This is a genomic window from Algoriphagus aquimarinus (genome assembly GCF_900112005.1).
In the GTDB taxonomy this organism is placed as follows: Bacteria; Bacteroidota; Bacteroidia; order Cytophagales; family Cyclobacteriaceae; genus Algoriphagus; species Algoriphagus aquimarinus.
Map to the genome: position 1 here is coordinate 1 of NZ_FOKK01000022.1, position 57671 is coordinate 57671.

The following is a 57671-nucleotide window of genomic DNA, read 5'->3' on the forward strand; positions in this document are numbered from 1 at the left end:
GACACTATCCCGAAAAGTGTGTAAATGAATTTTAAGGTTGGTTAGAATTTTAGACGGTTTTCAAACATAATCATAAATTGGTTTAAGATGGTGCCCCAATCCCGGATTGGCATCGTCCATTTTTTAGTGGATTCGTTAACGGCCAGGAATACGGACTTCATTACTGCATCATCGGTCGGATAGGAAAGTTTATTCTTGGTGTATTTTCTGATTTTCCCATTCAGGTTTTCAATGATATTGGTGGTGTAGATGATCTTTCGGATTTCCATCGGGAAAGCCAAAAATGCAGTCAACTCTTCCCAGTTGTCCCTCCAGCTTTTGATTGCATAGCCGTATTTCTGACTCCAGATGGCTTCTAACTGATCCAGAGCGAGTGCTGCTGCTTCACGGTTGGGAGCAGTGTAGATTTCCTTCATATCAGCAGTGAAGGCCTTTCTGTCCTTCCAGACCACATATCGGCAGGCATTGCGGATTTGATGGACGATGCAGATCTGCTTGGTGGATTCGGGAAAAACGGATCTGATGGCTTCTGTAAAGCCCTTCAGATTGTCCGTGGCGGTGATCAGGATGTCCTGAACGCCTCTGGAACGTAAATCTGTCAATACACTCAGCCAGAAGGCTGCGGATTCGTTTTTCCCCAACCAAAGCCCCAAGACTTCCTTCTTTCCATCTGTTCGCAGACCTATAGCGATGTAAATGGTTTTGTCGATGACTCTGGAACTTTCTCTGACTTTGAATACAATACCATCCATCCAGACGATGCAATAGACTGATTCCAGCGGTCTGTTTTGCCACAAGGTAATGTCCTGTGAAACGCGCTCGGTGATCCGTGATATCGCTGAGGTGGACAGTTCAATATTATAGAGCTCCCTGATCTGTTCTTCAATATCACTGACACTCATCCCCTTGGCATACAGGGAAATGATGATATTTTCCACTCCCTCCGCCATGTTCTTACGCTTTGGAATAAGCGCAGGAGCAAAGGAGGCATCTCTGTCTCGTGGCACCTGAATCTCAGCTACACCAAACTGGTTTTTGATTTTTTTCTTGCTGTGACCGTTACGTGCATTGGCACTAATGGAAGTCTGGTGCTTATCGTATCCCAAATGGGAATCCAGTTCGCCTTCGAGGATCTGTTCTACCCCACGTTTTTGAATCTGAGAAAGAAAAGAGTACAACTCTTCGCCGGTTTTGAACTGCTTGAGGAATTCCTCGCTTAGAACATCTTCTTTTTTCATAGCTTTAAATGTGTAAAGTTACCCCGAAAAGTTATTTCCATAAATTTTTCCAGGCCTTTGAATGGGCCGAAAAATTATAGAATAACTTTTCTACACTTACACACTTAATGGGATACTACCACTCGATCTGGTTTATTCTAAATTTGAATTACCTGATTCTCCCTTCGGTAATCGCCCTGCTTTTTTAAGCGATTCACGGATGATCCATTCGAGTTGACCATTGGTACTACGGAACTCATCTGCGGCCCATTTTTCGATCGCTTTCATCATGTTCTCATCCAACCGTAGTGCAAATGCTTTCTTCTTAGGCATAGCTTATTCCTCCATCCAGTTTTTCATAAAGTCTGTCAATTCCTTAGACTTCATCGTTCCAATCAATATTTTTTTCTTTTCCCCCACATCCATAATAATACCTTCATCTCCCAGTACTGAATATGCCTTGGTGGTTTTGTTTCCCTTAATTCCCCATCCTCCGTAATCTGAAATTGGACTGTATTTAATTACCTCAACTGAGTTAATCATCGCTTTAGGGTATTGTCTCCATTTCAGAATGAAGGGCAGATATCTAAACGATATTCTATTATCGTCAATTCTAGTTTCCAGCTTTAGGTTGAGAATTAAGCCAAGGATTAAGGCCATTGTGCCGAGAACAACTCCTAATGCAATTGCCATTTCATGCTTATCGTCTGACGTGGCGTATAGGACAATCAATAATATCACTATTGGTACTTCGGTCAAGATGATAAAATACATAACCCATGTGCCTATATAAGTTTGGCTTTCTTTGAAAATCCGATTAGCCATTGCTATTGATTTAGTGTCCCAACGTTAAGCACTGGAGTAGCACTCTTGTCTGAGCAAAGTACCACCATAAGGTTAGAAACCATCACTGCTTTTTTCTCATCATCAAATTCAATGATTTCTTTCATCTTGAGATCGGCTAGAGCCATTTCTACCATGCCAACAGCACCTTCAACTATCTTCTGACGAGCAGCTACAATTGCTGTGGCTTGCTGTCTTTGGAGCATTGCCGAGGCGATTTCCGAAGAATAAGCCAGGTGTGAAATTCTAGCTTCTATCACTTTGATTCCTGCATGATACAGTCTATTGCTAATTTCTTTTTCCAAGGAATGATTAACCTCTTCTACTCCAGATCTTAATGTGATTTCAGCCTCTTCAGCCTCAAAATTATCATAAGGATAAAGTCCTGCCATTTTTCGAATCGCTGCATCAGATTGTAAGTGGACGAAATTTTCGTAATCATCTACATCAAAGGTAGCCTTGAATGTGTCTTCTACTTGCCAAACAACGATAGTTCCGATCATCACTGGATTACCAATTTTGTCATTTACTTTCACTGGTTTGTTTTCGAAGTTTCTCACACGAAGAGATATTTTCTTCTTTGTCATGAAAGGATTGACCCAGTAAAAGCCATTAGCTTTCACGCTTCCTTTATAGTTACCAAAAAGTAACAGGACCATCGATTTATTTGGTTCTACGATAAAGAACCCTCCAAGACAGATAAGCGCTGTCACCACAGATAAAATGCCGATTACTATCATGATTTGCTGTATAAAAAGTGCAACTGCAAAAATGATAAGCCCAAGAACGAACAGGATCATGAAATATCCTGACATAGGTTTAGTTACTTTTTCCATATTGTTATGATGTTAAAATGATATCATATTGAATTACGGTAAAGTTTGTTAATTGTTCAAATTTTAACAAAAAAAATACCCCGATGTTGGTCGGGGTATCTGATTAAGTGCGGTTTTGTTATTTCTTCGTAAAGAGCGAATCGACAAATTCCTTCCGATTGAAAATCTGTAAGTCAGTCATTTTCTCTCCTACGCCTATGTATTTGACAGGAATTTTGAATTGATCAGATATGCCGATTACTACGCCACCTTTGGCTGTACCATCAAGTTTGGTGATGGCAAGAGCAGTGATTTCGGTGACTTTCGTGAATTCCTTAGCCTGAATAAATGCATTCTGTCCTGTGGATCCATCTAATACCAGTAAAATCTCGTGAGGAGCATCAGGTATAAATTTCTGCATGACGCGTTTAATTTTTCCAAGCTCGTTCATCAGGTTGACCTTTGTGTGAAGTCGGCCTGCAGTATCGATGATTACTACATCGGCATTAGTGTCCACTCCTTGCTTCACGGCATCAAATGCTACAGAAGCTGGATCAGTATTCATGCCGTGGGAAACTACAGGCACGCCAACTCTTTCCCCCCAGAGAATCAATTGATCTACAGCCGCAGCTCTAAAAGTATCTGCAGCTCCAAGAATTACAGACTTTCCAGCTGACTTGAAAAGGTTGGCAAGTTTTCCGATGGTGGTAGTTTTACCAACTCCGTTGACACCTACTACCATGATCACATAAGGTTTTTTTCCTTCTGGAAGGTCGAAGTCAAAGAGATCCTGTGAGTTATTTTCTTTGAGAAGGTTCTCGATTTCTTCCTTAAGAATTACATCAAGCTCAGCCGTATTGACATATTTGTCTTTAGCTACTCGCTCTTCGATTCTTCGGATGACCTTAATAGTAGTATCTACACCTACATCGGAGGTGATTAGAATTTCTTCCAATTCATCCAAAACCTCATCGTCCACTTTGGACTTGCCTACAACGGCTTTACTGAGTTTTGTGAATATATTTTCGCTTGATTTCTGAAGGCCTTGATCGAGGCTTTCTTTCTTATCTTTTGAAAAGAAACCAAAGATTCCCATACTTATGCTTTTTAAAAGTGGAATATAACGAAAAAGTCCCTGCTGACCGATGGACAGAGGGACTAGAATGCCTTATGCTGCGATGTGCAACTTATTTTTTCAAGGTTTCCTGTACCAGAGGGGAAGGAACCATTTCTTCTCTGAAGGTATAGGCGCCAGTCTTCTCAGATCTTACCGCCTTGATGATTTTGGCGTAAGATACGCCACCTTCTTTTTTAAGGGTTGCTACTACTTTCTTAGCCATGGTTTTGTCGTTTTAACGGAATTTCTTCCGAGCTAAATTACTTAATTTCTTTATGAACAGTTACTTTCTTCATGATTGGGTTGAATTTCTTCAATTCCAATCTCTCAGTAGTGTTTTTTCTATTCTTGGTAGTGATGTATCTTGAAGTACCTGGCAAGCCAGAAGCTTTATGCTCCGTGCATTCCATAATCACTTGTACTCTGTTGCCTTTCTTAGCCATCTTTTATTGATTTTAGGGTCGTGACCTTGATTATCTGATTACAATCATCCCGTTATCCTGAGCTTCTTTCAAAACTGCAGTGATACCTTTCTTATTGATAGTCTTCAATGCCTTAGTACAAACTTTCAAAGTGATCCATGCATCTTCTTCTGGAACGTAGAACGTCTTCTTATGAAGATTAGGGTAGAACCTACGCTTAGTTTTGTTGTTTGCATGGGAGACGTTGTTACCTACTCGAGGTCTTTTTCCGGTAATGTCACAAACTTTTGCCATGGTAATGTATAGTAAATTGTATCCGTTTCTGTAATGAGTCTGCAAATATCGGAACTTTTCGGGGATTTGCAACAATGCCTTTCAAAAATATTCTCTTTTATCTCAGTCTTTTGGATAAGGACAGTTTTTACAGCCGCTTCCGCAGCAATAACCCCGTTTTAAGTGATATTTTTTTGTGAAAACCATGAGTCCTTGCTCATTGAAATAAAAGTCTTCCGAACTTAATGCGGATGTTGGGAGAGGCTTCTTGCTGTCTTTCATGGTTGGGGTAATGGCATTTGCTATATTTGAACTTGACGAGTCCATATAATACAGAACACAAAATTACGAAAAACATGCAGACTATCACTTCGAGTAAGCAAGCAATAGAATTAGAAGATAAATACGGTGCACATAATTATCATCCATTACCCGTGGTGTTGGCAAGAGGAGAGGGAGTCTTTCTTTGGGATGTAGAGGGAAAGCGTTATTACGATTTCTTGTCTGCCTATTCTGCCGTGAATCAAGGACATTGCCATCCACGCATTAAGGATGCTTTAATAGAGCAGGCGGGTACTTTGACGTTAACGTCCCGTGCTTTTCATAATGATGTGCTAGGCCCATTCGAGAAATATATCTCAGATTATTTCGGTTTTGACAAAGTGCTTCCGATGAATACAGGAGCCGAAGGAGTGGAGACAGCTATTAAGATTGCAAGAAAATGGGGCTACGAGAGAAAAGGTGTTGATGAAAATCGAGCTAAGATCATTGTGGCTGAAAATAACTTCCACGGGAGGACTACGACAATCATCTCGTTCTCTAACGATGAAAATGCCCGTAAGAACTTTGGGCCCTATACAGCTGGATTTGTCAAAATTCCTTACGATGATATATATGCGCTAAAAGCTGTTCTAGCTGATCCGGATGTGGTTGCGTTTTTAGTAGAGCCGATTCAAGGTGAGGCTGGAGTGTATGTGCCAGGGCCTGATTACTTGAAGGAAGCGAAAGCTGCCTGTGAGGAAAAGAATGTGTTGTTTATAGCAGATGAAATCCAAACGGGAATAGCCCGAACAGGGAAATTACTTGCTGTTGACCATGAAAATGTACGTCCTGATATTTTGATTTTGGGGAAAGCAGTTTCAGGAGGGTTCTATCCGGTGTCACTTGTTTTGGCAGATGATGCAGTGATGAATGTAATCAAGCCAGGTCAGCACGGTTCTACTTTTGGGGGGAATCCACTTGGAGCACGTGTAGCAATGACAGCTTTGGAAGTAGTGAAAGATGAGAAATTGGCTGAAAATGCAGAGAAACTTGGTGAATTGTTTAGGCTAAGAATGCAGAAACTAGTGGAGAAATCAGATCTCGTGAAGCTCGTTAGAGGAAAAGGATTACTAAATGCTGTTGTGATCAATGATACTGAAGAAAGTAGTACTGCTTGGGATATATGTGTGGCTTTGAAAGATAATGGCCTTTTGGCGAAGCCAACCCATGGTAATATTATTCGCTTTGCGCCGCCTCTTGTGATGACTGAAGAGCAGATTCATGAGTGTTGTGATATTATAGAGAAGACAATTGCTTCTTTTGAAAAGTAGAGTAGCGTACTTATTATCCTGAATTAGCCCTCTCTTGTTTTTGGAACTTGGGAGGGTTTTTTATTGTCTTATGCTTAATTTTGCAACTCTAAAAACTGAACCAATACATGTTAAAAGCTGTCATTTTTGATATGGATGGAGTGATTTGTCATACCAATCCATTTCATTCCATTGCCTTCCAGCAATTTTTTGCGAAGCGAGATCTGAACCCTACTCAAGCTGAATATGCTGAGCATATGTACGGGAAAAATAACGGATATATTCTGAGCCATTTCTTAGGTAGAAAGATAGAGGGGGAGGAATTGGCTTTGCTTGAAGATGAGAAAGAAGGGCTGTTCAGGGAGATATATAAGTCAGAAGTAAATCCAATTTCAGGTTTTATCGAGTTTTTTGCGCAGCTGAAATCTGCCGATGTGCTCACCGCTGTAGCTACATCTGCTCCAAGGGCGAATTTGGATTTGATTATTGGTACACTTGGAATTGGGAGGCTAATGCAATCTCAGCTTGCTTCAGAAGATGTGTCAAATCATAAGCCCGATCCTGAAGTTTATTTAAAAAGTGCTGCCATACTTGGAGTGAGGCCTGAGAACTGTTTGGTATTTGAAGATTCCTTTTCAGGTGCCAGTGCTGGCTTAAATGCTGGTATGAAAGTAGTTGGCGTGCTTTCTAGTCATACAATTGATGAATTGCCAAAATGTGACTTATATATAGAAGATTACAAAAAATTAGATCTTAATCAGATTCAACAACTTTTCAAATAAATCATGCTAAGAAGACCTAGAAGAAATCGAAAATCTGAAGCAGTACGAAACCTTGTAGAGGAGACTAGTCTCTCTGTCAAGGATTTGATATTCCCAATGTTCTTGGTGGACGGAGTGAAGAAAAGTGTGGCTGTTGATTCCATGCCTGGGATTTATAGGTACTCTATAGATACCATGCTTAGAGAAATAGAGTCTTGTATGAAGTTGGGGATTCAGGCGTTTGATGTGTTTCCGGCTTATCCGGATAGTTTGAAAGATACTATTGCGTCAGAAAGTTATAATCCAGAGACGTTTTACCTGAAGGCGCTTCGCGAAATCAAAAAGGAGTTTCCTGAAGTGTGTTTGATGTCCGATGTGGCAATGGATCCTTATAGTAGCGATGGACATGATGGCTTGGTGAAGAATGGTAAAATATTGAATGATGAGACGCTGGAGATTTTGGCGAGGATGTCATTGGCTCAAGCAGACGCTGGCGTAGATATTATAGGTCCCTCGGATATGATGGATGGTCGAGTGGGTTACATACGTGAGTTGTTGGACGAAAGCGGGTTTACAGATACTTCTATCATGTCTTATACTGCGAAGTATGCTAGTGCATTCTATGGGCCTTTCAGGGATGCATTAGATTCTGCACCTAAATTCGGTGACAAAAAAACCTATCAAATGAATCCTGCCAATTCTCAGGAGGCATTGATAGAAGGGGGATTGGATACAGAAGAAGGAGCTGATTTTCTAATGGTAAAGCCGGCACTTTCTTATTTAGATATTATAAAGTTGCTTAATGACAACTTCCCCTTGCCGATAGCTGCATATAATGTGTCAGGAGAGTATAGTATGGTGAAGGCTTCTGCGGAAAAAGGATGGATTGATAACGATCGAGCAATGCTTGAGATTTTGTTGAGTATTAAACGAGCAGGAGCGAAGGTGATTCTGACCTACTTTGCCAAAGAATATGCAAGTTTGGTGAAATAGGATAGTAGTATTTACATGTTGAGTTAAAAACCGGGTAATTCCGGTTTTTTTTATGTCTATGGTTATTTAAGTGATCAGTTTTATTAGAAAATTCTCTAATTGTTTGAGTGTAGGGTAAAATAAATGTCAAATTTCTAAATATTTATATTTTTCGCAAAATTGATCTATTTGATTAAAATCCTGTTTTTTCTGTTTTTTAAGAATATTGTTCCAAAAGCGTATGATTTTTTTTAGGAATGTTCTGAATCGCCGTATTAGCAATCGGTTTCGTAAAATTTTATAGATACTGACCGAATAATATTTTCCTAAATGTCAGGTTTAAAAAAGAGCTTGTTTTTATTAATTTTTTGTAAAAAATGTAAAAAATGGATTCAAAATGATACCAAAAAAGACTTTTTGATACCTATTTTGTAATTATGGATTTGTTTTTTTAGTAATAATATAATTACATTCGATTATTGATTATTCAAACAAACCTATCTTAAATTCTGAAAAACGTTTAAAAAACTATATCTAACCTATGAACTATTTCGTACCTCTGTTGGCCCAAGATGCGGCCGCGACAATGGACTTGTCAGCCGAGATTTCACAGAATCTCTTTACCACAAACAATGTTTGGATGATGCTTTCCACAGCCTTGGTGTTTATTATGCACTTAGGGTTTGCAGGAGTTGAAGCTGGATTTGGCCAGGCCAAAAACACAGTAAACATTCTGTTTAAGAATACGATCACCCCTATTATTGGGATTTTATCCTATGCTTTTGTTGGGTTTTACCTGATGTACCCTGGTTTTGAAACTCCAGGCTGGTTGAGTTTTGATTTTGCTGGCTGGAATATGTTTTGGTTTTCACCTGCCGATGCTGACGTGACAGTAGGTTATGCAGGTGGCGGTTATACATACTGGACTGATTTTCTGTTTCAAGCGATGTTTGCAGCTACTGCTGCTACGATTGTTTCTGGTGCTATAGCTGAGCGAGTGAAGCTGTGGGCTTATCTAGTATTTACTTTATTATATGTAGGTATTGTCTATCCTATAATCGGAAGCTGGAAATGGGGCGGTGGAGCATTAGATGCTATGGGATTCTATGACTTTGCAGGAAGTACCTTGGTTCACTCTGTTGGAGGGTGGGGAGCTCTTGCGGGTGTGATTTTGGTCGGTCCACGAATCGGTAAATATGTAAATGGTAAGACTGTCGATAAGCCAGGCTCTAGTGTTCCTCTTGCTGTAATAGGTGTATTCTTACTTTGGCTAGGATGGTTTGGTTTCAACGGTGGTTCTGTTCTTTCCGCAGATCCTGCAATTGTATCTTTTGTTTTAGTTACTACTAGTCTTGCAGCATGTGCAGGAGGGATTGGTGGCTTTCTTGCCGGAAATATAGTTTTTAAGCGCCTGGATCTAGGAATGATCCTTAATGGTATACTAGCGGGTCTCGTTGGAATCACAGCAGGAGCTGATGTTATCAATCCTGCATCAGCAGTATTAGTAGGTTTTGTGGCTGGGATTTTAGTGGTGTATTCTGCTGTATTGCTTGATAAGCTTAAGCTGGATGATGTAGTAGGTGCTGTATCTGTCCACTTGACCTGTGGTATATGGGGAACTTTAGCCGTTGGTATTTTTTCTACAAACCCAGAGCACACATTCCTTACTCAGTTGGCTGGAGTAGCTATCTGTGGAGTAGCGGCATTCTCTGCAGCTTTCTTAATCTTCTTTGTTCTTAAAAAGACCATGGGAATCCGTGTCTCTGAGGAGCATGAGCGTAGCGGTTTAGATTCCCACGAACATGGGATTCGTGGTTATACCATCGTTTACGACGAATAGACATACAATTAGCTACCGAGGAATGAGCTGTTCTCATTCCTCGGTAGTAATAAATCACTTAGAACTATTTCAAAACCTATACCTACTTAAAACATGAAAAAAATTCAACTACTAATACTAGCATTACTAACCTTTGGAGCTTCAAGCTCTATTGCTCAAGAAGTTGAGGAGTCGTCTAAATTGACATTCTCAGGTTCTGTAGATGCTTACTTCCGTACAAACTTTAATGGTCCAAACAAGGGCGATAATTTTCAAGCCCCTGCTTCATCTTTCGGTAATCTCCCAGGGTTCTCTTTAGGTATGGCAAATATCATTGCCACTTATCAAGGAGAGAAAGTTGGGGTAGTTGCTGATCTGGTTTTTGGTCCTAGAGGAGAAGATGCCGTGTTCGGTTCGCCAATGTATGCTGGTGGAATGGCTGGTAGCTCCCAAATCGTAAATCAATTATATGTTTACTGGAACGTATCTGATGCGGTTACTTTGACGATGGGAAATTTCAATACCTTCCTTGGTTATGAGGTTATCTCTCCAACTGCAAATTTTAATTATTCTACTTCTTATATGTTCTCGTATGGGCCATTTTCCCATACTGGTTTGAAGGCTGATTTTGCACTTTCTGATAAGTGGTCTTTGATGGCTGCAGTGATGAATCCTACAGATATGACAGAATTCAATTTGGCAGGTACTTATACCTTAGGTGCTCAATTGGGGTATTCTACAGATGCTGGGAGCACCTACTTGAACTTTGTGTATGGTGATCAAGATGGTAAGCTAGACATGGATAACAGTTCGTTGATTCCAGGCCAAACTTCTATGGGAAACACTTTTCAGGTTGATTTGACTACAGGATTTAATGTTACAGAGGCGCTATATGTTGGTGTGAATACTACCTATAATACTACTGCCGCAGGTGAAATGTACAGTGGTTCTTCGGTAAGTGACTCAAGCGGAGATGGTGCTGGTTTCTATGGTTTCGCAGGCTATTTGCAGGCAACTACTTCTGATAAATTTGCTTTGGGTCTACGAGGAGAGTATTTCTCTGTATTCAATGGCGGACTTGACGGGGTGGTTGGTCTAGATGGAAATGGTGACGGTAACGTATTTGCCGTAACTCTTTCAGGAAATGCAAAGGTTAGCAAAAACCTTACGCTAATTCCTGAGTTAAGACTAGATACAATGGGGGAGAATTACTTTATGAATAATGATATGAATCCAAGCAAGAGCTTATCTTCTTTTATGTTTGCAGCAGTGTTTGCATTCTAAAAATATAAACAGGGTCTATTGTTAATTTAAAACCGGGATGAATTTCATCCTGGTTTTTTTTATTTTTAATCCTATTGGCTTAAAGTTAAGTTACTTTTTAGCCTTTTTTTATTTAAAGGCAATTGTTAGCTGAATTTCTGGTTCGATTTTAAACGTTAAAAATTATTTTTTACAGATAGTTGGGAAATATAATTTTATTATTTGAATAAAAACATTTATAAAGTATTGATTTCTTGTAACCTTTTTATGGTTTATAAGTATAGTTTAGTAAGTCTTAAATTAAACTATACATGTCATGACAAAAGCAGTATTATTAGTCGCAATTATGATGTCCTCTACTGTAGTGTTTTCGCAAGCTACTTTGAAAGGTCCAAGAGCTAAAAATGCAACCGCCATTGAGCTAGCAGCGCATGCTTCCCCACCCGCATTCTATGTTGTTCCAATTGATATCAAGGGACCTGAAGCTAAAAATAGTAAGGTTTGGGAAGTGTCTAACAAAAGCACAAAAACTGCGTTAGTCAGAAGAAACAAAGATCTAAAAGGTCCAAAAGCAAAAAATAAAAAAGTTTGGGAGGATTAAGCTGATCCGCAGTAATGGACTCGTTAAACAATACCAATTTATAAAATCATAAAAGGCTCGGAATATTCCGAGCCTTTTATGATTAAAGATCTTGTTCTCTTTCGAGCATTAGGATAGCTGATTGAGAGACGATGAAATACTTTTGACTTTCATAAACTATCTCATGTGCTCCGGATAGTAAAAAGATAGCTAAGTCACCTTCCTTCGCCTGCAGGGGAATATACTTTACTTGATCTTCTTTGTCCATCCATGATTCCTGATTTTCAGAAGGCATAGGAATCGGATAGCCAGGACCGGCTTTAATAATATAACCTTGCTGTACTTTCTCTTTTTCCTGAACTCCTGGAGGTAAGTATAGACCTGAGCCAGTTTTGTCATTTGGCTTTTTCAAGCGTATTAAAACTCGGTCGCCTACCACGATGAGCTTTTTCAGTTTATTGTCAGCAGTTAGTTGCATTTTTTGAGATTTTCAGAATCTTTGGGAGCTTAAAATAACTTATTCTATTATTAATTATGTCCTAAACAAAGAACGGCATCTGTATCACTACAGATGCCGTCTATGTTAGATAAGTCTAAGCTTACTTCTTCTCTTCGCTTACTTCTTCATAATCTACATCTGAAACACCATCTCCGGTAGTTCCAGAATCTGCTCCTGCATCAGGACCAGCTTGTGCTCCTTCGGCTCCAGCAGCATTGTACATTTCTGTAGAAGCAGCTTCCCATGCTTTATTCAATCCTTCCATTGCGGAATCAATTCCATCAAGGTTCTGAGATTGATGAGCAGTTTTCAGCTCCTCTAAAGCTGAGCTAATAGCAGTTTTATTTCCATCAGAAAGTTTATCTCCGTATTCTTTCAACTGTTTCTCAGTTTGGAATACCAAGCTATCTGCTTGATTCATCTTATCTACTTTCTCTTTTTCAGCTTTATCAGTCGCAGCATTTGCTTCTGCTTCAGACTTCATTCTGTCGATTTCTTCCTGAGAAAGTCCTGAAGAGGCTTCGATTTTGATCTTCTGCTCTTTGCCGGTTCCTTTGTCTTTTGCAGATACATTAAGGATACCGTTAGCATCGATGTCGAAAGTTACTTCGATCTGAGGAACGCCTCTTTGTGCTGGCGGGATGTCAGAAAGCTGGAATCTACCGATGCTTCTGTTATCCTTAGCCATCGGACGCTCACCTTGTAGTACGTGGATATCCACAGCAGGCTGATTGTCCGAAGCAGTAGAGAAAGTTTCAGATTTCTTAGTAGGAATAGTAGTGTTAGATTCGATCAATTTGGTCAATACTCCACCCATTGTTTCGATACCTAAAGAAAGAGGAGTCACGTCCAAAAGAAGGACATCTTTCACTTCACCTGTCAATACTCCACCTTGGATTGCAGCACCGATTGCTACTACTTCATCAGGGTTTACACCTTTAGAAGGCTTTTTACCGAAGAATTTCTCAACTTCTTCCTGGATTTTAGGGATTCTAGTAGAACCACCAACCAAGATTACTTCGTCAATATCTGAAGGAGTCATACCTGCGTCAGCCAAAGCTTTCTTGCATGGTTCCATAGATCTTTTAACAAGATCTTCAGTAAGTTGCTCGAACTTCGATCTGCTCAATGTTCTCACCAAGTGCTTAGGACCTGTTTGAGTTGCAGTGATATAAGGCAAGTTGATTTCTGTGGATGCAGAGCTAGAAAGTTCGATTTTAGCTTTTTCAGAAGCTTCTTTCAATCTCTGAAGTGCCATTGGATCTAATCTAAGATCGATTTGCTCTTCAGACATAAACTCTTCAGCTAACCAGTTCATTACTACTTGGTCAAAGTCATCACCACCTAAGTGAACGTCACCGTTGGTAGATTTTACTTCGAAAATACCGTCTCCAAGCTCTAGCACTGAGATATCAAATGTACCACCACCAAGGTCATACACCGCTATTTTCATGTCTTGATGCTTCTTGTCCATCCCGTATGCCAAAGCCGCAGCAGTTGGTTCGTTGATGATACGCTTCACTTCTAGACCAGCGATCTGTCCAGCTTCTTTAGTAGCTTGACGCTCAGAATCATTGAAGTATGCAGGTACAGTAATTACCGCTTCAGTGACTGTTTGTCCCAAGAAATCCTCTGCCGTAGTCTTCATTTTCTGAAGGATCATTGCAGAAAGCTCTTGTGGAGTATATGATCTGTCACCAATTCTCACTGTGATAGTGTCGTTGGTTCCTTTTTCTACTTTGTATGAGGCATGTTTTTTCTCTGCAGAAACTTCAGAGAATTTTTTACCCATAAATCTTTTAACAGAAGAAATAGTGTTTTGCGGGTTGGTTATCGCTTGACGCTTTGCAGGATCACCTACTTTACGCTCACCGTTTCCGTTGTCAAGGAAAGCCACAATAGAAGGTGTGGTTCTTCTTCCCTCACTGTTTTGAATGACTACAGGTTCGTTACCTTCCATCACTGCTACGCAGGAGTTGGTTGTTCCTAAGTCAATGCCGATGATTTTTCCCATGATTATATAATTTTAAGTTGTTTCGTATTTGTACTACTCCCCTTCTTCAAGGGATGTGCCATCTGGGAATTTTGGTGCTTTTGTGTCAGATTGGCAGTTCTATTGACATGAGTAGGATCAAAAAACTACTGAATTGTCATTTATCCATTCTGCAAAAATCTCCAAACTGGCAGTTTATGAGAAAAATGCACCTGCCATTGCAACCACTTGGCTGACTTTTGCATCTATTAAGTAGAATGAAGCTTTTTTTAAAGGGAAATATGAAAGAACGATGCCGATGGAGCCTAGTGGTTTTGCTAGGAATGGGAATTCTAACTGCCAATAGAGAATTCGAACTATTGCCTTCGATATGGACATATATCAAAGGAATTATCCTTGCCATTGCAAATTTTTTAATTTGAAACAAGATTTTCGATTTGAGAGACTTATTTTTAAAGTATGCCAGACTCTCTGATTATTCAAGACCTATACATTTATCCGATTAAATCCCTTGCTGGAATACGTCTTACTGAGGCTAAAGTGGAGGAAAGAGGATTTGAACTTGATCGTCGCTGGATGCTAATTGATGAAAGTGGACGGTTTCTCTCCCAGAGAACTTTCCCGATCATGGCTTTGCTACGAGTGGAGATTGGGGAGGATTCGCTTTCTGTCTATCATAGTTCTAATCCACTTGAGTCGATACACATCCCATTTACCGAAGAAGGAGAGGAGATTTCTTCTGTGACAGTCTGGGATGATGATATGCCTGCTCGATTGGTGAATTCTCAAATCGATGAGTGGTTTAGCAAGGTACTTGGCATGAATGTTCGTCTGGTGAAAATGCCATTGTCTACGGAAAGAAAAGTGGACCCGAAATATGCGGTGAATGGGGAGTCGGTGAGTTTCGCAGATGGCATGCCTTATTTGCTTATCGGTCAGAAATCCTTGGAGGACCTAAATAAAAAGTTAGAAGAGCCTGTTCCCATGAATCGCTTTCGACCCAACATTGTCTTTTCTGGTGGGGAGGCATTTATCGAGGATTCTTGGAGGAGAATACAAATTGGTGAATTGGATTTGCAGGTAGTCAAGCCTTGCGCTCGCTGTGTGATGATCACAGTGGATCAAAATACCGGTATCAAAGCCGCTGAACCACTAAAGACTTTGGCTTCCTATAGAAGAGAAGGCAAAAAAGTGCTTTTCGGACAAAATGTGGTTGCATTGTCAGGCGGAGTCATCAAAGTTGGTGATGAACTTAAGGTGAATTGATTCCGAATAAATATTCAATAAAGAGGTTTATAAAGATTGGCCTTAAAAAGAAAATCCTGCTTCTCTAGAAGCAGGATAATACTGTGGACTCCCCCGGAAAACTCCGTGTTCACCGCGGTTAATCTATTTGAATTCTTTTACGGTCTGTATAAATACTTTGACCATTTCAGGATTAATATCTGGATAAACCCCATGGCCAAGATTAGCTATGTGTCTTGTGCCTCTGAATTGCTCCATCATAGCGATGGTAGCCTCGCGCACCTGGTCGGCAGTTCCGTAAAGAGCCGCAGGGTCTAGATTTCCTTGTAACGTTTTGTCAGAACCGATGAGTTTTCGTGATTCAGCGATTCCCATATTCCAATCCAATCCTATTGTCTCGCAATTCAATTTTGCCATTTCTTCTCTTGCAAAGAATGCTCCTTTTGCAAAAACAGTTTTTGGCACAGTCGTGATCGCATCACAGATCTGAGCGATATATGGCATTGAGAATTCAGCGTATTGCTTTGGGCCAAGAATCCCAGCCCAACTGTCAAATAGCTGCACTAATTGAGCGCCGGCTTCGATCTGAGCTTTAAGATAATTAATCGTGCTGTCAGTGATCATCTGAAGCAATTTGTGCGAAAATGCTGGTTGAGTATAAAGCATCTCTCTTGCTGCAGAGAATGTTTTGCTGCCATGACCTTCTACCATGTAGGAGAAAATAGTCCATGGCGCGCCTGCAAAACCGATCAAAGGTACGCGGCCATCTAATGCTTTCTTTGTAATGCTAATAGCGTCAGTGACATACTGTAGTTCAGATCCGTCAGAGACATGAAGCTTCTTCAAATCAGCTTCCGATTTGACTGTATTAGGAAAAAGTGGACCTCTTTTCTCTACCATTTCGTAGGGTAATCCCATAGCTTCAGGGATTACTAGAATATCTGAAAAGATAATCGCAGCATCCACTCCCAGTAAATCCACTGGTTGGATGGTTACTTCAGCAGCAAGTTCAGGAGTCTGAGCAAGCTCGATAAATCCACTTACGCTTTCTCTTACTTTTCTATATTCAGGCAAAATTCTTCCAGCTTGGCGCATCAGCCATACAGGAGTTCTTTCTGTTGTTTCGCCTTTGGCGGCTCGAAGTAGGAGGTCGTTTTTCAAATGCATGATGCAAAGATAAGCGCCAAATTATTTTTGGCAGGCAAAATAACCACATAAAAAAACTGGACCTATGTAAGACATTGATCCAGCTTGTAGTAATCAGTTGGTTTAGATTAATATTTTCTTAGAATTATTTCAATTCTATTCGCTTAAAGTCTTCGTCTGTCAGTCCTAGAAGTTTGGTAACAGCATCGTAATCAGTCAGATCAAGTCTAGCATTAGTGGAAGCAAAATCTCCAGGTAGAACTACTACACGGAAAACCTGATTATCCGTCCAATCTGCACTAAGTGTGCTCAGGTCTAAATTCCCGTCTAAGAATATACTGAAATCGCTACTAGTGAAATCGTAATTATAGACTAAGATCCCTCCTTGTTGGAAATAAGCAGTTTGAGGCATAGCTCTCCAAATAGGAGTATTTCCGTCTACTTCCCATAATACGAATGAAAGCACCACGTCACTATCTACAATTACAGGATTGAATTGAAAGATTTCACTGTAATTATTGGCAGCATTGAAATTTACTTCAACTTCAAAAACTTCAGAAACTATATTTATCCCAGGTTCACCTTCTGGTCCCTGTACTCCCTGAGGCCCTTCTGGTCCTTCACAAGCTTGGAATACTACCAGCCCAAAAAGAGCCAAGATTAATGTGTTTATATTTTTCATAGGAGTAGTTTGTTAAGGTTAGTAAGATGTTTTCACGAATTGTGCCATTAAATGGTTGGTTTAAATTCCTTAACAATTTTTCACTTGATAGGCGCTATGACCTGAATTTCGCTTTTAGAGACGATTTTGTCTATATAAACACCACTAAGCTCCAATTTATTCTCTCTAGCATATTCGCTCAACTTTTCCTTCACCGTCTCTGGACTAGGCATTACCCACTTGTTACTTTGAATTTTTGCAAGTAAGTAGCTGTCATTTTCGAAGGATCGAAATTCAAGATCATCAATTGGTAGGATTTGATTAATTCCTACAAAAACAATCATGGTGTCAAGTTTACCAGCAGGCTCCACTTCATAGATAGTATGGAGATGACTTCCTGGATGAACACCTTTTTGAGACTCCATTTTATTGAAAATCTCTCCCAACTCTTCATTTGCAGGAGTACCTCTGTATGTTAATCCAGCAAGATTCTCAGGCTTGTTCTCTACAAGTTGGATTTCGATAGGTGCGTTTCCTCCCAGTTTTTTGAAGCCCCAAAAACCAATAATTATTAGAATTGATAAGACCCCAATGGCCAATATGAGTTTTTTCTTCATTCTTAGAAAAGATAGCGAACGCCGATACCACCCTGTGCTTTCATGTGTCCAACGCGATCAATCAACTCCAAAAAGAATCCTGCTTCTCCGAAAATAGAGATAGGAACATCGTCAAAATAATACTCCGCACCCACAAATACCTCTGGTCCAAAATCAACGTTAGTCCTGTTGTCTACCCTTATCGCTGAGCCTGTCCCAGTTTGCCCGTCCGTATAGTTATAAGATACTTTGGTTGTTCTCAGCTGTACACCAACTCCTCCATAACCCAATAGGTAGCCTTCGGTGATCCCAAAAACGTCAGTGATATCTTCGTGGTAAGCAGAGCGTACATTGAAGGACACCCCTTTCTTTGCACTATGAGAAATATAGAATGCGTTGGATTGTGGGAGATTGCTTTCAAAATCTCTTTGATAATAACTCGCACCATTAATCCCGGCAGTTCCTATCATTCCTTCGATAGAAATGTACTCCGAGATGAAATCTTTGTAGGTAATTGAAAGAGGCTCACCTAGACGGATTCCTACTCCTCTTTCCTGTGCAAAACTGATAAATGGCAATAATACCAAAAGGGTAATTAATCTGTATTTCATATGATTATAGGTTGTCTTTTATAGGCCATCCCGATAGCTATCGGGAGGAATCCAGCATCGAATTATCGTTTCGGTGTTGTGCTTGAGTTGTGCTGGATTTCACTTGATATATGGTATTTGTAATAGAAGTCAAAAATCAGGCTAGATAGCCATTGTTTTAAGTTGCATTTGATGCAATTGCGTGTAGTATCCGCCTAATTCCAGTAAGTAATCGTGCGTGCCTGTTTCTACGATTTCTCCTTTATTGAGAACAATAATTTTATCTGCTTTTTGAATAGTAGATAGTCTATGCGCAATTACGATGGAAGTTCTTCCTGTCATCATTGTCTCTATAGATTCTTGGATCAATTCCTCCGTTTCTGTATCCACAGATGAGGTAGCCTCATCCAGGATGATAATTTCAGGATTGTAAACCATCGCTCTGACAAAAGAAATTAATTGTCGCTGACCTACAGAAAGTGTAGCGCCACGCTCCATTACATTGTAATCAAGCCCACCAGGTAGTCTTTCTATAAATCTTTTTGCGCCAGCAAGCTCCGCAGCATACATCACCTGTTCACGGGTGATGTCTGGATTACCTAACGTGATGTTGTAGAAAATTGTATTGGAAAAAAGGAAAACATCCTGAAGAACTACGCCAATATGCTTCCGCAACGTGTCTAATTCAAATTCCCGGATATCATGTCCGTCTATGGAAATATGACCTTTATTGATCTCGTAAAACCTGGAAATCAAATTGATGATGGAAGATTTACCAGCTCCTGTTGCACCTACCAGCGCCACTGTCTGACCGGATTCTACTTCGAAACTGATATCTTTCAGTACATAGTCTTCGTCCACATACGCAAACCACACATTTTCAAGCTTGATATTTCCGCTTACTTTTTCAGGTTTATAGTCACCTTCATTCGCGATATGCTCCTTGCTTTCAAGTAATCTGAAAATACGGGAAGAACTCACTACCCCCATCTGTAATGTATTGAAACGATCAGCAATCATCCGGATAGGTCTGAAGAAAAGCTGTAAGTACATGATGAAAGAAATCAAAACACCGATTTCAATATCCATTCCCAATACACCTACAGCTCCGTACCAAACTACTAAGCCAATTCCTATTGCCTGTATGATTTCAGCTACTGGGAAGTAAATGGAATAATAAAGAACAGATCTGATGTGTGCTCTTCGATGCTCCTTGTTTATTTCTTTAAACTTTTCGAACTCCCGATCTTCTCTGTTGAAAATCTGCACGATATTCATACCCGTGATGTGTTCCTGAAGAAAAGAATTCAGATTGGATACTGCATTTCTCACATCATTGAAGGTTACCTTGATTTTCTCCTTAAATACATAAGTAGAAATAATCATCAGCGGCAAGGTGCATAAGCTCACTAGCGTAAGTTTCCAGTCAATGTAAAACATGACGCCAAGGATAGTGACCAACTGTAGAAGGTCTCCGATTATCGCTGCCAATCCTTCAGAAAACACGTCCGCCAGCGTTTCTATATCAGAAATATTCCGAGTTACCAATCTTCCGATCGGAGTATTGTCAAAGAATTTTAAGCGAAGCTTAAGCAGATGCTTATACAGCTTTACTCGGATGTCGCGGATAATTACCTGCCCAATCCAGCCAGAATAATAGGTGTGTGCCCACTGCACCAACGCTTGGATGATCATCAGTCCTACGAGTAGATAGATGATCTTCAACAAACCTGCTGCGTCGCCCACAGCTACATAGTCATCAATCGCAACCTGAATGAAGTAAGGGCGAGTTGGTGCCAAAATGGCAAGAGCGATGGTTAGAAAGATCAGAAAATAGAACTGAGGTTTGTATGGCTTTACAAAACCGTATAGCTGCTTGAGTACTTTCGAATCGACGATTTCGCCGGATGATGTTTTTTCTTGTTCTAGGCTCAAGGTAAACTAGTCTAAATAAATGTCTTCTGAATATTCAACTCGGCTGAAAAACAAGCCACTGGCGGGGGCTGATTTCCCTGCGTTTTCTCGATTTCGTGATTCTATAATTTGGTGCATCTCTTCAGGTTCCCTTTTTCCAAGTCCAACGGAAACAAGTGTTCCCACGATTGCTCTTACCATTCCACGCAAAAATCGGTTCGCAGTTATATGAAATTGCAATTCACCGTCTTTTTGTTCCCAATGAGCCGATTTTATTTCACAGCGAAAATGTTTTACCGCCGTATGTATTTTACTGAAACACTCAAAATCATTGTGTTCCAATAGGATTTTAGCCGCCTCATTCATTCTATCTATGTCTGGATTGAAGTAATGTCTCCACACATAATCTTCTATAAAAGGACTTTTTTGCAAAATCATTCTATAAACATAAGATCTGTTCTTGGCGCTGAATCTTGCATGAGCATTTGTCTTGACTTCTCTAATCGAATTAATAGATATGTCTTTGGGTAAAATCCCATTGATCGCGCGTAGAAATTTTTCTCTATCAATATCCTGATCCGTCTCAAAATGGCAAACTTGAGAATAGGCATGCACTCCCGTGTCTGTACGGCCAGATCCCATCACAGAGATTGGATTTCTGAAGTAGGTAGAAAGACCAGCTTCCAAGGCCTCTTGGACCGTATATGCATTTTCTTGGATTTGCCAACCATGATAGCGTGTGCCTTTGTAGCTTACGTCCAGGAAATATCTTTTGCTCTCACTCATACGGCTGCAAAGATACTATTCCCAATCAAATCACGGCGAGAAACCTGCTTTCCTTGGTAATGAAGTCATAAGACCTTTTCTTTGCCAAAAAATCAGAAAGAAATGATCCAGCGCTTACAATCAATTTTCCTTTTCCTAGTGGCCGTTGCCATGGGATTGACATTGGGCTTAGACCTGTGGGTACAACAAGTAGCAGATTCCGGCGAAATCTGGAAGATGAATGCTTTATTTATGAACCAGATTGATGCTTCAGGAGAAGTGCTTCAGTCTTCTTCCAATTGGTATATTGCAGCATTAGCCTCATTTGTAGGCCTTATGGCTATTATCTCGATCTTTCAATATAGAAACCTTGGCAGGCAGATGATGCTAAATATGGTCAATTCGCTTTTCATGGTTGGATTGGTTGCAATTGTTTTTTTGATCACAAGTGGAGTGAACTCAGAAATCTCGGCTGCCGATAATGGTACATATGAAATTGGTTTCTGGGCCATTTTAGTAGCTATGGTTTGTAATATGCTTGCCAATCGCTTCATTAGAAAAGATGTGGCTTTGCTGAAATCAGTGGATAGAATCAGGTAGGTTAGACGTTAGATATAAGAATCAAGACGTTAGACTTTTTCATAACAAACAAAGAAAGCCAGCAAACTGCTGGCTTTCTTTGTTTGTTACCTGCTTCTCCAGAAGCAGGTTTTGTGGTTGTTTTTTGTTTGGGGGATTATTAATCTACCAAAATCTTATCCCCACTGTAGGGTAGAATGTTTTGAAATTCTCCGTGGCAATGACGCCCACTTGGATGGACATATTCTTATTTAATTTACGCTTGTAGAATGCTTGTGCAGTAGTGCCCGTGAAAAGTTGACTTTTGCTTTCATTGACTAATATCCCTATACCAAACATATTGGCAGTGTTGGATTTTGGGTCACTTTTGTCCCATCTATATTCAAGGTTTGCAAACCAATTGCTATTGACTTTGATGTTCCCCTCTATTCTTTCAGGAAAAAATACTTTATTCGTGAAGGATGCTCCGATATCAAATTTCCGGAAGTTAAACATCATTCTACCGCCGACTACTGGCGTGAATTCTCCTCCTGTAAAGTCCATTCCTATCACCGCGCTCAGCTCGAGTTGATCCATATAGGGAAGGTATTCTCTTTCCAAATCTAGGATGACCGCTTCAGTTTGGGTTTGTGGATATTCCTCACTGAGGCGATAAACTAAGGTTTGGAATTCAGGAAATTTGGTGGTTTTCTTTAATATCAAACTGAATTTTTCTTCCAAATCGCTGAGTTCATATTCTGTATGGTTAAACAATAGGAGTAGTTTACCTTCATTTGGAAAGTCAAAAACAAGGGTGTCCGTTACAGGAAAGTCCTCATTCAATTTTTCCAAATTATTGCCAAAGAGTTTGTTTTCGATTTCTTGTGCTATGGTTTGGGAAGCACATAGCAGTGCCAGGCAAGAAACTAGTAGGATTCTTCTCATGATGCTTTTATTTATAAGATTCTGGTAGTTACTGTTTTTTAAAGTTGATTTTGATCGAGTTGGAAGTTTCGTCCACTCGTCCGATCTGACGTTCGGTGATGTCTTCTAGAGCTCCAGAGCCAAAGCTCGTTCTAAGCTTTTTTTTGTCTTGAAAACCCCATGAGATTTGAACCTTGTGAAGTGTTTGCGGTGCTTCCTGCTCAGGTACTATAGGAATAATGATTTCTGATATTAAAGTGTTTTCAATAGTTAAATCGGGTAAGTCCAGCGCAGGAGCCGCAATAGGAGCAGGCGTAATTCTAGTAGTTTCCTTCAGTTGAGAAGTAGTCGTATTCGGTTTTTCAACTTCAATTAGCTCGAGATTCATTGAAGCTGGATCGACTTCAATGAGCGGATTTATATCAGTTTTGTTGAGATCAGGGGTTTCCACTTCAACCTCAGTTATCAACGGAGTTTCTACGTCTTTTTCCCCAAACTCTAAATAAGCAAGACCTGAAAGTGCTAAGATCAAGGCTGTCGAAGCCGCTGCCATTCCATATTTCCAAAGAGGAATGACTGGATTCTTTCGATCCAATTCACTTCCAATGGCACTCCAGAGATCAGCTTTTGGCATTCGTTCTGGAAGATTAGCTACATGAGCGTTTACCTGTAAGTCGAAATCCTTCCGCCTCTGAATCTTACTCCACAAATCTGGTTTTGGGCTAAATTCGTTCATGCCTGAAGTAGTTTAGTGATTCGCTTTTTCAAGAGTGTTTTCGCATAATTCAATTGTGATTTCGAAGTGTTTTCTGAGATTCCTAGCATATTCGACGCTTCTCGATGGGAATAGCCTTCCACTGACAAAAGAAGAAATACGGCTCTTGCTCCAGCCGGGAGACTTCCTATAGCCTGATCAAGCATCTCTGCGTCAAACCAAGAATCAAAGCCTTCACTAGATTCTAAGTCGACTTCCTCAATTGGTTCGAAATAGATTTTCTTTTTGCTCTGCAAAATCGCCTTGCGAATTGTGATCGTTTTCATCCAGCCAATCAGCGCTTCGGGATGCTTTAACGTGTGAATTTTTTGGAAAATCTCTACATAAGAATCCTGCAACACATCATTTGCTTCGTCCTCGTCATTGACGATTCGATAGCAAGCCGAGTAAAGCATTCCTTTGGTCAATTCAAAAAGCTGAAACTGCGCTGACCTGTCGCCTTTGAGGACGTTTGTGATCAGGTTAGTATCTAGTTTTTGATTGTTCATAAAATTGCTTCTGTCTTAAAGAGTCGAGCTAATCCAAAAAGGTTGGAATGCCCCTCAATGTTTTTTCGGACCGGAGAGCATTTTACAAAAACTTTTCTGGCTCAAGGAAATAGTGGTAATTTCAAGCATTGCTTTTTGCAGATATTAACCATTAGTATATGAAACTCGAAACACTCGCCATACACGGAGGAAATATTGTCTCTGATTCCGAAAAGCCAGTTGTGCAGCCGATCACGCTGAGTACCACTTTTATTCACCAGCCCGAGTCGATGATCTATGCTCGCGCAAATAACCCCAACCGTCATGCTTTGGAGCAATTGCTGGCAGGTTTGGAGAAAGGTGCGGACGCAGCTGCTTTTTCTTCTGGAAATGCGGCGGGAGTTTCTGTGTTCCAAGCGTTGGAACCGGGCTCACATTTGATCGCTCCAGATGATATGTACCACGGCTTGAAAAATGCGATTCTTTCTATTTTCAAAGGAGTTTTGGAAGCCACTTTTGTGGATATGACGGATTTAGAGAATGTGGAAAAAGCGTTCCAGTCTAATACGAAGTTGGTATGGATAGAAACGCCTTCAAATCCCTTACTGAAAATCACAGACATACGTGCAGTAGCGAAATTGGCAAAAGCTAAGGGAGCAATGGTTGCATGTGATAACACGTTTGCTACTCCAGTTTTTCAAAATCCTCTTGATCTAGGTGCTGATATCGTGATGCATTCCAGTACCAAGTATTTTGGTGGGCATTCGGATATTTTGGGAGGAGCTTTGATTACAAAAAGCGAAGATGAGTTCTGGGCGAAAGTGAAAAATGTGCAGATCGGTGGAGGAGCAGTGCCATCGCCGATGGATTGTTACTATTTGTGTAGAAGCATCAAGACTTTGCCTTATCGGATGAAAGGTCACGCAGAACATGCGATGGTGCTGGCGAATTTCCTTTCAAATCATTCCGCTGTTGAAAAGGTCTATTATCCGGGATTGAAAGCTCATCCTGGACATGAAATCGCCGCAAGTCAGATGACAGGTTTTGGAGGAGTAGTTTCCTTTCAGGTGAAAGGCGGAGCGGAAGTGGCGGATCGAGTGATCTCCAAACTCAAGTATTTTATCAATGCAACCAGTCTTGGTGGAGTGGAAAGTTTAATAGAAAGAAGAGCCGCTTCGGAAGGACCAGACACGTTGACGCCGCAGAATCTGATCCGAGTTTCGGTAGGTTTGGAGCATTTGGATGATTTGCTGGAGGATATGGAAAACGCCTTAGCTTAAATCATTTTAGGTCCCAATCGTCTATTGCTTTTCTGTGAACTGAGCCAGGTACAGTTCCGATAAATTCAATATTCACACCATCCAAGTCTTTGGTGGTTCCTATGTGGATCCCTGTCAAGGTGCTAATTCTGGGGCCATTGATGTCCAATCCCAATTCTCGAAGATGAGCTAAAAGAGATTCGGTTCCACTGGTTTCCAAACCGAAATGCTCAAGTCCAGCTGGTCTATTTGCTGTCGCGGGTACAAGTTCTATAAAGGTGCTTTTACTCACTTGGAAATAGGAAAATGCAGGGTTTCCCTTGTCATCTTTGTATTCAATAGCCAATGGGAAACCTAAGGTGTCCCTATAATAACTGACTGATTTCTCAAAATCCTCCGCTACGATAGCGATATGGTTGATGCCTAGAATTTCTCCTTTCTCATCAGCATGCAACTTCGTTCCTACGGCTATTCCAGCTGTTAGACCAATGGCAAGAAAGAGAACTGCGCTGAGGGTTTTTGGAAGAGTCAGTTTCATGTTAAGAGGTTTTGGGTTTGTTAGTAGGGGAATATAAAAAATACTAATCAATAATCCCTTATGCCCATATCCATCACTCACACCATAACAGTTTTCTAGGCAGATGTTTCCATTTCTGACTGATAAAACGCCATAGCTGATTTCGTCTATATTACTTTAAACCTCAAATTTCACCATTTTAAATTCTCACCCCGCCCAGCCTTCTCTGTCCAAACTCCTATACTGTATTGCTTCGGCGAGATGCTCGACTTTGATGTCTTCAGACCCTGAGATGTCTGCGATGGTTCGCGCTACTTTCAGAATTCGATCATAGGCTCTGGCCGATAATCCTAAACGCTCCATGGCAGTTTTCAGCAGCATCTTTCCAGCTTCATTGATCTGACAGATTTGCTTGGTGATATGCGATGGCATCATAGCATTGCAGAAAACTTCGGGATTGTCCTTGAATCGCTCCTTTTGACGCTCTCTGCCTTGTATCACACGCACACGGATTTCCTTGCTAGATTCGGTTTTTCGCGTGGAGGTCATCTCATCAAATTTCACAGGAGTAACTTCCACATGCAGATCGATACGATCCAGAAGTGGCCCCGAAATTTTGTTCAGATAGCGCTGTACGATTCCTGGACCGCAGACACATTCTTTGTCAGGGTGATTGTAATAGCCACAGGGACATGGATTCATACTGGCGATCAACATAAAATTGGCAGGGAAATCCACCGATACTTTCGCTCTAGAAATGGTTACCCTTCGTTCTTCCAGCGGCTGACGCATCACTTCTAGCACAGATCGTTTGAATTCTGGTAATTCGTCTAGAAAAAGCACTCCGTTATGAGCAAGTGATATTTCTCCAGGTTGAGGATTTCCTCCTCCACCAACTAAAGCCACATCGCTGATCGTGTGGTGAGGTGATCGGAAAGGGCGATTGGCAAGCAACGATCCGTTTTTCCCGAGTTTACCAGCCACGGAGTGAATCTTGGTAGTTTCAAGTGCTTCTATCAAAGTCAAAGGTGGAAGAATTGAAGGAAGTCGTTTGGCTAGCATGGTTTTGCCAGCTCCTGGAGGACCTATCATTATCACATTGTGTCCACCGGCTGCGGCGATTTCCATTGCACGCTTGATGTTTTCCTGACCTTGTACATCTGCAAAATCAAATTCAATGTCATCTAAGGAGTGATAAAAAATCTCTCTCGTATCCGTTACAAGTGGGATTATTTCCAATTCACCCATTAGAAAATCTATCGATTGCTGGATCGTTTCTACTGCGATGATGTCTAAGTTATTGACAATCGAGGCTTCTTTGGCATTTTCTATGGGAAGAATAAATCCTTTAAATCCCTTTTTCCTCGCTTCAATTGCAATAGGTAAAACGCCTTTAATAGGCCGGAGATTGCCATCAAGTGATAGTTCTCCCATAATCACGTAATCTCCTAACGTAGGAAATTCCACCTGCTCGGAAGCTTGCAAGATCCCCATGGCAATGGGTAAATCATAAGCTGATCCTTCCTTACGAATATCTGCTGGAGCCAGATTAATCACGACTTTTTGTCTTGGCATCCTATAACCAAAATATTTCAAGGCACTTTCCACCCGTTGCTGAGATTCCTTCACAGCAGAGTCAGGGAGTCCAACCATGAAGAAGTTGGTGCCTTGTCCTACATTCACTTCTATTGTGATGATGTTTGCATCTACTCCAGATACTGCGCTTCCAAAAGTTTTCGCTACCATATGATATAAAAAAAAGGAGGCCTGATTAGCCTCCTCAATATACTAGTTTGACAAATTTAAAATATTACTTATCCGTAATATTTTGTCTTGGAGGAAGGTTACTTTGATCCGTGTCAGTTGGAATTGTAGGTTTTGCAGTCTGATTGGTAGGGATTCTTGGATGCTCAAAATCATAGATTTTTGCTTTCAAAGAATTTGCATCAATTTCCATTTTCTTTATCGTAGAGGCCAGACTAGAGTAAGCAGTATAGCTGCTTCCCCAAGCTGCCAGAAAAAGGATAAATCCAATCAGTATAATGGTCACCATGGAATCTGATGTGATTTCATCCATTCCAAAGATTCCCCCTAGAGTATCAAAGGCTATGAAGAAAATAAGAAAAGCACCAAAATAGACCAAAAGGGCTATTTGGAGGATTTGGTGAAGTTTTTTCATGGGTTTTAAAATTAAGTTTAACGAATATACTAAACCGACTGAATACTAGAAAGTTTCTGGTACAAGCCCTCAACTTGGCTCAAATCGGTGTGAGTGCCTCTTTGCACGATTTCGCCGCGTTCGATAACCAAGATTTCATCAGCGTGCTGAATCGTGCTCAATCTATGTGCGATTACAAGAGTTGTTCTATTGCTCATCAATTTTGTCAAAGCCTCCTGCACTAAATGTTCTGATTCGGAATCCAAAGCTGAAGTTGCCTCATCCAATATCAAAATTGGAGGGTTTTTCAATACTGCTCTTGCTATACTTAAACGCTGCCGTTGCCCACCAGAGAGTTTGGAACCTCGCTCACCAATGCTAGTCTGATAGCCATCGTCCATTTTTTCAATAAACTCATGTGCATTGGCGATTTTCGCAGCTTCCAGCACTTGGGCTTCTGTGGCGCCTTCAACTCCGAAAGCGATATTATTAAAAACGGTGTCGTTAAATAGGATGGACTCTTGAGTCACTATCCCCATTAGGCTACGCAAATCATTTAGATCGAAATCTTTCAAATTATTGCCGTCGAGTAAAATTGCCCCTTGGCTAGGATCATAAAAGCGTGGCACAAGGTCAGCCAAGGTAGATTTCCCTCCGCCAGAAGGACCTACCAACGCAATGGTTTTGCCTCGATTTAGCGTAAAATTGATATTCTTCAAGACCAGTTGGTCTTCATAAGCAAAGCTTACATTTTTGAATTCAACTGAATGTTCAAACGTATTCAGAACCGAAGGAGATGCCGGAGATTTAATTTGCGAAGGAGTATCTACAACAGTGAAAACACGCTCCGCAGATGCGATTCCTCTTTGTATACTGCTTACCGCTCGAGAAATTTCTTTGGCAGGATTCAGTACTTGCGTGAAAATGATGATGTAGGTAATGAAGTCCGAAGCTCCCAAATCTGAGTTGCCGCTAAGTACCATACTACCTCCGTAAACTAGAATTCCAGCGACTACGAATACACCTAAAAACTGCGAAATGGGAGAAGCTAGCTCATTTTTACGAGCCATATTCACATTGACATCTGCATAGAAATCAGTTTCCCCATCAAACTTCTTTTTCATAAAACCTTCCGCATTGAAGGCTTTGATCACACGCATGCCGCCTAAAGTCTCGTCCAGAATATTTACAATTCTGCCCAGAGATTCCTGACTTTGCACCGCTTTTTTCTTGAGTCTTCGTGTAATTCCGCCTATGATCGCCCCAGTGATCGGGATGATTAGAATGGTAAACAGTGTCAGCTTGGCAGACATAAAAAAGAGTACTGAGAAATATAGAATAATGGTCACTGGCTCCCGAAAAACGACGCGCAGAGATTGCACAATGGTGTTTTCTACCTCTTGCACATCATTGGTCATTTTTGACATGAGATCACCTTTTCGTTCATTGGAAAAATAGCCAATGTGAAGCTTACTTACCTGCGAGAAAATGTCCATTCGCATCCGCTTGATGACCACTGCTCGCACTTTTGCTAAAACTACTCCAGATAGATAGGTGAAAAGATTTGATAGAAAAACGGAAACAACGATGATGATGCAGACATAAAAGAGGGTGCCCATTTTCCCATATTCCTCAGCCACTTGAAGAAAATTGTAATTGAACAGATGGGAGAAGTATTCTACTGAAAAGCTGAATTCGGGCTTTTCGGCATATTGAGTGAGGGAGCTTGGATCCACTTGCTCGAAAATCACATCGAAAAGTGGTTTAAGCAGCGTGAAATTCAGCAGGCCAAAAACGATGGAAAGGAAAGCGTAAATGATATAAGTAGGCACGAACTTTCCGTATGGTTTGGCATAGGAAAGGATCCGTAGATAGGTCTTCATAAACTAATATTCGTGGAATAATCTCGCAAGTTACGCAAAAATGGTAGTGGAGGTTCCTTCTTAGTAGTTGTAATCTGGTCGGATAAAGTTCCAGCGGAAGGCCACTTGCAGGTATTGCTTTGTCTCTGGACTGTCTAGATCCTGTGCAGTTCTTCTTCGGAAAGTATGGGATGCATCAATGAAGAAGTTGTGGCGAAGCATATAGCTAGCGTTAAGATTTGTTTTAATCACTTTGTTCTCAATTCCTTGCCCGATCACATTTCCAAACAATCCAGTCGGACTACCTACAAGTCTGTTTTTTAAGATATCTCCTCCCCAATTTATTGCCTCATCTGGATCTCCCCCGTACAGTTGATACATGGTTTGAAGGGTGAGATTCAGTTTCGGTATTGGTTGATAACGTATTATGCCTAGCATCTCGCGGAAATTAGCTCCTCTAGGGTGAGTAAGCGGCGTTCGCCAATTACTATAAGATTGATAATCGACCTTTTCTTGGAATGTATAGGGCCTGGCGGAATTGTATTCCAACTGCAAATCAAGATTTGAGATCTTAAAAAGGTCAATGTATTTGAAACCTGCTTGGAGCCCGTATTTGTTTCGCTTGGAGTTTTTTCCATCTTGGCCGAAAAACTCAGAGAACACAAATTCGTCTAATGCGAATTGCCCATAAAGCTGCATAGATGGGTAGAGATTCCACTTATAATCCATTCCTAGCATGACTTTGTCTGGAGTTCCGAGTGATTGCTCCACCCATCGGTAAAAGACAATAGGATTGTAATAATTGAAATCTGCTTTATCAGTCATTACTGATTCAAAGAATCCCAGATTAAAGTTTTTCCCAACATTTAAACCTAAACGATGAAAGGAGAACCATTTCTGTGGATATCTACCGTCGGTTGGTCTCCCTCTGTCGTAATCCACGTCGGCAGTCATCTGAGTCCAGATATTGGTCAATTGAAATTTCCATATCTGCGTGTTTAATTTCACAAACATGTAGGGATTGGAAAAGTCAGAGAGCAGAAAAGATCGATATCCCTCGCCGATAAAGTTACGGTCATGACCAACTTCTACTTGGATATGCTTAGTGACGTTGAAACTTACATGTCCCAAAGCAGAGAAATAGCTATAGCCTTCCGAATTGTATTCCTTCCAAAATCCTTCGCCAGGCACAGCTCCATTTTGTTCTGCATAGCCTTTAACCCAACTTGGGAAAAATGACTCTGAAGATGTGAAGTAGGTGTAAAAGCCAACTTTCTTGTCAATAGATCCACGTAAAACGACACCTCTAGAGAGACGGTTAGGGTTCTGGTCATTATCTGATTCGATACCACCGTTTAAATATAGAACAGGGCTTACATGGACATCAAACTCCTCACTATAATAGTGTCCCAAATCTCCAGGCCTTCTATAAATTTTTTTCAGGAAAGGTTTTTCAGACTCAGGAGTTTCTCTGCTTACAAATTCCCAATTGTCCTGACTTAAATATGCCAGATTAAAGCGATCTACACTGGTACGAATGACTGCGTCGTTTGCAATGCTGTCAAGGAATTGAGCCACATGATCTCTTCGGTAGGGTTTTGTTCCGGTGTGGAACATGGGGTTGTTATTTCCTTGGAGTATCTCATACCGCTCGATTTTATGGTAGTAATCCCGATCGAATGGTATATAACTTCCTTGTGCAAAAGTGAAAAATGGAAGCAAAAATGAGCCTATAAACATAAGCAAACGGAACTTTGGGTTGTGACTGTATGGCTTTAGCATTGGCTAAATCTAAAAAACATTCCTGAAAATGAAATACTATTAAAGAGGTTTGAAATTATAGCATTTGTCAGGAGTTTAACGATGTGTAAGTATTTTTGAATCTAAAACTGGGCAATATTTATTTTATTTTTGATGCTAAAGCCCTTCATTTGTGACTAGAAATCCCTTTTTTAAATCCTTTTGATCAATTGACTTAGAAATACTTGATAAAGATTTGGTGGATTTTCTGAAAAAGGGTAGCTTTGTGCCTCATTTGAAAGACGTACATAATAACTAGCAATAATATGAAAGCTGATATCCATCCAAACTACAGAGACGTCGTTTTCTACGACACTTCTAGCGAGTTTAAATTTCTTACGAAATCAACTATCGAAACAAGCGAAACAATCACTTGGGAAGATGGCAACGAATACCCTTTGTTTAAAGTGGAAGTGAGCTCTCAGTCTCATCCTTTCTACACTGGTAAGAAAATGATGCTTGATACTGCGGGTCGTGTTGAGAAATTCAACAGAAGATACGCTCAGAAGAAGTAATTCTTCCTTATCTCAGGCTAAAAAGTCTCCCGGAGCATGGATTCCGGGAGACTTTTTTATTTTTGCCTCATGGACTCGATTTTGTTGTTTGATGATCCCGCCATTCGCGGCTCATTGCTCCCCTTTACTTTTACCAGACCGGTGGCGGATATCCGCATCGGGATATTGAAAATCTCTGAGAAATGGGAGAGGATAGCTGGAGCTTCAGTTTCATTTCTCACCCAAGACTATCTTCAGAAGAAATTCCCTCGCAAAGCAGGGGATGCGCTGGCTATAAATGGAGCATGGCTTCCAGATAGCAGAAGTCTTAGTCTCTTAAAATCACTTTCTTCTAATCAAGCACTCTATTTCGGCAAAACTCTGATCGCTACTTATATCGGTGAAACAGAAAAGAATCTGGGTGCTGTGAAGGGCAAAGAAATCATCCAATTGGATTCAGAGCCAACACTTCTATTGAAGACTTGGAATATCTTCCAATTCAATGGCGCTGAAATCAGAAAGGATTTTGATCTGATTACTAAAGGAAGAAAATCTGCCAAGATTACCGATCCTCACACCAAGTTATATTCACCTGAAAACATTTTCATCGAAGAAGGAGCCGTGATACGTGCTGCGGTTTTGAATGCTGAAAGTGGGCCGATATATATTGGTAAAAACACAGAGATTCAAGAAGGATCATTAATTCGCGGGCCATTTGCGCTTTGCGAAAGCTCTACCATCAATATGGGAGCGAAAATAAAAGGAGATACAACCGTAGGCCCACATTGCAAAGTAGGTGGAGAAGTGTCCAACTCAGTCATCTTTGGCTTTAGCAATAAAGGTCATGAAGGCTTTTTGGGTAACTCTGTAATCGGCGAATGGTGTAATATGGGAGCTGATACAAACACCAGCAACCTGAAAAATAATTATTCTACAGTAAAATTGTGGGATTACACCGTTGGGAATTATGCGAATACGGGCTTGCAGTTTTGCGGCTTGATGATGGGAGATCATTCCAAATGCGGCATTAATACCATGTTCAACACAGGAACTGTAATCGGAATTGGCTCCAATGTTTTTGGGCCAGGATTTCCACGTAAATTTATTCCTTCGTTTGCTTGGGGTGGAGAAGAAGGATTCTCTACCTTTTTGTTTCCAAAATTTCTAGAAACAGCAAAAGCTGTCGTGGGAAGAAGAGGACTTGAGTTGAATGCGGAAGAGCAAGAAATTTTGCGTTTGATTTTCGAAATGTCCAAAAACTATAGAATTTGGGAAACCACATCCTGATTTATTAATTCATGCAATTCGCAGATATACCGGGACTTCCCGAGACCAAAGAAAACCTAATCAATGCTGTCAAACACAATCATTTGGCGCATGCATTGTTATTCCACGGACCTGAAGGCTCCGCCAATTTGACCATGGCTCTGGCGCTGTGTACTTATTTGTACTGTGAAAAGCCCGGAGATACTGATTCCTGTGGCACCTGTTCTTCCTGCCAGCGCATGAGTAGATTGGTTGTTCCTGATTTGAACTTCGCTTTTCCTACCATCACTAAGGCGAAAGAAGATGATAAAGACGACGATGAAAAAGTAGATGTGTTGACAAGCTGGAGGAAGTTTGCGATAGAGCAACCTTATGGGAATGTCCATGATTACATCTATTTCAATACTTTCGAAAAGAAGCAATTAAATATATCTAAGGGAGCAGCGCGCAAAATCATTCAAGCCCTTTCATTGATGTCTTTCGAGGGAGGTTATAAAATCATGATGATTTGGGCACCGGAATTTCTTCACCCTTCGGCAGCAAATGCGCTACTGAAAATTCTCGAAGAGCCGCAGCCCAAAACACTTTTTATCCTGGTGACGAGCCAAGCAGACCAACTGCTCACGACTATACTTTCGAGAACTCAGAAAGTGACCATTCGTGGTTTCTCTGATGAAGAAGTGAAAAGTCACCTGATTAATAAGGGACTTGCTGATGAATCTTCTGCAGATCAGATTGCGATGCTGGCAGATGGAAACCTACGTGAAGCGTACAGATTGGTGGATCAGGTAGAAGATCTTCAGGTGAAAAAAATCAGAGAGTGGTTTTTGTCCTGCTACAAGGCAGATTTCAAAAATATTTTTGCGCTAGCAGATGATTTTCACAAGTCAGATAAAGAAGCTCAAAAGTCACTTGTGCTTACTGGGCTGAATGTCCTACGTGAGATTCTATTAAAGAATGCTGGTTTGGATCAGTTACTTCGTACGCATGATGAGGATCGTGCCTTTGTGAATAATATCAGTGGGAAAGTACTGAAGGAGGAGCACGTGGGTAAGCTTTATGAAGAATTCAACATGGCTCATTATCATTTGGAGAGAAATGGCAATGCTAAGTTTATCTTAACGGATCTTTCTATGAATGTGGCCAAATTGATGGCGAAAATCAGTTGATATGGATCGGAAAATAATTGGCAGAAAAGAAAAAGTTACGCTTCCAGAATTGGGATTAAACCTTGTCTGGGCTAAAGTGGATACTGGAGCCTATACGAGTAGTATTCATGCAGAGAATCTGGAAGTGATAGATGTTGACGGGAAACGAGTGTTGAGGTTTCTACCCTTGCTTCCTGGTCACAAATCATTTGCTGGCGAGGTTGTTACCTTTGAGCATTTCAGAGAGAAAAAAGTGAAAAATTCATTCGGTCATGCTGAGGTTCGCTATTTGATCGAGACTACCTTTGAGCTTGCTGGGGAGACATATTCGGCAGAGTTCACGCTATCGGATCGGTCGAGCATGAGAAATGCTATTCTGCTCGGGAGAAAAATCCTAAGAAATCGTTTTCTTGTAGATGTGTGCAAAGTCAACTTGGCTAGACAATACAGAAAGAATTAAGTAAATACAGATTTACCTTACGAGTCAATTAAGAGACTCAAACCCTCTAAAAATTTTCTTATGAAAATTGCAATCCTTTCTAGGAACCCAAATTTATATTCTACCAGAAGACTTTTTGAAGCGATTCAAACAGCCGGACATGAAGCAATAATTGTAAATCATAGTGTTTGCGACTTGATCATCGAGCAAGAAGGACCATCTATAATTTATAAAGGTGAAAAGCTCACGGACATCGATGCGATCATCCCTAGAATTGGAGCTTCGGTGACTTTTTACGGAACCGCTGTAGTTCGCCAGTTTGAACTGATGGGTGCATTTTCGGCAGTACATTCTCAGGCAATTGTAAGAAGTAGAGATAAACTGAGAAGTCTGCAGATTCTTTCAAGCGCCGGGTTGGGGATGCCAAAGACAGCTTTTACCAACTTCTCGAAAGGTGGAGAAAAGCAAATCATAGAGCATGTAGGAGGTGCGCCACTTATTATCAAATTGCTGGAAGGAACACAGGGACTTGGAGTAGTTTTGGCTGAAACGAGGAAAGCGAGCCAATCTGTGATTGAGGCATTTCATGGACTGAAAGCGAGAATTATTGTTCAAGAATTCATCAAAGAAGCTAAGGGTGCGGATATCCGTGCATTTATAGTGAATGGAAAAGTGGTAGGTGCTATGAAGCGTCAAGGTGCTGAAGGTGAATTCAGATCCAACCTTCATCGAGGAGGAAAAGCTACCATTATTAAATTGAGCCGAGTAGAAAAAGCAGCCGCTTTGAATGCAGCAAAAGCACTTGGCCTCGATGTGGCAGGCGTAGATATGCTTCAGTCTGATAGAGGACCATTGATTTTGGAAGTGAATAGTTCTCCAGGGTTAGAGGGGATCGAGAAAGCTACAGGGATAGATATCGCAGGTGCAATCATCAAGTTTATAGAAGAAGGGGTGAATAAGCGCCCTATGAAAATATCAAGTCAATGAGTCAGTCAGTGAAAATAGGTACACGTGGAAGCAAATTAGCGCTTTGGCAGGCCTACCATGTGGAGGAGCTTTTACTAAAGGCCGGGTTGAAAGCAGAGATCGTGATTATTGATACCAAGGGCGATCAAATCCTTGATGTGTCGATTGCGAAGATTGGGAGTAAAGGAGTTTTTACTCAGGAACTAGAAGATCAATTGCTGGACGGTCGAATTGATATCGCTGTTCACAGTGCCAAGGACATGCAGTCCAATTTGCCAGAAGGCTTTGAAATTATTGCCTTCACCGAGCGTGAAAAGGAAAATGATGTGCTTGTCTCACATGACAAGTCTGTTTCGTTGAAGAAGGATATTGTTTTGGGTACTTCATCTACCCGTCGGGTTTCTACTTTGAAGCATTTTTATCCACATGTGAAAACGGTGGATGTTCGTGGGAATCTGCAGACCCGAATCCGTAAGATGGAAGAAGGGCTTTGTGACGCTTTATTACTTGCCTATGCAGGTGCTCATCGCATGGAATATGACCACATGATTGTAGCGGAATTGGATTTGGATGAGTTTACGCCAGCAGTAGGGCAAGGCTCTGTAGCCATCGAAGTAGCAGAGATTTTAGATCCTGTATTGAAGACTAAAATAGCGACAGCATGTAATCACCAGGAGACTTCCTTGAGGCTGCGTGCTGAGCGAGCATATCTTAGAGTGTTGGAAGGTGGATGTAGCATCCCTGTTTTTGCGCTAGCAAATCTAGTGGGCAATCAACTTAGCCTAAAAGGTGGAATTGTGAGTTTAGATGGAAAAGAGCGGATTTCTATTCTCGTAGAAGGAAATGCTGATCAACCAGAAAAGTTAGGGCAAGAGCTCGCGGATCAGGTTTTTGCCGCAGGTGGAAAAGTAATATTGGATCAAATTAAATTGACTTTGAATAAATGAGATTTCTAAGAAACCTACTTTTTGTCTTCCTGCTAGCAACTACAGTCGCATGTGGAGGCGAGAAAGATTACGTGATTACGATCGAGACTAGTCACGGTAATATCGTGGCGGTGCTCTTTGACGATACACCTGAGCACAAATCCAATTTCATCAAGCTGGCGGAAGCAGGAAGACTTGATTCTACCGAATTCCAACGTGTCATGAAGAATTTTATGATTCAGGGTGGAGATGTTTTTACTAAAGAAAATCTTCCGCCTCAAGACTGGCCAACTTTGCCAGCTGAAATCAGACCAAATTATTATCACCGAAAAGGCATGATAGCTGCGGCTCGTCAACCGGATGATATCAATCCAGAGCGAAGGTCAAATGGATCTCAATTTTATATCACAATTGGGAAAGTTTACAAGGAGTTGGAACTGACTACGGATATGGAACAACTTCAAAAATCACTGATGAAGTATATGGAGTTGGGAAGTCAGGTAGACTTGAAAAATGAATATATCCGACTATATAACGAGCAGAAATTCGATAGCTTGACAAATTTGATTCTTTCCAAAAGAGATGAGTTAGAAGCGTCACTCAATGTGAATTTGACCAAGGATTTTACCAAAGAGCAAATTGAAGCATACACGACAGTCGGCGGAGTACCACATTTGGATAAAGAATACACGGTTTTTGGAGAAGTGATCCAAGGATTGGAAGTGGCAGAAGAAATATCTAATGTGGATACAGGCTACAGAAATAAGCCCAATGAAACTGTATATATGACAGTGAAAGTCGAGAAAATGTCCCGAAAGAAAATTGAAAAAGAATATGGCTACAGCTACCCAGATGTCAAGTAAGAAGAAAATATTTATCACCGGCGCTAATGGATTACTTGGGCAAAAGCTTGTTTCCCAATTGGTGGACAAAGGAGAGTTTCAGGTCTTAGCGAGTGGCAAAGGAGAATGCAGATTGCCCGGTGCTGGATTTGAATATGTTTCTCTAGACATCACTAATGAGATAGAAGTAGAGAATACTTTGTCTAGTATCAAGCCTGATATTATTATTCACGGTGCCGCAATGACTAATGTGGATCAGTGCGAGCTGAATCAAGAGGCTTGTTTTGACTCTAACGTCAATGCGACAGCTTACTTGATTAAAGCCGCTGAAGCATCAAACGCTCATTTTATTTTCGTCTCTACAGATTTTATTTTCTCCGGTGATGAAGGTCCCTTGGATGAAAACGCCATTCCGGCGCCTGTTAACTATTATGGAGAGACTAAGCTGATAGGAGAAGAATTGGTGATGAAGTCCAAAACTAAGTGGGCCATAGCAAGAACTGTATTGGTATTCGGAATCGCTCATGACATGAGCCGTACCAATATTGTGCTTTGGGTGAAATCTTCTTTGGAAGCAGGTAAGGAAATTCAAGTGGTGGATGATCAGTTCAGAACGCCAACACTTGCAGAAGATCTTGCTGCAGGCTGTATTTTGATAGCAGAAAAGGAAGCGGAAGGCGTTTTTAATATTTCAGGTTCAGACTTTTTGACTCCGTATGAAATGGCACATACGACTGCGGAATTCTTTGGGCTTAATAAGGAATTAATCAAGCGTGCGGATTCGAGTACTTTTACCCAGCCAGCAAAAAGGCCTTTAAAAACAGGTTTTATCATTAAAAAAGCTCAGGAACAGCTTGGTTTTGAGCCGAAAACTTTCCGAACGGCAATTGGTATTTTGGCAAAACAAATTATCTTAGCCCGCGCTTAAAAAGCAGTTTATACACCCTAATTTAACTTTAAAATAATTTATGGCAGTTAACAACGAAACTGAAGAAAGAGGTGAGTTTGGTTCTAGTCTCGGGTTTATCATGGCAGCAGCCGGATCTGCCGTAGGTCTTGGAAATATATGGAGATTCCCGTATTTAGTTGGTGAAAATGGGGGAGGAGCATTTGTATTTGTTTATATAATTTGTGTGCTATTTATAGCCCTACCACTACTTTTAAATGAAATAGCATTAGGTAGAAAATCTGGTAAAAACCCTATTGGAGCTATACGTGAAACTGGAGGGAATAAGTTTTGGCAGCTTGCTGGGGTACTTTGTGTACTGGTTTGTTTCTTTGTTTTTAGCTACTATTCCGTAATTGCAGGTTGGACAGTAGGTTATATTATTACTGAAATAATCAATGTACCTGTAGATTTTGCTGAGTTTGTGAAGACTCCATTGTACGTGATTCCTTTGACGTTCCTATTTATCTTGATGACTATTCTCATTGTTTTGGGTGGCGTGTCTGGAGGTATAGAGAAAGCATCTAAATTTTTGATGCCTGTATTGTTTATCATCATTATTTTCATTGCAGGTAGAGCGGTAACCCTAGAAGGTGCAGGCGCTGGTATCGAATATTATTTGAAGCCTGACTTTAGTAAAATCAATCCTGCAGTTATACTACAGGCACTTGGTCAAGCCTTCTTCTCTATGTCTGTAGGTTGGGGTTTGATGATTACTTTTGGTTCTTATTTACCTAAAAAGTCTAATATCGTCCAGTCCGCTGGATGGATTGCAGGGATGGATACTTCGGTTGCTTTATTAGGTGGATTGATGGTGTTTCCAGCATTATTTGCTTTGCTTCCTGGAAAGGATCCTGCAGCTGGACCAGCCTTGGTGTTTGACGTATTGCCAAAAGTATTTGCGGCTATGCCTGGTGGGCACATCGTAGGAGCGCTTTTCTTTATCCTATTGATGGTAGCGGCCCTGACATCTACTATCTCCATGCTAGAGGTTCCTGTAGCTTATATGATTGATGATAGAAAGTGGGGTAGAAAACGTGCTACTTGGACAATTGGTATTGCAGCTATGGCTCTTTCTGTTCCTTCAGCGTTATCTCAGATCCCAGGCACTTTCTTTGCCAATTTACATATCAACTTCTTTGGAAACAGACTTGAAGGCTTCTTTGGGATAATGGATTTTGTGTTCGGTACGTTTGCCGTGATCGTGATATGCTTGATGCTTGCCTTATACACAGGTTGGGCATCGAAGATTTCTGAATACGCAGATGAATTGAAATTAGGAGCGCCAGGTTTTAAAGGACCTTTCAGAATGGGATGGATGTTTTTCGTTAAATGGATATGTCCAATCGTAATCATTCTACTGATACTAAACATGGTAGGTGTCTTTGGTACTGCTCAAGCGGCATAAAACTCATCCAAATTGATATTTGAAAAGGAAGTCTTCGGGCTTCCTTTTCTTGTTTTGGGCGGTATTGCTGTATTGGCAAGGGAATTGCTAATTTTCCTTAAATTCTTTCGTTACTAAGCTTACTAAACCAATAACTATAAAGCCATGAAAAAACTCATTCTATCTCTAGCCTTGCTCGCGATCACGCTTGCTGGCTATTCACAAGGATTCTCCTTTGGCCCTAAAGTAGGACTAAGTCAGACCAGTTTGGACCTTAAAAGTGATCAATTCAAAAATGGGGAATCCAAATTCGGATACCATGTGGGCGTCTTTGCCAGAATCGGTCTTGGAGGATTATACCTTCAGCCTGAGGTGCTGTATACGCAGACTCAAGGTCAATTTACTTTTGATCCGGATGACCAGCCGATTAAAGAGTATGAGGCAGACTTCAATAGAGTAGATATTCCAGTAATGCTCGGTTTTAAAATGTTTAAGGTGCTCCGAGTTCAAGCCGGTCCGATCGCGAGTATTAATGTTAATTCAGAGCTGAAGGAAGCAGGGCAAACTGTTCAGAATGCAAACTTTAAGGATGCTACTATTGGCTATCAAGCCGGACTTGGATTGGATATTGGCAACCTGATAATAGATGCCAAATATGAAAGTTCATTGGATAAATTCAGTGGAAATGTAGGCAACTTTCAAACTGATCAGCGAACAAACCAATGGATTCTCTCAGTAGGTTTTAGACTGTTCTAAGCTACACATCGCCACAAAAAAGCCCGATTGAAAATATTTTCAGTCGGGCTTTTTGTTGATTTCTTAGAAAAGAATCAATAATCATCGTTTATTTCTAACCACATTCCATCTGGATCTTGGATGTAGATTTGTCTAATTCCATCGACTCTAATTGTTACTTTTCCTTTCTCTCCCGGCCAGCTTTCAAATGGATAGTTTGTGCTTTCCAGTGTTTTGATGAATGCATCCATGTCTTTCATGCTAAAGCAAAGATGATTCACTTTTGAGATTTGAGTTGGTACGTTTGGTGCTTCGATGATATGAAGCGCAGCGCCTCCACCGATATCATACCAAGCATGCACACCGTCCTTGAAAGGCTCTTCAATTTCTTCTAAGCCCACTATTTTCTGATAAAACTCCTTGCTGGAATTCAAGTTGCTAACGTGGACAGCGATGTGGTTTACTTTGATTTGGGCAAAAGAACTCATAGTGATTCCTAACAATAAAAAGGTGAATAGGGCTTTCATAGGCTTTTGGGTCATTTAAATTAATAAGACAGCCTAATGTTAGCGTATTTGGAAATGGATTGAAAATAAAATGAAATAATAAACAAGAAAGCACCCGACGAGGCGGGTGCTTTCTTGTTTATTATAAGGGAATTAAGCTTGCTATTCTTCTTCGTTGTGAAGGTCGGTAGCTAAAGCTAGTTTCTCGGCTTCATCAAATAGCTTGATGGCTTGCAGATAAACTTCATTGATGTCATTAACGACTTTATAGAAAGCGCTGTCATCATAAATCTGTCTTCCTAAATGCGCTTTCACCAAGATTTTTAGATATTCTTTAGACTTATTAAAGTCCTTAGAATCAAATTCGACTTTGTTCTTCTTGCCGTATTCTACCAATTTAGTAAGCATAGCATCACTCACCATGTAATCCGTATAGTACTGATCCAAAGTCATGTTTTCGAATGTGGCTTTGTTTTCATTCACATAGTCAAGAATGAATTCTCTTGAAGCATCAGAATTGAACAGCTTGCTCACATAAGCAGAAGACATGGTAGTGTCCCATGGTACGAAGTAGTCAGGCATAATTCCTCCGCCACCATAGACTGTGCGCCCTTTGACGGTTTCGTATTTCAGGCTGTCATTGAACTTAACGCTATCTGCAGAGAAAAACTCTCCATGCTCATATCGCTCTAGCCAGTCTCTTTCGTATGCTTCGTAATTAGCACCATAAGGCTTTTGGATAGATCTGCCAGAAGGAGTGTAATATCTAGCAATTGTCAATCGCAACTCTGCTCCATCTGATAAATCGATAGGCATTTGCACTAATCCTTTTCCAAAGGATCTTCTACCCACGATCAAACCTCTATCATTATCTTGGATTGCTCCGGCTAGAATCTCGGAAGCGGATGCTGAACCTTCATTAACAAGGACGATTACCGGCCCTTCTTCAAACATTCCAGGTTTGAAAGCATAGGCTTTTTGATTGTACTGCTCTACTTTACCTTCTTGAGAAACGATCAATGCTTTATCGCCCAATAGCTCATCGGCCATATTGATAGCAGCACCCATATATCCACCAGGATTTCCTTGAAGGTCAATAACCAATTTCTTCATCCCTTTGCTTTTCAGGTCAGCGATGGATTCTTTGAATTCGTCGTAAGTGGTCGCTGCAAATCGGGTTACTTTGATGTATCCGATCTCATTGTTGACCATATAAGATGCGTTAATGCTGTATTGAGGGATCTTGTCGCGAGTTATCCTGTATTCGATAAGCTCTTTCTGGTTTTTACGCTTCATGTCCACGACTACCACAGAGCCTTTTGGGCCACGTAGTTTTTCGAAAACATCACGGTTAGTCACCCCGACACCTGCCATAGTCTCTCCATCTACTCGGATGATCTGGTCACCTGATTGAATGCCTAAAGCCTCTGAAGGCCCACCAGTTAGAGGAGCTACTACATAGATCGTATCACGTATAATTCCGAATTCAACTCCAATGCCGTCAAATTCTCCATCAAGCTGGGACTGTACAATAGATGCATCTTTTGCAGGTATATAGCTAGAGTGTGGATCTAGGTGCTCAAGCATTTTGGTGACACCATATTCCACCAATTCGTTGGTGTTGACACTGTCCACATAATCTCTGTTGACGTAGGTCATTATTTCCTGCAGCTTATAAAGTGCAGCCCTTAGATCATTTTGATTTCCTTTTGGCTCAGCAAAAGTTGCCCCGATCCAGATACCTGCAGATATGGCAAGCGCCAATATTATAGGAAGTCTGATTTGGGATTTGGTATTTTTAGTCTCGCTCACAGCTTTCTCTTTCAGTTGGTTATTGTCTTTATTGTTACTGTAAATTACCCAATTTTGCCCTCTTTCTGGGTAGTCATTTGATAAATCTATCAAATGTTTATACGAGGGGTGAGTATAATGGCTCAATTTATTCCCCTTTTTTCTGTTAAAAAAAATTATTTTTGCAAGATGCGAACCGAAGGCGATTTTGAAAAGGCACTTGTAGGCGACTTAGTTTCTGAAAACTATGTCTTTGCTTCTGTGTTGCATTATTTCGGAATCAGCTTCTATCAATACCCAACAGAGTCACTGGAAGTGGTTTGTAAAAAGCATAGAGTTCATTCCAGTCAACTAATAACAGAATTGGAGTCTTGGGCTCAGAGAAAAGAACCTTCCAATGAGGAGCTTTACCTGAATCCTATCGAGGTCTTGGTCGCATATTTGAAAAAGAAGCATTACTATTTTGTGCGGCAAGAATTACCTTTTCTTTCCAATATCATCTCTGGAATAGACCCAGAGCCTAAGTTTGCTTCCTTGATGGCGGACCTTCGAATTATGTTTCCATTATTTGTGGAAGATTTCATTCACCATATTCATGAAGAAGAAAGCAGGCTGTTCAAGAGGATAGAATTGCTTCAGGATATTGAGGAAAATAGGTTTTCGCTGAATGATGCGATCACAATTTTGGAGAGAGATCCGATTCACATGCTAGCAGATCAGCATGAGATTCATGATGATGAAATGGAGGGGATCAGAAAGTTGACTGCTGATTATTCCTTGGATGAGGATGCTCCGCTAACGATGAAAGTGCTCTATCACGAATTACAGAATTTCGAACAGGAACTTAGAATCCACGCAAAAATCGAAGACGAACTTCTTTTCCCTAAAGCTGTAGAGCTGGAAAGGGAGGCTTTGCGCCAATTCAAGAAAAAAACCAGAAAAAACTGATGCCCAGAATACTCGCAATTGACCTGGGAACCAAAAGAACCGGTCTAGCTGTTACCGATACCTTGAAAATGTTAGCTAATCCTTTGGAGACAATAGAGACGTCTACCTTGATTGATTACGTGAAAAGATACTGTGAAAAAGAAGAGGTGGATACCTTGGTTCTTGGTTATCCAACCCGATTGAATGGGCAGGACAATGAGATGACTCCAAAAGTGATCACCATGAAGGATAGGCTTTCGAAGGCTTTTCCTGATAAAAAAATAGAACTCGTCGATGAGCGGTTCACTTCTAAGATGGCCATGCAGAGCATGATTACCATGGGAAGTAAAAAGAAAGACAGAAAAGAAAAAGCCGGAAACCTGGACAAGGTGAGCGCGGCAATTATTCTACAATCCTATTTAGAGAGACAATGATTTACCCTATAGTTGCTTACGGTAACCCGATTTTGAAGAAAGAAGCCGAGGAAATTACCGAAGGAACCGAGCTCGATGAGCTGATCAAGAATATGTTTTCAACAATGGACAACGCCAGTGGCGTAGGTCTTGCAGCGCCCCAAATTAATCAGGGGATTAGTCTTTTTGTGATCGACAGCACCTTAATGCTGGATGAAGAGGATGAGGAAGTCGGTATTCGACGGGTATTTATCAATCCTATAATTTTGGATGAATATGGAGATGATTATAGTTTTGAAGAAGGCTGTTTGAGTATTCCTGAAGTTCGCGCAGAAATCACCCGTCCTGAGACCTTGACGATCGAGTATTACGATGAAAACTGGAATCTGAAAGAGGAGGAATTCTCAGGAATGACCGCTCGTGTGATTCAGCACGAGTATGATCACTTGGAAGGAATTCTATTTGTGGATTATTTGAAAGGCCTCAAGAAACGACTGGTGAAATCTAAACTGATCGATGTCAGTAAAGGCAAAATCTCCACAGATTACCGAATGATCTATCCTCTGAAATGATCAAAACTCCCCAACTCAAAATAGCGCTGGTACAAACCAACCTTTATTGGAAAAATAAAGTGGCAAATCTGGCGATGCTGGAAGAGAAAATGTGGGAGATAGCTAATGAAGTGGATTTGATTATCCTGCCTGAAATGTTCCCGACGGGATTTAGCATGGATACGGCTGAACTTGCTGAGCCGATGAATCTGAACGTTTGCAAGTGGATGGTTCAAATGGCAACGCAAAAGAAAACAACTATTACTGGGAGCGCGATCATCCAAGTAGCTGGTAAGTACTATAATCGCCTGCTTTGGGTAAGTCCAGATGGAACAATTCAGCATTACGACAAGCGACATCTTTTTCGGATGGCGGATGAGGATCAGTCTTTTTCCGCGGGAGAAAGCTTGCCGATTTTTGAGCTGAATGGCTGGAAGATTTGTCCGCAGGTTTGTTATGATCTGAGATTTCCTATCTGGTCTAGAAATAGAATGATCGACGGGAAACTGGCTTACGATCTGATTTTTTATGTGGCGTCATGGCCTGCGGCTAGAGTTTCAGCTTGGGATGCACTTTTGCCTGCCAGAGCGATTGAAAATTTGGCTTATTCCATAGGAGTGAATCGAGTAGACGAAGACGGCAATGGGATAAAGTATAACGGACATTCTGCTGCTTATGACTATAAAGGTAATCAGATTGAGTTTTTAGGGGAAAGTGAAAAGATCACTGTATTGACTTTGGATGCAGAGGAACTCGATTCCTATAGAGAGAAATTTCCAGCTTGGATGGATTCGGATGACTTTGTTGTCAAATAAAATCTATGCTTCCTTTCTACTTGAAAAAGTAAAAACCGTCTTTATGTATGCTGAACATTAGCATGGACGACACTTCGGTCACCCGTCTTCGGTCTTCGGCCTGAACAAACAAAGGAAAGAAGGAGAATGATGAAGTAGAGTGCTTTAATATCAAGTAATCCTTTTTTCAGACACTCAGTACTTTACGCGAGCGGAATTTGAAACAAGGATATTTTGCGTATTTTAGCCCCAATATTTTAAGACCCTGTTTCCTCTTTTTTCCAATCCAAATACATTTTGAAATGGATCTGACCTAGCTAGGTCAATTGAAGGCTCAGGGTATAACATGTCTTTTTAGAACTCTTAAAACCATGAGTAATCAAACTCCAAAAATCCTTTATACGCTGACTGACGAAGCTCCGGCTTTAGCTACGTATTCCTTATTGCCGATTGTAGAAGCATTTACTAAATCTGCCGGTGTATCGGTAGAGACTCGTGATATTTCTCTTTCCGCCAGAATCATCTCTAATTTCTCTGCATTCCTGACACCAGAACAGCAGATGCCAGATACTTTGGCAGAATTAGGTGATATCGCAAAAACTCCAGAAGCAAATATTGTAAAGCTTCCGAATATCTCTGCATCTGTTCCACAGCTTAAAGCTGCGATCAAGGAACTTCAGTCTCAGGGATATGCCCTTCCTGAATATCCGGAAGAGCCAAAAACTGAAGAAGAGAAAAGCATAAAAAGCAAATACGACAAGATCAAAGGTTCTGCAGTGAACCCTGTGCTTCGTGAGGGTAATTCTGACCGAAGAGCACCTCTAGCAGTGAAAGAATACGCCAGAAAGCATCCACACTCCATGGGTAAATGGTCTGCTGATTCTAAAACTCATGTGGATAGCATGACAGAGGGAGATTTTTACGGTAGTGAAAAATCCCATACTATGGCTGATGCAGCTATTATTTCTATTGAGTTGCATGGAGCAGATGGAAGAAAAGAGATACTTAAGTCTGGCTTGAATATACTTGCTGGTGAAGTGATCGATGCGTCTACCTTGAGTATTTCTGCTTTGACGGCATTTCTAAGAAAAGCAAAAGCTGAGGCAAAATTGCAAGGAGTTCTTTTCTCCATTCATATGAAAGCAACCATGATGAAGGTATCTGATCCTATCATCTTTGGTCATGCTGTGAAAGTGTTTTTTGAGCCTGTTTTTGCCAAGCATGCAGCTACATTTAATGAAGTTGGGATCGATGTGAATAATGGATTTGGAGATTTGATTTCCAATCTTGATAAACTTTCTATTCCAAAAAGAACCGAAGTTGAAGCTGACATAGCAGCTTGTCTTGCCGATAGCCCAGACTTAGCTATGGTGAATTCTGACAAGGGAATCACCAATCTACATGTACCAAGTGATGTGATTATCGATGCTTCTATGCCTGCGATGATCAGAACTTCTGGTCAGATGTGGAACAAGGCTGGCAAACTTCAGGATACTAAAGCGATTATTCCAGATAGATCTTATGCGGGTGTTTACGAAGCTACGATCAACTTCTGTAAAGCTCATGGAGCATTCGATCCATCTACTATGGGTTCTGTTCCTAACGTGGGTCTGATGGCTCAGAAAGCTGAAGAGTATGGCTCACACGATAAAACTTTTGAGGTTCCTTTTGCCGGAACTGTAAAAGTTTTGGATCAAAACGGTATCGAAATCTTCTCGCATAATGTGGAGGCTGGGGATATCTGGAGAATGTGTCAGACTAAAGATGCTCCGATTCAGGACTGGGTGAAATTAGCTGTGACGAGAGCGAGACTTTCTGCTACACCAGCTATCTTTTGGTTAGATCCAAACAGAGCGCATGATGCAGAATTGATCAAAAAAGTAAATAAATACTTGCTAGATCATGATCAGACTGGATTGGAGATTTCAATCCTTTCTCCTATAGAAGCTACTAATCTTTCTTTGGCGAGAATCAAAGAAGGTATGGACACCATCTCTGTGACAGGTAACGTGTTAAGGGATTACTTAACTGACTTGTTCCCGATTCTGGAATTGGGTACTTCCGCCAAAATGCTATCTATTGTTCCGTTGATGAATGGTGGAGGTTTGTTTGAGACTGGAGCTGGAGGTTCTGCACCTAAGCATGTGGAGCAGTTTGTGAATGAAGGTCACTTGCGTTGGGATTCTTTAGGTGAGTTCCTTGCCTTGGCAGTTTCCTTGGAGCATTTGGGACAAACATTCCATAACGATAAAGCATTGCTACTGGGTGAGACGCTTGATCAGGCGACTGGCAAATGGTTGGAAAACGATAAGTCTCCAGCAAGAGTTGTAGGCAAATTGGATAATAGAGGAAGTCATTTCTACATCGCATTATATTGGGCAGAAGCTCTTGCTGCGCAAAATAAGGATGCCGATCTGAAAGCTAAGTTCACGGTGCTAGCTTCAGCATTGGAGGCTCAAGAAACAACTATCGTGAATGAACTGAACGGTTCTCAAGGTGTGCCAATTAATATTGGTGGCTATTTCAAGCCAAATGCTACATTGGCTTCTGAGGCAATGAGACCAAGTGCAACACTGAATGAAGTGCTGACAACTTTGGTATAAGAGAACATTAAAGCTGTAGAAAGCCATCCGAGGAATCGGATGGCTTTTTTTGTTTTTGTTTAAACCACGGTGGACACAGAGTTTAGCGTAGAGATAACAGAGTGTTTTTTTGGAAATAGAAAATCTAGCCCTCTTTACTTATCAAAATTGTATTTGCCTAAATCAACAATCAAAATTCCGAAGTCGGCTATTCTTCCTCAAAACTCACCTTATTCGCCCGCATAAATTCCCTCTTCCGCCGTTCGTGTCCCACGCATGGCAATAGCAAACGTTAGAAAAGCGTAGGTATTGAAACTATATTCTCACTTAACACCAAATTCTCGACACTCATACATTGACTAGAAACTTATAAGTTATATTTTCAAACTTAACTTTTTGAGCAAATGTCAAAATCCATGATTAAAGCGATACTTGTTGATGACGAAAAGCATGCACTAGAAACACTTAAAATGCTTCTGGACCTATACTTTCCCGATAAGTTTGAAATCCTTGCGATGTGTAATTCTGTGGATCAGGCTGTGCCTGCCATCCAGCAACACGAGCCAGATCTCATTTTTTTGGACATACAGATGCCTCAGAAGAACGGGTTCACCTTACTTGAGATCATTCCAAAGCGTAATTTTGAGGTGATTTTCACTACTGCTTATAAGGATCATGCGATTCCAGCATTTAAACATGCTGCTTTTGATTATTTACTGAAGCCGATTGATACCGTTGAATTGCAAAAGACAATCGTACGATTTGAGGAAAAGAGAAAACCGAATGCTATCGAGGAAACGCTTCAGAGTATCAAAAAGCAGATCAATTCCCATAATATTATTGATCTGAATATGCAGGAGACGATAGAGTACGTGGATTTGGATGATATTCTTTATCTCAAAGCAGAAGGGAATTACACTAGGTTTCACTTGGAAGGCGAAAAGCAATTGTTGCTTTCCAAGCCTATAGGCTATTACAAAAAACGGTTTGAAGAGAGTAATCTTTTTGTTAGAATTCACCATTCCTTCTTAGCCAATTCTACTAAATTCCTTAGGTATGATAAGAAGGAGGGATTTATGATTTTGAGAAATGGTGAAAAAATATCTGTGTCTGTGAGAAAGAGTACATCCTTGAATAATGGGTTTTATTAAAAAACTGGCGCTGATTTTTTTAGTGTTAGTGAGTTTCACCTTTAGTGTGGAAGCTCAGCAAATCCCATCTTTTAATTTCACTACTGTTGATGGACTGCCAAACAATGCCATAAGATCGCTACTGGTGGATTCCAGAGGGATACTTTGGATAGGAACTGAAAATGGTGTTTCTAAATTTGAAAACGGTGGTTTTCAGAATTTCTATGAATCAGATGGATTAGGTTTCAATAGTTGCTGGGCGATAGCAGAGGATAAGAATGGAAACCTTTGGTTTGGAAGCTACGGAGGAGGAGTTTCTGTTTTTGACGGGGAAAAATTTCATGTATATACCACCGACAATGGCTTAGCCGATAACAGAATCCGACATTTCTATCCCTACAAAGACAAGATGCTAATTGGGACAGAAGATGGGATCAGTGTTGGGGATTTAGAGACATTTAAGATCAGCTCAATTCCTTCCAGTATTCGAAGCAGTGAATTGAATTACACTACCAGCATCTTTGAATTTAATGATCGGCTCTTCTATTCTACCTACAGAAATGGGAGCTTTGAGATTGTTTGGGAAAATACAGACTCACAACTTAAAAAAATCAATGATTGGTTGCCAATTTACTCCATTTCAGTAGAAAGCGACAGCTTACTTCTGGCAGATAAGGGTTCCGTAAAGAAAATCGCCACATCAGAATTCATCCAGGGGAATGCACCTGCTCAAAGTTTTGGGCAATCCATCGTCTGGAAAAATATAGATGGGTTGAAAGGTGAGAAATACCTGTTGGCAGCTAGCCTGTTTTCCAAAGATGGAGGGGTTTTTCGGCTTGAAAATAGTGAGATGATAGATGAAAGTGATTGGTTAGGTGTTACTTCAAATTTTATTATTTCTGGAACTTTAGATAGAAATCGTAAGCTGCTTTATCTAGGGTCCCAAGACAAAGGGCTGTACCAGGTTCGTTTAGAGGAGATGATTATCTATGATGATTTTGATGAAGCAGAGGTAAAAGGGATTGCAGGCAATGAGTCTACTTTTGGGGTTTTGAGTAACCTTGGCTTGGAAATTAAAGATTCTTCCAAGCTAAAAGTTATGATAGGTCGTGAAGAGTTTGAAAAGGTGCAGGTTAATTTTTATCGAAATCATCCTTCCGCGATTCCAGCGCACATGGATGGTTTCTTTGAATTGGATCCAAATATTTCACCAGAAGATATGGAGTTTTACCAGCTTCATTATGAAGGGAATTCTTTTTGGACGAATACTAATCTGGGGATCTTTCAACTAGATTTAGATGGGAAGTTCTTAGCATATCTACCTGTCCATGCGTTTAGTATAGGTTTTACGCCAGACGGGAAACTTCTGGAAACTAATCCTTATGACGGAGTAAGAATCTATTCTGACCCCAAAAACTTCATTTATACTTATTTCGAACCAGATATACCATCTACACCGTTGCAGATTTCTAAGGTGGTCAAAGGAGTAACTCGTAATTATTTAGCTTCAGTATTTCATGGGCTTTATCATTGGGATGGTCAAGAGTTTTTTTCTTATAAAAATGAAGGCGTTTGGGAAGAGTCCAAGTTTAAGACCCTTCACTATTTAGGAGAAGGGATGTTATTGGCTGGGACAGAGTTTGGAGACTTGTATCAAATTAAGCCTCAGCCTGATTTTGAAATAGTAAAGAAATGGCCCAAAGAGGAGCTTCAGGGGAATTCTATCTTATTTATAGAATCTTATAAAGATGCCATTTTGGTGGGGACTGAACTAGGGCTTCATATTTTGAGACCAGATGAAAATAGGTTTTGGGCAGAGGAGAGGGGCATATTTCATCGGATTTTCAAAAGTGCTACTAGAATTGGGGACAGACTTTACATTGGATTGGATAAAGGTTTTTATACAGTTAATCTTCCCGAATTGCTTGCTCAGAAATTCCCCGAGCTTGGATTGTCCATTACAGAGATCAAAGTGAATAGCAAGCCTGTCAGTTCTGAGTATTTCAAATGGTTTGCTTACGAAGGTGGGGATTTGGAGCTAAAATCTAATGAGAATTCACTTTCGATTCGCTTCAAAGCATCTGGGAATTTCAACAGCGGGAAACTGCGCTACCATTACAGGCTAAAGAAAGATGCAGAGTGGACTGAGTATAGCAATGAGCCACTGATCGAGCTTCCATTTTTGCCTTTTGGGTCCTACCAAGTGGAGGTTCAGATTTGGGATTATTACTCCGGGAAAATGACCGTAGTTTCCTTACTAGACTTTACTATCGATAAGCCCTACTATCTGAAAGTCTGGTTTATCATCTTAATTATAGGATTGCTGTCAGCTTTATTTTATTGGTTTTATAAAACTAGACTAATCCGCCTTGGAAGTCAATCTCAGCTGAAGCAAAGAATGACCGAAATCAAATTGGAGGCACTTCGGTCCCAAATGAATCCTCACTTTACCTTCAATGCCATTAACAGTGTCCAGTATTTCATTCTGAAAAATGACACCGCTCAGGCTGTGGCTTTTTTGGGCAAATTCAGCAAATTGATTCGAATAACGCTGGAGCAAAGTAGCCAGACACAGATCACGCTGGAGGCTCAGATCGACTATCTGAGCCGATATATAGAAGTGGAGAATATCCGGATGGACAATCGGGTGAAGTGGGAAATATTAGGAAATGCTTTGATTCGTCAACAGGAAATCTTGATTCCACCCATGCTCATCCAGCCATTGGTGGAGAATGTCTTTGTCCATGCCTTTCCTGCCGAGCATCCCAACCCTGAGTTGAGTATCACCTATGAAATCATCTCATCAGATCAACTTCTATGCACGGTCAGAGACAATGGCGTTGGAAAACGGGAAGTATTCCAGACGGTAGATGACACCCATACCATCCAAGACACCAATTCTATTCACGAATCCAAAGGCCTAAAAATGATCCAAGAAAAGCTGAGCTTGCTGCCGGGGTATAATGAGAATAGCTTTGAAGTTCGCTCGGACGATAGTGGGTATGAGGTGCGTGTGATGATTTTTTACAGCTAGGAGCTACAGATATGAAGGGGATTGGGGCGGGTGTGAATCGCTAGCCTCTGAATATTTGCCATATTATATATTGTTTAGAGGTAATTGACCACCAAGATTTTAAAAAGTTTTATTTACGATAATATGTTTAAAAGAATTCAATTTGTTTTTTTTGTTATTATCCTTTTTGCTTCCTGTAGAGAGGAGAATATCCCCGTTTTTGTTCTAAATACAAGTTCATTTCCTGAAAATGGAGGTAGGATTTTGTCATCAAACTATGGCAATGAAGTAAAATATGGTGAGACTATAACTCTTACTGCTATTCCAAACGATGGGTATTTTTTTTACAAATGGGATGTTGATTATAATAGCTATGATAGTATTATTAGTTTTGAAATATCAGGGCACGCTAGAGTTGTTGCTATTTTTGTAAAAGAGCCTAAGGTAATACCAACTGTTATTCAGGTGACAAGGTCTTCTGCTAGTATCAGCCTGCAAATAGAAATTGAAGACAATTTTCCAATTGATAAACTTGGATATTTTATTTCTGATTCAGAGGGAGATCAGAATTTAAATAATGGGAAATTTAATGAACTGGAATCAAATAGCAGCAACATTCTTGTTGATGGGCTAGATCCTAGTTCGGCTTATAGAATTCAGTTTTATCTAAAAAACCAAAGGTTTTCAGTATTGAGCGAAATAGTTGATTTTACAACAAGAGGCTTAATCCCATTAAAAGTCGGACTTGATAATGATTGGGTAAATGTTCAAGGATCAGTATTACAAAAAAGTGATGGTACCCTTTATACTTTTAATGTTAACGAAACAAAAAAAATAGGAGATCAGAAATGGATTTCTTTTTCTTCAGGTGAAGGCACATCTACATCCGAGTCACAGGTATTAGGGGTTATGACTGATAATACCCTATGGCAGATTTTACCAGAACTTCAACAAATAGGGCTTGATAATGACTGGAGTAAGGTTTTTCTTGGAAACTATTCAACAAACAATAATTGGGGAATTAAAGAAGATGGAACTTTGTGGAATTGGAAAGGAACAGATTCGCCCAAGTTGCATCAGGAAGATTACTATCCGTTTGTGGAAAACAATTGGACAGATGGCTCCATCGGGGGTGTAGAAGGTGCTCATTTATTACTTATTAACAATGATGGCTCAATCTGGGGCGTTGGGGCAAATCAGGTTGGCCAACTTGGAAATGGATTAAGAGTATTGAGTGATGATAATCAGTTGGTTAAGTCTATTTTCTCAAAAAATGCTAAATTTGTTGCTGCTGGGGGCTTTATGCCGCATAGCTTAGCTATTGATGAGGATGGGGGAATGTGGCAATGGGGTGCAATTCCAGATGGTTCATATTCCTCAAACAATAATTCAACGCCAACTTTAATTGAGGGACATTCTGATTGGGTTTTTGCTTTAACGGGTTTCTCTATTTCTTATGGAATTAAAATAGATGGCAGTTTATGGTCATGGGGTGCAAATGAAGGTAACTATGGAGATGGGTTATTAGAATCAAGCAATATACCTGTAAAAGTAAATAATGAAAAATGGTTAATTGTTTCTCAAACATTAGGTATTAAAAAAGACAACACATTGTGGTATTGGAACTACTGAAAAATGGGGTTAGTTATAATAGACTTTTTCTTTTTTAATTTTTATTGATTTATGTAAAACTGAGCATTTGAAAGAACCAAAGCAAATGTAGATGTACAAGCTATTGAGCGTGGAAATGGAAGGGCTAATTATATTGATACTTATACAGGTGAAGAGCTTTGGGGAGGAGATCGCTACGATTACGATCATATTTATCCTTCTGAGCTGATTCATAGCCGATACAAGGATAGGCTATCGGATCTACAAATCGCTGAAATAGTGAAAATCCCCGAGAACATTGCCGTGACTCTACGAAGCATCAATCAGTCTAAAGGCAAAAAAGATCCAGAACTCTGGATTCAAGATTCCAGACTGATTTTGACAACAAAAATTAATTTAGGAATTGCAGGCAAAGCAATAGAGTTTGCCAAGTCAGCTATAGAAAAGAAGGCGAGTCAGTTCTGATGATTTTCTTGCTTTTTGTACAACTATGAAGAGAATAAGCACACTTATGTGTTTGTATACCCCACCCAGAGTATTTGGAATATATTGCGCACAATTGGGGATGACAATTCTCAAGGCGTTAAGTGTTTTTTTAAATCGGACTTATTTCTAGGGGTGGAAATCTGTCCGATTTTTTTATGCATGTATCGGGTAACAATGGGAAAGTTTATCCTTCCTCAAAACTCACCTTATTCGCCCGCATAAATTCCTTGATCACGGATACATGAATACATTCTCCCAAATGGATAAATGCGTAATTGTTAATTTTTTTAGTCTTACCATGTGCGACAATCTCTTTATCTTCTATGTCAAAACCTAGGTGTAAATGTTTAGTTCGGCTTTGCATTCCACACACTTTTCCAGAAGAGTCAAAAAGCGGCCCGCCACTTTGTCCTCTTAGTCCGGGAGTACTCATTTCCATTCCGTAGATTTTCCCATTTTGATTCCCCAAAAATCGGGTGAGCATGCCTTCGATGGGAAATCGCGGGGAGCGCATCGCGCCAGTTTTGGTCCATTCTAAAGACTGACTTTGTGCACTCAACTGATAATTTGAAAACTCTGGAAAAGGGAATCCCAGTCTGCATAGCATTGCTCCGGGGCTGATTTCAGAATCCTCCTTTTTAAATTTGGGAACATTGTTGAACAATGTTTTGTCAAAGCCCTCGAATTTGATCAATGCGAGATCAAATTCTGGATGGAGAAAAAACCTCATGTTTTTAATTTGATCCACACAATCTACAAAGGTGATTCGCGTCTCAGACACAGTGTCTGCTTTCAACCCCAGTTTTTTTGCTAAAGAAGATCGTTGACCTCCGCTTAGATCTTTGCCTTGCTGCAAAAAGGAAGTGTATTTTTGATTGATTTGATCTGCTTGAGACAGCCATTGGGCTACATGTTTACACGTTAGCGCATAGCCTTCGTGATTGACGAAAAATAGAGTGGCGGCACCTCTTTGAATCTGAGTACTTCCAAAATTTCTGGAGATGGAATGTATCGCTCTGGTATAGCCGGCGGTTTCGAGAATTGCTTTTTCAAACATTAAAAATTGCTTAGGTAAGGCTTGAAAATAGGGAAAAGCTTTGTCAAAAGTGTTTTTTCAGAATTTTTAAGAAACTATTTTTCTTCGAAATCGATTGAATGCCTGTCGCCCCTTAGATATTTTGGGCTAGCCAAATAAATGTAATAACTTAGCCATCCCTCAGGGATTTTAGGCAAAAGTGGCATGCATAATAGAGGGAATTTTAGGATTCAAACCTATACTCAAATCAAAAATAATTATGAGCAAAATTAAAGTTGGAATAAACGGATTCGGTAGAATCGGACGTTTGGCGTTCAGAGTTGCACAAGAGAGAGAAGATATCCAAGTAGTAGCGATCAATGACTTGATCGACGTAGACTACATGGCTTACATGCTTAAGTATGACTCTACTCACGGTAACTTCAAAGGTACTGTAGAGGTGGTAGACGGCGCATTGGTCGTGAACGGAAATACCATCCGTGTTACTGCTGAGAAAAGCCCAGCTAACCTTAAGTGGGGTGAAGTAGGAGCTGATTATGTAATCGAATCAACCGGTATTTTCTTGACTAAAGAAACTGCACAAGGTCACATCGATGCAGGTGCTAAGAAAGTAGTAATGTCTGCTCCATCTAAAGATGATACGCCGATGTTCGTAATGGGTGTAAACGAAGATTCTTACACTTCTGACATGATTTTCGTGTCTAACGCTTCTTGTACTACAAACTGTTTGGCTCCAATCGCCAAAGTATTGAATGACAACTGGGGAATCGAGGAAGGCTTGATGACTACAGTTCACGCGACTACTGCAACTCAAAAAACTGTTGATGGACCTTCTGCGAAGGACTGGAGAGGTGGACGTGGTGCTGGTCAAAACATCATCCCTTCTTCTACGGGAGCTGCTAAAGCGGTAGGTAAAGTAATTCCTGAGCTTAACGGTAAATTGACTGGTATGGCATTTAGAGTTCCTACTCCTGATGTTTCTGTTGTCGATTTGACAGTTAGATTGAAAAACCCTGCTACTTACGCTGAGGTTTGTGCTAAAATGAAAGAAGTTTCTGAGACTACTATGAAAGGTGTTCTTGGATATACTGAAGATCAGGTTGTTTCTAACGATTTCGTTGGAGATGCTAGAACTTCTATTTTCGATGCAGGCGCTGGTATCCAGCTTTCTGACAAATTCTTGAAAGTAGTTTCTTGGTATGACAACGAGTGGGGTTACTCTAATAAAGTAATCGACTTGGTTAGCTTCATCGCAAGCAAATAATAATTGCATTTGCAATAAACGAAGCCGTTCATGTATGTGGACGGCTTTTTTTTGTTCTGAGGGATCCCGCTTCTAGTGCTATAGTGTATGTTTCCTTATCGTTTTTTCACGCTGCGGCTGAATACTGGGACTGAATACTGTCACTGCGACTAAGCACTTATTTCATTCCCTGAACTCGCAACAAATCATCGGTGGCCTGCAGGATTTTACTTTTGAGAATGGGATTGTAGTCTGGGTTTGCCTCCAAAAAGTCTGAGACGATTTTAGCCGCTCCTGAGGAAGTGTACTGCCCGGCCGTAGCAGATGTCCATCTTTTGGGGAAAAAGATGTCTCCGGTCTTCTGAGTGTCTTCTAGGAGACGAAGAGCAAGTGGAAGATGCTTGATAGCGGATTTCTGATGCAAAGGGTGGTGAATGTAGCCACTAGCTGACAAGACCCAAGATTCCTTCTCACGGTTGGAGGCTTCGCTGAATGATTCGAAGAGCGCATCTCGCTCTGCTTCGTTTTGAGATAAAGCTGGCCTTAGAAAATCAAAACGATCAAGTTTGTCCGGATTGCTGATCCTGGTTCGTTCTTCTGTTAAGATGATGTCAGATTTTGGATGTCCATACATTGCTAATGTCATGGCTAGACTCGTGAAGTTGTCCGGATTGAGTTTCAGGTCTTTGATTTCAAGATCTTTTTTCCAGACTTGATAAAGCTGCTCTTGCCCAGTTTTAGAATATGCAAGACCGCTGTAAAGAGAGAAGATGGTTTTCTTCAGGTTGGTAGGAAGGTCTTCTTGCAATTGATTCCAAAGTTGTGATTCTAATTCAGGAAGAACTTTGTTACGTTGATCTTCGCTCAAATATTTCCAGAAAATGGAATTGATTTCAGATGAAATGAGACGAGCTAAGATCTCATTTTCTTCATTGGCTATTCCCTTTTGAAAAGTCTCAAAAGCTAGAATTGGCGCTATGTTGCCAGCTAAGGTATTTTCAAATAAGTTGATGTAAGATTGTCCGCGCATCACTTCATCTGTCAAGGCTGAAATATT

At 40.6% G+C, this 57671-nt stretch carries 59 protein-coding genes (1 of these 59 running past the window's edge); 29 read left to right on the plus strand and 30 right to left on the minus strand.

Going from position 1 to position 57671, the window contains the following annotated elements:
* Positions 1-41 precede the first annotated feature (41 nt).
* From BM291_RS19565 to BM291_RS22100, 9 genes are all read right to left on the minus strand, one after another.
* Positions 42-1238 (minus strand): IS256 family transposase, encoded by a 1197-nt coding sequence (locus BM291_RS19565; protein WP_092900207.1) that lies wholly within the window; start codon positions 1236-1238, stop codon positions 42-44.
* A gap of 132 nt (positions 1239-1370) precedes the next feature.
* On the minus strand, positions 1371-1550 hold the full coding sequence (locus tag BM291_RS19570; RefSeq protein ID WP_092900908.1) for a type II toxin-antitoxin system antitoxin: 180 nt from the start codon (positions 1548-1550) through the stop codon (positions 1371-1373).
* 3 nt (positions 1551-1553) lie between these two features.
* Positions 1554-2042: a hypothetical protein gene (locus BM291_RS19575; protein WP_092900911.1), complete on the minus strand. Its 489-nt coding sequence runs from the start codon at positions 2040-2042 to the stop codon at positions 1554-1556.
* Positions 2043-2044: 2 nt separating this feature from the next.
* Positions 2045-2896, minus strand: coding sequence for an SPFH domain-containing protein (locus tag BM291_RS19580; protein WP_092900914.1), 852 nt, complete (start codon positions 2894-2896; stop codon positions 2045-2047).
* Between the two features lie 118 nt (positions 2897-3014).
* Complete coding sequence (gene ftsY, locus BM291_RS19585; protein ID WP_092900917.1) at positions 3015-3971, minus strand: signal recognition particle-docking protein FtsY; 957 nt, start codon at positions 3969-3971, stop codon at positions 3015-3017.
* A 91-nt stretch (positions 3972-4062) separates the two neighbouring features.
* Positions 4063-4215, minus strand: coding sequence for a DUF4295 domain-containing protein (locus tag BM291_RS19590; RefSeq protein WP_092900920.1), 153 nt, complete (start codon positions 4213-4215; stop codon positions 4063-4065).
* 37 nt (positions 4216-4252) lie between these two features.
* A complete protein-coding gene (gene rpmG, locus BM291_RS19595; protein ID WP_057939355.1) occupies positions 4253-4435 on the minus strand; it encodes a 50S ribosomal protein L33 in 183 nt (60 codons plus the stop codon).
* Positions 4436-4465: 30 nt separating this feature from the next.
* A complete protein-coding gene (gene rpmB, locus BM291_RS19600; RefSeq protein WP_057939354.1) occupies positions 4466-4708 on the minus strand; it encodes a 50S ribosomal protein L28 in 243 nt (80 codons plus the stop codon).
* A 102-nt stretch (positions 4709-4810) separates the two neighbouring features.
* A complete protein-coding gene (locus BM291_RS22100) occupies positions 4811-5014 on the minus strand; it encodes a C1orf53 family protein (protein ID WP_092900923.1) in 204 nt (67 codons plus the stop codon).
* A gap of 29 nt (positions 5015-5043) precedes the next feature.
* Here BM291_RS22100 and rocD point away from each other — a divergent pair, with 29 nt between their 5' ends.
* The 6 genes from rocD (at position 5044) to BM291_RS19635 (ending at position 11674) form a co-directional block, all read left to right on the plus strand.
* Positions 5044-6279: an ornithine--oxo-acid transaminase gene (gene rocD, locus BM291_RS19610; protein WP_092900926.1), complete on the plus strand. Its 1236-nt coding sequence runs from the start codon at positions 5044-5046 to the stop codon at positions 6277-6279.
* Positions 6280-6386: 107 nt separating this feature from the next.
* Complete coding sequence (locus BM291_RS19615) at positions 6387-7040, plus strand: HAD family hydrolase (RefSeq protein ID WP_092900929.1); 654 nt, start codon at positions 6387-6389, stop codon at positions 7038-7040.
* Between the two features lie 3 nt (positions 7041-7043).
* Positions 7044-8012 (plus strand): porphobilinogen synthase, encoded by a 969-nt coding sequence (hemB, locus tag BM291_RS19620; protein ID WP_092900932.1) that lies wholly within the window; start codon positions 7044-7046, stop codon positions 8010-8012.
* A 520-nt stretch (positions 8013-8532) separates the two neighbouring features.
* The gene (locus BM291_RS19625) at positions 8533-9831 is read left to right on the plus strand and encodes an ammonium transporter (protein ID WP_092900935.1); all 1299 of its coding nucleotides are present in this window, start codon (positions 8533-8535) and stop codon (positions 9829-9831) included.
* A 93-nt stretch (positions 9832-9924) separates the two neighbouring features.
* On the plus strand, positions 9925-11094 hold the full coding sequence (locus tag BM291_RS19630) for a porin (protein WP_092900937.1): 1170 nt from the start codon (positions 9925-9927) through the stop codon (positions 11092-11094).
* A 295-nt stretch (positions 11095-11389) separates the two neighbouring features.
* Positions 11390-11674: a hypothetical protein gene (locus BM291_RS19635; protein WP_092900940.1), complete on the plus strand. Its 285-nt coding sequence runs from the start codon at positions 11390-11392 to the stop codon at positions 11672-11674.
* A gap of 82 nt (positions 11675-11756) precedes the next feature.
* Here the strand turns inward: BM291_RS19635 and BM291_RS19640 are convergent, their stop codons facing one another.
* The 3 genes from BM291_RS19640 to BM291_RS21980 all read right to left on the minus strand — a co-directional run bounded on the left by BM291_RS19640 (position 11757) and on the right by BM291_RS21980 (position 14523).
* Positions 11757-12131 carry a co-chaperone GroES gene (locus tag BM291_RS19640; protein WP_092900943.1) on the minus strand — a complete coding sequence of 125 codons (375 nt, stop codon included), beginning with the start codon at positions 12129-12131 and terminating at the stop codon, positions 11757-11759.
* A gap of 121 nt (positions 12132-12252) precedes the next feature.
* Complete coding sequence (gene dnaK / locus BM291_RS19645; RefSeq protein WP_092900946.1) at positions 12253-14166, minus strand: molecular chaperone DnaK; 1914 nt, start codon at positions 14164-14166, stop codon at positions 12253-12255.
* A gap of 174 nt (positions 14167-14340) precedes the next feature.
* Positions 14341-14523: a hypothetical protein gene (locus tag BM291_RS21980; RefSeq protein ID WP_139229149.1), complete on the minus strand. Its 183-nt coding sequence runs from the start codon at positions 14521-14523 to the stop codon at positions 14341-14343.
* Between the two features lie 81 nt (positions 14524-14604).
* Between BM291_RS21980 and BM291_RS19650 the strand changes: the two genes are divergently transcribed.
* Complete coding sequence (locus tag BM291_RS19650; RefSeq protein WP_245786922.1) at positions 14605-15411, plus strand: MOSC domain-containing protein; 807 nt, start codon at positions 14605-14607, stop codon at positions 15409-15411.
* A 123-nt stretch (positions 15412-15534) separates the two neighbouring features.
* Here the strand turns inward: BM291_RS19650 and hemE are convergent, their stop codons facing one another.
* The 6 genes from hemE to truA all read right to left on the minus strand — a co-directional run bounded on the left by hemE (position 15535) and on the right by truA (position 21083).
* Positions 15535-16557: a uroporphyrinogen decarboxylase gene (gene hemE / locus BM291_RS19655; RefSeq protein ID WP_092900949.1), complete on the minus strand. Its 1023-nt coding sequence runs from the start codon at positions 16555-16557 to the stop codon at positions 15535-15537.
* Positions 16558-16681: 124 nt separating this feature from the next.
* A complete protein-coding gene (locus tag BM291_RS19660) occupies positions 16682-17218 on the minus strand; it encodes a hypothetical protein (RefSeq protein WP_092900952.1) in 537 nt (178 codons plus the stop codon).
* 80 nt (positions 17219-17298) lie between these two features.
* Positions 17299-17814, minus strand: a complete 516-nt coding sequence (locus BM291_RS19665) for a hypothetical protein (protein WP_092900955.1) — start codon at positions 17812-17814, stop codon at positions 17299-17301.
* 2 nt (positions 17815-17816) lie between these two features.
* Positions 17817-18404, minus strand: coding sequence for a hypothetical protein (locus tag BM291_RS19670; RefSeq protein WP_092900958.1), 588 nt, complete (start codon positions 18402-18404; stop codon positions 17817-17819).
* 141 nt (positions 18405-18545) lie between these two features.
* A complete protein-coding gene (locus BM291_RS19675; protein ID WP_092900961.1) occupies positions 18546-20318 on the minus strand; it encodes an ABC transporter ATP-binding protein in 1773 nt (590 codons plus the stop codon).
* Between the two features lie 6 nt (positions 20319-20324).
* Positions 20325-21083 carry a tRNA pseudouridine(38-40) synthase TruA gene (gene truA / locus BM291_RS19680; protein ID WP_092900964.1) on the minus strand — a complete coding sequence of 253 codons (759 nt, stop codon included), beginning with the start codon at positions 21081-21083 and terminating at the stop codon, positions 20325-20327.
* A gap of 102 nt (positions 21084-21185) precedes the next feature.
* On the opposite strand from truA, the gene BM291_RS19685 reads away from it, so the two are divergent.
* Entirely contained in the window at positions 21186-21662 is a 477-nt protein-coding gene (locus BM291_RS19685) for a DUF4293 domain-containing protein (protein ID WP_139229150.1), read from the plus strand.
* A gap of 144 nt (positions 21663-21806) precedes the next feature.
* Here BM291_RS19685 and BM291_RS19690 read toward each other — a convergent pair whose 3' ends face one another.
* From BM291_RS19690 to BM291_RS19700, 3 genes are read right to left on the minus strand one after another with little or no spacing between them, the layout of a single operon-like run.
* Complete coding sequence (locus tag BM291_RS19690) at positions 21807-22565, minus strand: hypothetical protein (protein WP_092900970.1); 759 nt, start codon at positions 22563-22565, stop codon at positions 21807-21809.
* A gap of 28 nt (positions 22566-22593) precedes the next feature.
* Positions 22594-23280, minus strand: a complete 687-nt coding sequence (locus BM291_RS19695) for a hypothetical protein (protein ID WP_092900973.1) — start codon at positions 23278-23280, stop codon at positions 22594-22596.
* The gene (locus BM291_RS19700) at positions 23277-23807 is read right to left on the minus strand and encodes an RNA polymerase sigma factor (protein ID WP_092900976.1); all 531 of its coding nucleotides are present in this window, start codon (positions 23805-23807) and stop codon (positions 23277-23279) included. The genes BM291_RS19695 and BM291_RS19700 overlap by 4 nt, the downstream gene beginning before the upstream one ends.
* A 158-nt stretch (positions 23808-23965) precedes the next feature.
* Here BM291_RS19700 and BM291_RS19705 point away from each other — a divergent pair, with 158 nt between their 5' ends.
* A complete protein-coding gene (locus tag BM291_RS19705; RefSeq protein ID WP_092900979.1) occupies positions 23966-25066 on the plus strand; it encodes a trans-sulfuration enzyme family protein in 1101 nt (366 codons plus the stop codon).
* A gap of 1 nt (position 25067) precedes the next feature.
* Here BM291_RS19705 and BM291_RS19710 read toward each other — a convergent pair whose 3' ends face one another.
* The 5 genes from BM291_RS19710 to BM291_RS19730 all read right to left on the minus strand — a co-directional run bounded on the left by BM291_RS19710 (position 25068) and on the right by BM291_RS19730 (position 31364).
* The gene (locus BM291_RS19710) at positions 25068-25583 is read right to left on the minus strand and encodes a VOC family protein (protein ID WP_092900982.1); all 516 of its coding nucleotides are present in this window, start codon (positions 25581-25583) and stop codon (positions 25068-25070) included.
* 186 nt (positions 25584-25769) lie between these two features.
* A complete protein-coding gene (locus BM291_RS19715; protein ID WP_092900984.1) occupies positions 25770-27308 on the minus strand; it encodes a YifB family Mg chelatase-like AAA ATPase in 1539 nt (512 codons plus the stop codon).
* A gap of 64 nt (positions 27309-27372) precedes the next feature.
* A complete protein-coding gene (locus BM291_RS19720; protein ID WP_092900987.1) occupies positions 27373-27741 on the minus strand; it encodes a hypothetical protein in 369 nt (122 codons plus the stop codon).
* Between the two features lie 29 nt (positions 27742-27770).
* Positions 27771-29603 carry an ABC transporter ATP-binding protein gene (locus BM291_RS19725; RefSeq protein WP_092900990.1) on the minus strand — a complete coding sequence of 611 codons (1833 nt, stop codon included), beginning with the start codon at positions 29601-29603 and terminating at the stop codon, positions 27771-27773.
* Between the two features lie 60 nt (positions 29604-29663).
* Positions 29664-31364 carry a hypothetical protein gene (locus BM291_RS19730; protein WP_317045671.1) on the minus strand — a complete coding sequence of 567 codons (1701 nt, stop codon included), beginning with the start codon at positions 31362-31364 and terminating at the stop codon, positions 29664-29666.
* A gap of 284 nt (positions 31365-31648) precedes the next feature.
* Here BM291_RS19730 and BM291_RS19735 point away from each other — a divergent pair, with 284 nt between their 5' ends.
* The 10 genes from BM291_RS19735 to BM291_RS19780 all read left to right on the plus strand — a co-directional run bounded on the left by BM291_RS19735 (position 31649) and on the right by BM291_RS19780 (position 40552).
* Positions 31649-31897, plus strand: a complete 249-nt coding sequence (locus tag BM291_RS19735) for a type B 50S ribosomal protein L31 (RefSeq protein ID WP_057939325.1) — start codon at positions 31649-31651, stop codon at positions 31895-31897.
* A gap of 69 nt (positions 31898-31966) precedes the next feature.
* Positions 31967-33163 carry a GlmU family protein gene (locus BM291_RS19740; RefSeq protein WP_092900993.1) on the plus strand — a complete coding sequence of 399 codons (1197 nt, stop codon included), beginning with the start codon at positions 31967-31969 and terminating at the stop codon, positions 33161-33163.
* An 11-nt stretch (positions 33164-33174) separates the two neighbouring features.
* The gene (locus tag BM291_RS19745) at positions 33175-34311 is read left to right on the plus strand and encodes a DNA polymerase III subunit (protein ID WP_092900996.1); all 1137 of its coding nucleotides are present in this window, start codon (positions 33175-33177) and stop codon (positions 34309-34311) included.
* A 1-nt stretch (position 34312) separates the two neighbouring features.
* Positions 34313-34750, plus strand: coding sequence for an ATP-dependent zinc protease family protein (locus BM291_RS19750; protein ID WP_092900999.1), 438 nt, complete (start codon positions 34313-34315; stop codon positions 34748-34750).
* 60 nt (positions 34751-34810) lie between these two features.
* Complete coding sequence (gene rimK / locus BM291_RS19755) at positions 34811-35716, plus strand: 30S ribosomal protein S6--L-glutamate ligase (RefSeq protein WP_092901002.1); 906 nt, start codon at positions 34811-34813, stop codon at positions 35714-35716.
* Positions 35713-36642, plus strand: a complete 930-nt coding sequence (hemC, locus tag BM291_RS19760) for a hydroxymethylbilane synthase (protein ID WP_092901005.1) — start codon at positions 35713-35715, stop codon at positions 36640-36642. The genes rimK and hemC overlap by 4 nt, the downstream gene beginning before the upstream one ends.
* Positions 36639-37484, plus strand: a complete 846-nt coding sequence (locus BM291_RS19765; RefSeq protein WP_092901008.1) for a peptidylprolyl isomerase — start codon at positions 36639-36641, stop codon at positions 37482-37484. Before hemC ends, BM291_RS19765 begins: the two co-directional genes overlap by 4 nt.
* Positions 37456-38391 (plus strand): SDR family oxidoreductase, encoded by a 936-nt coding sequence (locus tag BM291_RS19770; protein ID WP_245786923.1) that lies wholly within the window; start codon positions 37456-37458, stop codon positions 38389-38391. The genes BM291_RS19765 and BM291_RS19770 overlap by 29 nt, the downstream gene beginning before the upstream one ends.
* Before the next feature lie 40 nt (positions 38392-38431).
* Entirely contained in the window at positions 38432-39817 is a 1386-nt protein-coding gene (locus tag BM291_RS19775; RefSeq protein WP_092901014.1) for a sodium-dependent transporter, read from the plus strand.
* 144 nt (positions 39818-39961) lie between these two features.
* Positions 39962-40552: a porin family protein gene (locus tag BM291_RS19780; RefSeq protein WP_092901017.1), complete on the plus strand. Its 591-nt coding sequence runs from the start codon at positions 39962-39964 to the stop codon at positions 40550-40552.
* A 74-nt stretch (positions 40553-40626) separates the two neighbouring features.
* Here the strand turns inward: BM291_RS19780 and BM291_RS19785 are convergent, their stop codons facing one another.
* Together BM291_RS19785 and BM291_RS19790 are read right to left on the minus strand one after the other, a co-directional pair.
* Positions 40627-41058 carry a VOC family protein gene (locus BM291_RS19785; protein ID WP_245786924.1) on the minus strand — a complete coding sequence of 144 codons (432 nt, stop codon included), beginning with the start codon at positions 41056-41058 and terminating at the stop codon, positions 40627-40629.
* A gap of 141 nt (positions 41059-41199) precedes the next feature.
* On the minus strand, positions 41200-42849 hold the full coding sequence (locus BM291_RS19790) for a S41 family peptidase (protein WP_092901065.1): 1650 nt from the start codon (positions 42847-42849) through the stop codon (positions 41200-41202).
* Positions 42850-43017: 168 nt separating this feature from the next.
* Between BM291_RS19790 and BM291_RS19795 the strand changes: the two genes are divergently transcribed.
* The 9 genes from BM291_RS19795 (at position 43018) to BM291_RS21985 (ending at position 54314) form a co-directional block, all read left to right on the plus strand.
* Positions 43018-43776, plus strand: coding sequence for a hemerythrin domain-containing protein (locus tag BM291_RS19795; protein ID WP_092901068.1), 759 nt, complete (start codon positions 43018-43020; stop codon positions 43774-43776).
* Entirely contained in the window at positions 43776-44189 is a 414-nt protein-coding gene (gene ruvX / locus BM291_RS19800) for a Holliday junction resolvase RuvX (protein ID WP_092901020.1), read from the plus strand. The genes BM291_RS19795 and ruvX overlap by 1 nt, the downstream gene beginning before the upstream one ends.
* Positions 44186-44740, plus strand: a complete 555-nt coding sequence (gene def, locus BM291_RS19805; protein WP_092901023.1) for a peptide deformylase — start codon at positions 44186-44188, stop codon at positions 44738-44740. The genes ruvX and def overlap by 4 nt, the downstream gene beginning before the upstream one ends.
* Positions 44737-45534 (plus strand): amidohydrolase, encoded by a 798-nt coding sequence (locus BM291_RS19810; protein ID WP_092901026.1) that lies wholly within the window; start codon positions 44737-44739, stop codon positions 45532-45534. Before def ends, BM291_RS19810 begins: the two co-directional genes overlap by 4 nt.
* A 350-nt stretch (positions 45535-45884) precedes the next feature.
* Positions 45885-48116 (plus strand): NADP-dependent isocitrate dehydrogenase, encoded by a 2232-nt coding sequence (locus tag BM291_RS19815; RefSeq protein ID WP_092901029.1) that lies wholly within the window; start codon positions 45885-45887, stop codon positions 48114-48116.
* Positions 48117-48499: 383 nt separating this feature from the next.
* On the plus strand, positions 48500-49246 hold the full coding sequence (locus BM291_RS19820; RefSeq protein WP_092901032.1) for a LytR/AlgR family response regulator transcription factor: 747 nt from the start codon (positions 48500-48502) through the stop codon (positions 49244-49246).
* A complete protein-coding gene (locus BM291_RS19825) occupies positions 49233-52259 on the plus strand; it encodes a sensor histidine kinase (protein WP_092901035.1) in 3027 nt (1008 codons plus the stop codon). The genes BM291_RS19820 and BM291_RS19825 overlap by 14 nt, the downstream gene beginning before the upstream one ends.
* 123 nt (positions 52260-52382) lie before the next feature.
* Positions 52383-53870: an InlB B-repeat-containing protein gene (locus BM291_RS19830; protein WP_092901038.1), complete on the plus strand. Its 1488-nt coding sequence runs from the start codon at positions 52383-52385 to the stop codon at positions 53868-53870.
* 258 nt (positions 53871-54128) lie between these two features.
* The gene (locus BM291_RS21985; protein WP_139229151.1) at positions 54129-54314 is read left to right on the plus strand and encodes a hypothetical protein; all 186 of its coding nucleotides are present in this window, start codon (positions 54129-54131) and stop codon (positions 54312-54314) included.
* A gap of 205 nt (positions 54315-54519) precedes the next feature.
* On the opposite strand, the gene BM291_RS19835 is transcribed toward BM291_RS21985, so the two are convergent.
* On the minus strand, positions 54520-55392 hold the full coding sequence (locus BM291_RS19835) for a S1 family peptidase (protein ID WP_092901041.1): 873 nt from the start codon (positions 55390-55392) through the stop codon (positions 54520-54522).
* Between the two features lie 238 nt (positions 55393-55630).
* Here BM291_RS19835 and gap point away from each other — a divergent pair, with 238 nt between their 5' ends.
* Positions 55631-56635: a type I glyceraldehyde-3-phosphate dehydrogenase gene (gene gap / locus BM291_RS19840; protein WP_092901044.1), complete on the plus strand. Its 1005-nt coding sequence runs from the start codon at positions 55631-55633 to the stop codon at positions 56633-56635.
* A gap of 157 nt (positions 56636-56792) precedes the next feature.
* Here gap and BM291_RS19845 read toward each other — a convergent pair whose 3' ends face one another.
* Positions 56793-57671, minus strand: the 3' end of a protein-coding gene (locus BM291_RS19845; protein WP_092901047.1) for a M1 family metallopeptidase. 1677 nt of this gene lie beyond the right edge of the window; 879 of the gene's 2556 nt are visible here — the last part of the coding sequence; the start codon falls outside the window, past its right edge; its stop codon occupies positions 56793-56795.

What these genes read in the sequence shown, in the direction of transcription:
- BM291_RS19830 (WP_092901038.1), top strand. Translation starts at nt 52,383, where the DNA reads ATGTTTAAAAGAATTCAATTTGTTTTTTTTGTTATTATCCTTTTTGCT.
- BM291_RS19665 (WP_092900955.1), bottom strand. Translation starts at nt 17,814, where the DNA reads ATGAAGAAAAAACTCATATTGGCCATTGGGGTCTTATCAATTCTAATA.
- BM291_RS19685 (WP_139229150.1), top strand. Translation starts at nt 21,186, where the DNA reads ATGATCCAGCGCTTACAATCAATTTTCCTTTTCCTAGTGGCCGTTGCC.
- BM291_RS19590 (WP_092900920.1), bottom strand. Translation starts at nt 4,215, where the DNA reads ATGGCTAAGAAAGTAGTAGCAACCCTTAAAAAAGAAGGTGGCGTATCT.
- rpmB (WP_057939354.1), bottom strand. Translation starts at nt 4,708, where the DNA reads ATGGCAAAAGTTTGTGACATTACCGGAAAAAGACCTCGAGTAGGTAAC.
- BM291_RS19730 (WP_317045671.1), bottom strand. Translation starts at nt 31,364, where the DNA reads ATGCTAAAGCCATACAGTCACAACCCAAAGTTCCGTTTGCTTATGTTT.
- BM291_RS19785 (WP_245786924.1), bottom strand. Translation starts at nt 41,058, where the DNA reads ATGAAAGCCCTATTCACCTTTTTATTGTTAGGAATCACTATGAGTTCT.
- BM291_RS19615 (WP_092900929.1), top strand. Translation starts at nt 6,387, where the DNA reads ATGTTAAAAGCTGTCATTTTTGATATGGATGGAGTGATTTGTCATACC.
- BM291_RS19670 (WP_092900958.1), bottom strand. Translation starts at nt 18,404, where the DNA reads ATGAAATACAGATTAATTACCCTTTTGGTATTATTGCCATTTATCAGT.
- BM291_RS19715 (WP_092900984.1), bottom strand. Translation starts at nt 27,308, where the DNA reads ATGGTAGCGAAAACTTTTGGAAGCGCAGTATCTGGAGTAGATGCAAAC.
- BM291_RS19795 (WP_092901068.1), top strand. Translation starts at nt 43,018, where the DNA reads ATGCGAACCGAAGGCGATTTTGAAAAGGCACTTGTAGGCGACTTAGTT.
- BM291_RS19735 (WP_057939325.1), top strand. Translation starts at nt 31,649, where the DNA reads ATGAAAGCTGATATCCATCCAAACTACAGAGACGTCGTTTTCTACGAC.
- BM291_RS19690 (WP_092900970.1), bottom strand. Translation starts at nt 22,565, where the DNA reads ATGAGAAGAATCCTACTAGTTTCTTGCCTGGCACTGCTATGTGCTTCC.
- BM291_RS19750 (WP_092900999.1), top strand. Translation starts at nt 34,313, where the DNA reads ATGGATCGGAAAATAATTGGCAGAAAAGAAAAAGTTACGCTTCCAGAA.
- BM291_RS19650 (WP_245786922.1), top strand. Translation starts at nt 14,605, where the DNA reads ATGCCAGACTCTCTGATTATTCAAGACCTATACATTTATCCGATTAAA.
- BM291_RS19810 (WP_092901026.1), top strand. Translation starts at nt 44,737, where the DNA reads ATGATCAAAACTCCCCAACTCAAAATAGCGCTGGTACAAACCAACCTT.
- BM291_RS19775 (WP_092901014.1), top strand. Translation starts at nt 38,432, where the DNA reads ATGGCAGTTAACAACGAAACTGAAGAAAGAGGTGAGTTTGGTTCTAGT.
- BM291_RS19835 (WP_092901041.1), bottom strand. Translation starts at nt 55,392, where the DNA reads ATGTTTGAAAAAGCAATTCTCGAAACCGCCGGCTATACCAGAGCGATA.
- BM291_RS19695 (WP_092900973.1), bottom strand. Translation starts at nt 23,280, where the DNA reads ATGAACGAATTTAGCCCAAAACCAGATTTGTGGAGTAAGATTCAGAGG.
- BM291_RS19635 (WP_092900940.1), top strand. Translation starts at nt 11,390, where the DNA reads ATGACAAAAGCAGTATTATTAGTCGCAATTATGATGTCCTCTACTGTA.
- gap (WP_092901044.1), top strand. Translation starts at nt 55,631, where the DNA reads ATGAGCAAAATTAAAGTTGGAATAAACGGATTCGGTAGAATCGGACGT.
- BM291_RS19820 (WP_092901032.1), top strand. Translation starts at nt 48,500, where the DNA reads ATGTCAAAATCCATGATTAAAGCGATACTTGTTGATGACGAAAAGCAT.
- rocD (WP_092900926.1), top strand. Translation starts at nt 5,044, where the DNA reads ATGCAGACTATCACTTCGAGTAAGCAAGCAATAGAATTAGAAGATAAA.
- BM291_RS19725 (WP_092900990.1), bottom strand. Translation starts at nt 29,603, where the DNA reads ATGAAGACCTATCTACGGATCCTTTCCTATGCCAAACCATACGGAAAG.
- def (WP_092901023.1), top strand. Translation starts at nt 44,186, where the DNA reads ATGATTTACCCTATAGTTGCTTACGGTAACCCGATTTTGAAGAAAGAA.
- BM291_RS19815 (WP_092901029.1), top strand. Translation starts at nt 45,885, where the DNA reads ATGAGTAATCAAACTCCAAAAATCCTTTATACGCTGACTGACGAAGCT.
- BM291_RS19700 (WP_092900976.1), bottom strand. Translation starts at nt 23,807, where the DNA reads ATGAACAATCAAAAACTAGATACTAACCTGATCACAAACGTCCTCAAA.
- BM291_RS19740 (WP_092900993.1), top strand. Translation starts at nt 31,967, where the DNA reads ATGGACTCGATTTTGTTGTTTGATGATCCCGCCATTCGCGGCTCATTG.
- BM291_RS19720 (WP_092900987.1), bottom strand. Translation starts at nt 27,741, where the DNA reads ATGAAAAAACTTCACCAAATCCTCCAAATAGCCCTTTTGGTCTATTTT.
- BM291_RS19630 (WP_092900937.1), top strand. Translation starts at nt 9,925, where the DNA reads ATGAAAAAAATTCAACTACTAATACTAGCATTACTAACCTTTGGAGCT.
- BM291_RS19575 (WP_092900911.1), bottom strand. Translation starts at nt 2,042, where the DNA reads ATGGCTAATCGGATTTTCAAAGAAAGCCAAACTTATATAGGCACATGG.
- BM291_RS19640 (WP_092900943.1), bottom strand. Translation starts at nt 12,131, where the DNA reads ATGCAACTAACTGCTGACAATAAACTGAAAAAGCTCATCGTGGTAGGC.
- rimK (WP_092901002.1), top strand. Translation starts at nt 34,811, where the DNA reads ATGAAAATTGCAATCCTTTCTAGGAACCCAAATTTATATTCTACCAGA.
- BM291_RS19745 (WP_092900996.1), top strand. Translation starts at nt 33,175, where the DNA reads ATGCAATTCGCAGATATACCGGGACTTCCCGAGACCAAAGAAAACCTA.
- BM291_RS19660 (WP_092900952.1), bottom strand. Translation starts at nt 17,218, where the DNA reads ATGAAAAATATAAACACATTAATCTTGGCTCTTTTTGGGCTGGTAGTA.
- truA (WP_092900964.1), bottom strand. Translation starts at nt 21,083, where the DNA reads ATGAGTGAGAGCAAAAGATATTTCCTGGACGTAAGCTACAAAGGCACA.
- hemB (WP_092900932.1), top strand. Translation starts at nt 7,044, where the DNA reads ATGCTAAGAAGACCTAGAAGAAATCGAAAATCTGAAGCAGTACGAAAC.
- hemE (WP_092900949.1), bottom strand. Translation starts at nt 16,557, where the DNA reads ATGCATTTGAAAAACGACCTCCTACTTCGAGCCGCCAAAGGCGAAACA.
- BM291_RS19625 (WP_092900935.1), top strand. Translation starts at nt 8,533, where the DNA reads ATGAACTATTTCGTACCTCTGTTGGCCCAAGATGCGGCCGCGACAATG.
- BM291_RS19770 (WP_245786923.1), top strand. Translation starts at nt 37,456, where the DNA reads ATGGCTACAGCTACCCAGATGTCAAGTAAGAAGAAAATATTTATCACC.
- BM291_RS19580 (WP_092900914.1), bottom strand. Translation starts at nt 2,896, where the DNA reads ATGGAAAAAGTAACTAAACCTATGTCAGGATATTTCATGATCCTGTTC.
- BM291_RS19570 (WP_092900908.1), bottom strand. Translation starts at nt 1,550, where the DNA reads ATGCCTAAGAAGAAAGCATTTGCACTACGGTTGGATGAGAACATGATG.
- BM291_RS19765 (WP_092901008.1), top strand. Translation starts at nt 36,639, where the DNA reads ATGAGATTTCTAAGAAACCTACTTTTTGTCTTCCTGCTAGCAACTACA.
- rpmG (WP_057939355.1), bottom strand. Translation starts at nt 4,435, where the DNA reads ATGGCTAAGAAAGGCAACAGAGTACAAGTGATTATGGAATGCACGGAG.
- BM291_RS19780 (WP_092901017.1), top strand. Translation starts at nt 39,962, where the DNA reads ATGAAAAAACTCATTCTATCTCTAGCCTTGCTCGCGATCACGCTTGCT.
- dnaK (WP_092900946.1), bottom strand. Translation starts at nt 14,166, where the DNA reads ATGGGAAAAATCATCGGCATTGACTTAGGAACAACCAACTCCTGCGTA.
- ruvX (WP_092901020.1), top strand. Translation starts at nt 43,776, where the DNA reads ATGCCCAGAATACTCGCAATTGACCTGGGAACCAAAAGAACCGGTCTA.
- BM291_RS19825 (WP_092901035.1), top strand. Translation starts at nt 49,233, where the DNA reads ATGGGTTTTATTAAAAAACTGGCGCTGATTTTTTTAGTGTTAGTGAGT.
- hemC (WP_092901005.1), top strand. Translation starts at nt 35,713, where the DNA reads ATGAGTCAGTCAGTGAAAATAGGTACACGTGGAAGCAAATTAGCGCTT.
- BM291_RS19705 (WP_092900979.1), top strand. Translation starts at nt 23,966, where the DNA reads ATGAAACTCGAAACACTCGCCATACACGGAGGAAATATTGTCTCTGAT.
- ftsY (WP_092900917.1), bottom strand. Translation starts at nt 3,971, where the DNA reads ATGGGAATCTTTGGTTTCTTTTCAAAAGATAAGAAAGAAAGCCTCGAT.
- BM291_RS19710 (WP_092900982.1), bottom strand. Translation starts at nt 25,583, where the DNA reads ATGAAACTGACTCTTCCAAAAACCCTCAGCGCAGTTCTCTTTCTTGCC.
- BM291_RS19565 (WP_092900207.1), bottom strand. Translation starts at nt 1,238, where the DNA reads ATGAAAAAAGAAGATGTTCTAAGCGAGGAATTCCTCAAGCAGTTCAAA.
- BM291_RS21980 (WP_139229149.1), bottom strand. Translation starts at nt 14,523, where the DNA reads ATGTCCATATCGAAGGCAATAGTTCGAATTCTCTATTGGCAGTTAGAA.
- BM291_RS22100 (WP_092900923.1), bottom strand. Translation starts at nt 5,014, where the DNA reads ATGGACTCGTCAAGTTCAAATATAGCAAATGCCATTACCCCAACCATG.